The 55,941-nt window shown below is 66.8% G+C and carries 53 protein-coding genes and 2 pseudogenes (2 of these 55 running past the window's edge); 23 read left to right on the top strand and 32 right to left on the bottom strand.

Features of this window, described 5'->3' with window-relative positions:
- Together GOAMR_RS17830 and GOAMR_RS17825 are read left to right on the top strand one after the other, a co-directional pair.
- Positions 1-1,358 carry the 3' portion of an aldehyde dehydrogenase family protein gene (locus GOAMR_RS17830; protein WP_005191092.1) on the top strand. The gene continues 148 nt to the left of window position 1, outside the view, so the window shows 1,358 of its 1,506 coding nt (coding positions 149-1,506); its start codon lies beyond the left edge, outside the window; its stop codon occupies positions 1,356-1,358.
- Positions 1,359-1,367: 9 nt separating this feature from the next.
- Positions 1,368-2,573, top strand: coding sequence for a CaiB/BaiF CoA transferase family protein (locus GOAMR_RS17825; protein ID WP_005191090.1), 1,206 nt, complete (start codon positions 1,368-1,370; stop codon positions 2,571-2,573).
- A 243-nt stretch (positions 2,574-2,816) separates the two neighbouring features.
- Here GOAMR_RS17825 and GOAMR_RS17820 read toward each other — a convergent pair whose 3' ends face one another.
- The 14 genes from GOAMR_RS17820 to GOAMR_RS17755 form a co-directional block, all read right to left on the bottom strand.
- Positions 2,817-3,998, bottom strand: a complete 1,182-nt coding sequence (locus GOAMR_RS17820; protein ID WP_005191087.1) for an amidohydrolase family protein — start codon at positions 3,996-3,998, stop codon at positions 2,817-2,819.
- Between the two features lie 35 nt (positions 3,999-4,033).
- Positions 4,034-5,572 (bottom strand): AMP-binding protein, encoded by a 1,539-nt coding sequence (locus GOAMR_RS17815; protein WP_005191084.1) that lies wholly within the window; start codon positions 5,570-5,572, stop codon positions 4,034-4,036.
- 116 nt (positions 5,573-5,688) lie between these two features.
- Positions 5,689-6,288 carry a TetR/AcrR family transcriptional regulator gene (locus GOAMR_RS17810; RefSeq protein WP_005191081.1) on the bottom strand — a complete coding sequence of 200 codons (600 nt, stop codon included), beginning with the start codon at positions 6,286-6,288 and terminating at the stop codon, positions 5,689-5,691.
- 79 nt (positions 6,289-6,367) lie between these two features.
- Positions 6,368-7,228: an Rv1363c family protein gene (locus tag GOAMR_RS25660; protein ID WP_005191080.1), complete on the bottom strand. Its 861-nt coding sequence runs from the start codon at positions 7,226-7,228 to the stop codon at positions 6,368-6,370.
- A gap of 25 nt (positions 7,229-7,253) precedes the next feature.
- Entirely contained in the window at positions 7,254-8,621 is a 1,368-nt protein-coding gene (locus GOAMR_RS17800; RefSeq protein WP_005191077.1) for an MlaD family protein, read from the bottom strand.
- A complete protein-coding gene (locus tag GOAMR_RS17795; protein ID WP_005191075.1) occupies positions 8,618-9,835 on the bottom strand; it encodes an MlaD family protein in 1,218 nt (405 codons plus the stop codon). The genes GOAMR_RS17800 and GOAMR_RS17795 overlap by 4 nt, the downstream gene beginning before the upstream one ends.
- 26 nt (positions 9,836-9,861) lie before the next feature.
- Positions 9,862-10,947, bottom strand: a complete 1,086-nt coding sequence (locus GOAMR_RS17790; RefSeq protein ID WP_005191073.1) for an MCE family protein — start codon at positions 10,945-10,947, stop codon at positions 9,862-9,864.
- Positions 10,944-11,984, bottom strand: coding sequence for an MCE family protein (locus tag GOAMR_RS17785; protein ID WP_005191072.1), 1,041 nt, complete (start codon positions 11,982-11,984; stop codon positions 10,944-10,946). Before GOAMR_RS17785 ends, GOAMR_RS17790 begins: the two co-directional genes overlap by 4 nt.
- Before the next feature lie 5 nt (positions 11,985-11,989).
- The gene (locus GOAMR_RS17780) at positions 11,990-13,021 is read right to left on the bottom strand and encodes an MCE family protein (RefSeq protein ID WP_005191071.1); all 1,032 of its coding nucleotides are present in this window, start codon (positions 13,019-13,021) and stop codon (positions 11,990-11,992) included.
- Entirely contained in the window at positions 13,018-14,337 is a 1,320-nt protein-coding gene (locus GOAMR_RS17775; RefSeq protein ID WP_005191070.1) for an MlaD family protein, read from the bottom strand. Before GOAMR_RS17775 ends, GOAMR_RS17780 begins: the two co-directional genes overlap by 4 nt.
- 3 nt (positions 14,338-14,340) lie before the next feature.
- Positions 14,341-15,201, bottom strand: coding sequence for an ABC transporter permease (locus GOAMR_RS17770; RefSeq protein WP_005191069.1), 861 nt, complete (start codon positions 15,199-15,201; stop codon positions 14,341-14,343).
- Positions 15,201-16,136, bottom strand: coding sequence for an MlaE family ABC transporter permease (locus GOAMR_RS17765; protein WP_005191068.1), 936 nt, complete (start codon positions 16,134-16,136; stop codon positions 15,201-15,203). Before GOAMR_RS17765 ends, GOAMR_RS17770 begins: the two co-directional genes overlap by 1 nt.
- A gap of 14 nt (positions 16,137-16,150) precedes the next feature.
- Positions 16,151-16,906 carry an SDR family NAD(P)-dependent oxidoreductase gene (locus tag GOAMR_RS17760; protein WP_005191066.1) on the bottom strand — a complete coding sequence of 252 codons (756 nt, stop codon included), beginning with the start codon at positions 16,904-16,906 and terminating at the stop codon, positions 16,151-16,153.
- The gene (locus GOAMR_RS17755; RefSeq protein ID WP_005191065.1) at positions 16,903-18,213 is read right to left on the bottom strand and encodes a cytochrome P450; all 1,311 of its coding nucleotides are present in this window, start codon (positions 18,211-18,213) and stop codon (positions 16,903-16,905) included. Before GOAMR_RS17755 ends, GOAMR_RS17760 begins: the two co-directional genes overlap by 4 nt.
- Before the next feature lie 241 nt (positions 18,214-18,454).
- On the opposite strand from GOAMR_RS17755, the gene GOAMR_RS17750 reads away from it, so the two are divergent.
- From GOAMR_RS17750 to GOAMR_RS17740, 3 genes are all read left to right on the top strand, one after another.
- Complete coding sequence (locus GOAMR_RS17750; protein WP_005191060.1) at positions 18,455-19,093, top strand: TetR/AcrR family transcriptional regulator; 639 nt, start codon at positions 18,455-18,457, stop codon at positions 19,091-19,093.
- 112 nt (positions 19,094-19,205) lie between these two features.
- On the top strand, positions 19,206-19,625 hold the full coding sequence (locus GOAMR_RS17745; protein WP_005191057.1) for a Zn-ribbon domain-containing OB-fold protein: 420 nt from the start codon (positions 19,206-19,208) through the stop codon (positions 19,623-19,625).
- Positions 19,622-20,767: a thiolase family protein gene (locus tag GOAMR_RS17740; RefSeq protein WP_040515719.1), complete on the top strand. Its 1,146-nt coding sequence runs from the start codon at positions 19,622-19,624 to the stop codon at positions 20,765-20,767. The genes GOAMR_RS17745 and GOAMR_RS17740 overlap by 4 nt, the downstream gene beginning before the upstream one ends.
- Positions 20,768-20,851: 84 nt before the next feature.
- On the opposite strand, the gene GOAMR_RS17735 is transcribed toward GOAMR_RS17740, so the two are convergent.
- On the bottom strand, positions 20,852-21,451 hold the full coding sequence (locus GOAMR_RS17735) for a helix-turn-helix transcriptional regulator (RefSeq protein ID WP_005191050.1): 600 nt from the start codon (positions 21,449-21,451) through the stop codon (positions 20,852-20,854).
- Between the two features lie 143 nt (positions 21,452-21,594).
- On the opposite strand from GOAMR_RS17735, the gene GOAMR_RS17730 reads away from it, so the two are divergent.
- Positions 21,595-22,530 carry a TetR/AcrR family transcriptional regulator gene (locus GOAMR_RS17730; protein ID WP_005191047.1) on the top strand — a complete coding sequence of 312 codons (936 nt, stop codon included), beginning with the start codon at positions 21,595-21,597 and terminating at the stop codon, positions 22,528-22,530.
- Positions 22,531-22,681: 151 nt separating this feature from the next.
- Positions 22,682-23,083: a hypothetical protein gene (locus GOAMR_RS17725; protein WP_005191045.1), complete on the top strand. Its 402-nt coding sequence runs from the start codon at positions 22,682-22,684 to the stop codon at positions 23,081-23,083.
- A gap of 119 nt (positions 23,084-23,202) precedes the next feature.
- On the opposite strand, the gene GOAMR_RS17720 is transcribed toward GOAMR_RS17725, so the two are convergent.
- The gene (locus GOAMR_RS17720) at positions 23,203-24,324 is read right to left on the bottom strand and encodes a DUF3089 domain-containing protein (protein ID WP_244427444.1); all 1,122 of its coding nucleotides are present in this window, start codon (positions 24,322-24,324) and stop codon (positions 23,203-23,205) included.
- Positions 24,325-24,601: 277 nt separating this feature from the next.
- Here GOAMR_RS17720 and GOAMR_RS17715 point away from each other — a divergent pair, with 277 nt between their 5' ends.
- Complete coding sequence (locus tag GOAMR_RS17715; protein WP_005191040.1) at positions 24,602-25,015, top strand: hypothetical protein; 414 nt, start codon at positions 24,602-24,604, stop codon at positions 25,013-25,015.
- A 127-nt stretch (positions 25,016-25,142) separates the two neighbouring features.
- Complete coding sequence (locus GOAMR_RS23775) at positions 25,143-25,544, top strand: hypothetical protein (RefSeq protein WP_005191037.1); 402 nt, start codon at positions 25,143-25,145, stop codon at positions 25,542-25,544.
- Positions 25,545-25,698: 154 nt separating this feature from the next.
- Here GOAMR_RS23775 and GOAMR_RS17705 read toward each other — a convergent pair whose 3' ends face one another.
- The gene (locus GOAMR_RS17705) at positions 25,699-27,207 is read right to left on the bottom strand and encodes a glutamate-cysteine ligase family protein (RefSeq protein WP_005191034.1); all 1,509 of its coding nucleotides are present in this window, start codon (positions 27,205-27,207) and stop codon (positions 25,699-25,701) included.
- A gap of 92 nt (positions 27,208-27,299) precedes the next feature.
- On the opposite strand from GOAMR_RS17705, the gene GOAMR_RS17700 reads away from it, so the two are divergent.
- The 3 genes from GOAMR_RS17700 (at position 27,300) to purM (ending at position 30,829) form a co-directional block, all read left to right on the top strand.
- Positions 27,300-27,692 (top strand): sterol carrier family protein, encoded by a 393-nt coding sequence (locus GOAMR_RS17700; protein WP_040515718.1) that lies wholly within the window; start codon positions 27,300-27,302, stop codon positions 27,690-27,692.
- Positions 27,693-28,011: 319 nt separating this feature from the next.
- Complete coding sequence (gene purF, locus GOAMR_RS17695) at positions 28,012-29,580, top strand: amidophosphoribosyltransferase (RefSeq protein ID WP_005191028.1); 1,569 nt, start codon at positions 28,012-28,014, stop codon at positions 29,578-29,580.
- Positions 29,581-29,731: 151 nt separating this feature from the next.
- A complete protein-coding gene (gene purM, locus GOAMR_RS17690; RefSeq protein WP_005191025.1) occupies positions 29,732-30,829 on the top strand; it encodes a phosphoribosylformylglycinamidine cyclo-ligase in 1,098 nt (365 codons plus the stop codon).
- A 234-nt stretch (positions 30,830-31,063) separates the two neighbouring features.
- Here purM and GOAMR_RS24295 read toward each other — a convergent pair whose 3' ends face one another.
- The 4 genes from GOAMR_RS24295 to GOAMR_RS17675 all read right to left on the bottom strand — a co-directional run bounded on the left by GOAMR_RS24295 (position 31,064) and on the right by GOAMR_RS17675 (position 34,294).
- A complete protein-coding gene (locus GOAMR_RS24295; RefSeq protein ID WP_005191023.1) occupies positions 31,064-31,240 on the bottom strand; it encodes a DUF3073 domain-containing protein in 177 nt (58 codons plus the stop codon).
- Positions 31,241-31,360: 120 nt separating this feature from the next.
- Entirely contained in the window at positions 31,361-32,011 is a 651-nt protein-coding gene (locus GOAMR_RS17685) for an MOSC domain-containing protein (RefSeq protein WP_005191020.1), read from the bottom strand.
- Positions 32,008-33,186 carry a CAF17-like 4Fe-4S cluster assembly/insertion protein YgfZ gene (gene ygfZ, locus GOAMR_RS17680; protein WP_040515717.1) on the bottom strand — a complete coding sequence of 393 codons (1,179 nt, stop codon included), beginning with the start codon at positions 33,184-33,186 and terminating at the stop codon, positions 32,008-32,010. The genes GOAMR_RS17685 and ygfZ overlap by 4 nt, the downstream gene beginning before the upstream one ends.
- Positions 33,187-33,247: 61 nt before the next feature.
- A complete protein-coding gene (locus GOAMR_RS17675; protein WP_005191014.1) occupies positions 33,248-34,294 on the bottom strand; it encodes a hypothetical protein in 1,047 nt (348 codons plus the stop codon).
- Positions 34,295-34,452: 158 nt separating this feature from the next.
- Between GOAMR_RS17675 and GOAMR_RS17670 the strand changes: the two genes are divergently transcribed.
- The 5 genes from GOAMR_RS17670 to cydC all read left to right on the top strand — a co-directional run bounded on the left by GOAMR_RS17670 (position 34,453) and on the right by cydC (position 41,718).
- A complete protein-coding gene (locus tag GOAMR_RS17670; RefSeq protein ID WP_040515715.1) occupies positions 34,453-35,313 on the top strand; it encodes an aminodeoxychorismate lyase in 861 nt (286 codons plus the stop codon).
- A gap of 171 nt (positions 35,314-35,484) precedes the next feature.
- On the top strand, positions 35,485-37,029 hold the full coding sequence (locus GOAMR_RS17665) for a cytochrome ubiquinol oxidase subunit I (protein ID WP_005191008.1): 1,545 nt from the start codon (positions 35,485-35,487) through the stop codon (positions 37,027-37,029).
- A gap of 12 nt (positions 37,030-37,041) precedes the next feature.
- The gene (gene cydB / locus GOAMR_RS17660) at positions 37,042-38,139 is read left to right on the top strand and encodes a cytochrome d ubiquinol oxidase subunit II (RefSeq protein WP_005191006.1); all 1,098 of its coding nucleotides are present in this window, start codon (positions 37,042-37,044) and stop codon (positions 38,137-38,139) included.
- Positions 38,140-38,204: 65 nt separating this feature from the next.
- Positions 38,205-39,998, top strand: coding sequence for a thiol reductant ABC exporter subunit CydD (gene cydD, locus GOAMR_RS25655; RefSeq protein ID WP_083837009.1), 1,794 nt, complete (start codon positions 38,205-38,207; stop codon positions 39,996-39,998).
- The gene (cydC, locus tag GOAMR_RS17650) at positions 39,991-41,718 is read left to right on the top strand and encodes a thiol reductant ABC exporter subunit CydC (RefSeq protein WP_005191000.1); all 1,728 of its coding nucleotides are present in this window, start codon (positions 39,991-39,993) and stop codon (positions 41,716-41,718) included. Before cydD ends, cydC begins: the two co-directional genes overlap by 8 nt.
- A 497-nt stretch (positions 41,719-42,215) precedes the next feature.
- Here cydC and GOAMR_RS17645 read toward each other — a convergent pair whose 3' ends face one another.
- From GOAMR_RS17645 to GOAMR_RS17610, 7 genes are all read right to left on the bottom strand, one after another.
- A complete protein-coding gene (locus tag GOAMR_RS17645; protein WP_005190998.1) occupies positions 42,216-43,412 on the bottom strand; it encodes a DUF6297 family protein in 1,197 nt (398 codons plus the stop codon).
- Positions 43,409-44,026: an ABC transporter ATP-binding protein gene (locus GOAMR_RS17640; RefSeq protein WP_005190994.1), complete on the bottom strand. Its 618-nt coding sequence runs from the start codon at positions 44,024-44,026 to the stop codon at positions 43,409-43,411. The genes GOAMR_RS17645 and GOAMR_RS17640 overlap by 4 nt, the downstream gene beginning before the upstream one ends.
- Positions 44,027-44,098: 72 nt before the next feature.
- On the bottom strand, positions 44,099-44,437 hold the full coding sequence (locus GOAMR_RS17635; protein WP_005190990.1) for a hypothetical protein: 339 nt from the start codon (positions 44,435-44,437) through the stop codon (positions 44,099-44,101).
- Between the two features lie 4 nt (positions 44,438-44,441).
- Entirely contained in the window at positions 44,442-45,110 is a 669-nt protein-coding gene (locus tag GOAMR_RS17630; protein ID WP_005190986.1) for a heme-binding beta-barrel domain-containing protein, read from the bottom strand.
- A 145-nt stretch (positions 45,111-45,255) separates the two neighbouring features.
- Positions 45,256-45,888, bottom strand: coding sequence for a TetR/AcrR family transcriptional regulator (locus tag GOAMR_RS17620; RefSeq protein ID WP_005190979.1), 633 nt, complete (start codon positions 45,886-45,888; stop codon positions 45,256-45,258).
- A 13-nt stretch (positions 45,889-45,901) separates the two neighbouring features.
- A complete protein-coding gene (locus tag GOAMR_RS17615) occupies positions 45,902-46,846 on the bottom strand; it encodes an alpha/beta hydrolase (RefSeq protein ID WP_040515712.1) in 945 nt (314 codons plus the stop codon).
- 17 nt (positions 46,847-46,863) lie between these two features.
- Positions 46,864-48,243, bottom strand: coding sequence for a flavin-containing monooxygenase (locus GOAMR_RS17610; protein WP_005190973.1), 1,380 nt, complete (start codon positions 48,241-48,243; stop codon positions 46,864-46,866).
- Positions 48,244-48,361: 118 nt separating this feature from the next.
- Between GOAMR_RS17610 and GOAMR_RS17605 the strand changes: the two genes are divergently transcribed.
- The 5 genes and pseudogenes from GOAMR_RS17605 to GOAMR_RS17585 form a co-directional block, all read left to right on the top strand.
- On the top strand, positions 48,362-49,123 hold the full coding sequence (locus GOAMR_RS17605; RefSeq protein WP_005190970.1) for an SDR family NAD(P)-dependent oxidoreductase: 762 nt from the start codon (positions 48,362-48,364) through the stop codon (positions 49,121-49,123).
- A pseudogene (locus GOAMR_RS17600) lies at positions 49,120-49,389 on the top strand (SDR family NAD(P)-dependent oxidoreductase); the annotation flags it as partial. The gene GOAMR_RS17605 and the pseudogene GOAMR_RS17600, both read left to right, overlap by 4 nt.
- A 190-nt stretch (positions 49,390-49,579) precedes the next feature.
- Complete coding sequence (locus GOAMR_RS17595; protein WP_005190967.1) at positions 49,580-49,813, top strand: type II toxin-antitoxin system Phd/YefM family antitoxin; 234 nt, start codon at positions 49,580-49,582, stop codon at positions 49,811-49,813.
- Positions 49,810-50,205 carry a type II toxin-antitoxin system VapC family toxin gene (locus tag GOAMR_RS17590; RefSeq protein WP_005190965.1) on the top strand — a complete coding sequence of 132 codons (396 nt, stop codon included), beginning with the start codon at positions 49,810-49,812 and terminating at the stop codon, positions 50,203-50,205. Before GOAMR_RS17595 ends, GOAMR_RS17590 begins: the two co-directional genes overlap by 4 nt.
- Positions 50,206-50,429: 224 nt before the next feature.
- Positions 50,430-51,014 (top strand): annotated as a pseudogene (locus tag GOAMR_RS17585) (carboxymuconolactone decarboxylase family protein); the annotation flags it as partial.
- Here GOAMR_RS17585 and GOAMR_RS17580 read toward each other — a convergent pair.
- Together GOAMR_RS17580 and GOAMR_RS17575 are read right to left on the bottom strand one after the other, a co-directional pair.
- Entirely contained in the window at positions 51,005-51,946 is a 942-nt protein-coding gene (locus tag GOAMR_RS17580) for a sigma-70 family RNA polymerase sigma factor (RefSeq protein ID WP_280109979.1), read from the bottom strand. The pseudogene GOAMR_RS17585 and the gene GOAMR_RS17580 overlap by 10 nt on opposite strands.
- A 926-nt stretch (positions 51,947-52,872) precedes the next feature.
- A complete protein-coding gene (locus GOAMR_RS17575; RefSeq protein ID WP_005190955.1) occupies positions 52,873-54,534 on the bottom strand; it encodes a hypothetical protein in 1,662 nt (553 codons plus the stop codon).
- A gap of 110 nt (positions 54,535-54,644) precedes the next feature.
- On the opposite strand from GOAMR_RS17575, the gene GOAMR_RS17570 reads away from it, so the two are divergent.
- Complete coding sequence (locus GOAMR_RS17570; RefSeq protein WP_005190951.1) at positions 54,645-55,058, top strand: nitroreductase family deazaflavin-dependent oxidoreductase; 414 nt, start codon at positions 54,645-54,647, stop codon at positions 55,056-55,058.
- A gap of 85 nt (positions 55,059-55,143) precedes the next feature.
- Here GOAMR_RS17570 and GOAMR_RS17565 read toward each other — a convergent pair whose 3' ends face one another.
- Positions 55,144-55,449 (bottom strand): DUF1416 domain-containing protein, encoded by a 306-nt coding sequence (locus tag GOAMR_RS17565; RefSeq protein WP_005190948.1) that lies wholly within the window; start codon positions 55,447-55,449, stop codon positions 55,144-55,146.
- Between the two features lie 6 nt (positions 55,450-55,455).
- Positions 55,456-55,941: the 3' portion of a sulfurtransferase gene (locus GOAMR_RS17560; RefSeq protein WP_005190946.1), read on the bottom strand. Its footprint extends 354 nt past the window's final position; 486 of the gene's 840 nt are visible here — the last part of the coding sequence; the start codon falls outside the window, past its right edge; its stop codon occupies positions 55,456-55,458.

Here is a 55,941-nt window from a genome sequence, read left to right as displayed (position 1 = left end):
TCGGGACAGCCCCCGACGCCGGCATCGATGAGGCCGAGCGGGCGATCGCGGCCGCGCGCGAGGCATTCGACAACAGCGGCTGGTCGACCGACGTCGAACTGCGCAAGCGGTGTCTGACGCAGCTGGCCGCGGTGTTGCGCGAACACGCCGACGACCTGCGTGAGTTGACCATCGCCGAGGTGGGCGCCACCCGGACCCTGACCTACGGCAATCAGCTCGACGCACCCATCGGGATCGTCGAATACTATACCGGGCTGCTCGACGGATACGCCTTCACCGAGGAACTGTCCAGCATCGAGGTGCGCGGCCAGGAGAACAAGCGCTGGGTGGAAAAAGAAGCGGCAGGAGTGGTCTCGGCCATCATCGCCTACAACTATCCCAACCAGCTCGCCCTGGCCAAGCTGGCCCCGGCGCTGGCCGCGGGCTGCACCGTCGTGCTCAAGGCGGCCCCCGACACCCCGCTGATCACCCTCGCGCTCGGCGAGCTGATCGCCGAGCACACCGACATCCCCGCGGGCGTCGTCAACATCATCGCCGGCCAGTCGGTGGAGGTGGGCAAGCTGCTCACCACCCACCCCGACGTCGACGTGGTCACCTTCACCGGTTCCACGCCGGTGGGCAAGCAGATCATGGCCGCCGCCAGCGAATCCCTCAAGCGGGTGTTCCTCGAACTCGGCGGCAAGTCGGCGCTGATCGTCCTCGACGATGCGGACCTGCAGCAGGCCGCGATGTTCGGCGCGTTCACCATCTGCACGCACGCCGGACAGGGCTGTGCCCTCACCACCCGGCTGCTGGTGCCGCGCGCCCTGCACGACCAGCTCGCCGAGATGGTCGCGGGCATGCTCGGCCACGTGGCCGTCGGTGATCCGGGTGACGCGAAAACCTATATGGGACCGCTGATCAGCGAGAAGCAGCGCGACAAGGTCGACGGCATGGTGCAGCGCGCCGTCGCCGACGGTGCCCGCCTCGTGTGCGGCGGCACCAAGATCGAGCCCGGATTCTTCTACAGCGCAACCCTGCTGGCGGATGTCGACCCCGACAGCGAGATCGCGCAGGAGGAGGTGTTCGGGCCGGTGCTGGTGATGATTCCCTACGACGACGATGACGACGCCGTACGCATCGCCAACAACTCGAAGTACGGTCTGTCCGGCGGCGTGCTGTCGGCCGACGACGACCGCGCGCACGGCATCGGAAAACGCATCCGCACAGGAACGTTCAGCATCAACGGCGGCAACTACTTCACCCCCGACGTGCCGTTCGGTGGCTACAAGCAATCCGGTATCGGCCGCGAGATGGGGGTTGCGGGGCTTGAGGAGTTCCTGGAGCTCAAGGCGTACGCCGCGACGGTGAAAGGGTAGGGCGCGATCATGAAGCCTCTTGCAGGGTTCCGGATTCTCGAGGTCGCGATGTATGGGTTCGTCCCGTCGGCGGGCGCGGTGCTGGCTGAATGGGGCGCCGAGGTCATCAAGGTGGAGCACGCCGTCACCGGTGACCCGCAGCGCGGGCTGCGTCAGACCGGCACGTTCAAGGTCGAGGGCGATCCCAATCCAAATGTGGAACACGCCAATCGGGGCAAGCGCAGCATCGGCCTGGACATGTCCAAGCCGGAGGGCCGGGAGGTGCTGTACGCCCTGGTCAAGACCGCCGACGTGTTCCTCACCAGTTTCCTGCCTGGACCGCGCGGCAAGTTCGGGATCGATGTCGATGACATCAAGGCGATCAAACCCGACATCGTGTACGCGCGCGGCAGTGCGCTCGGCCCGCGTGGCGTCGAATCCGATCGCGGCGGGTACGACATGACCGCGTTCTGGTCGCGGGGCGGGATCGCGGCGTCGATGACGCCCCCGGATTCGCCCGGCATCGTCGCGCCTCCGGGCCCGGCGTTCGGTGACACCATTTCCGGCACCAACCTGGCCGGGGGCATCGCCGCCGCGCTGGTACGACGCGAACGCACCGGTGAGGGGTCGGTCGTGGACGTGTCGTTGCTGGGCAGTGGGTTGTGGTCGATGGGTCACCAGATCGGTCTGTCGCTGCACTGTGACAAACCATTGGTGGCTCCGAAGCCGGGCGAGCATGCGGCCGTGCGCAATCCGCTGTCGGGGCTGTACAAGACGTCCGACGACCGGTTCCTGTCGCTGGTGATGCTGCAGCCGGGCAAGTTCTGGCGGGACGTGTGTGAACACATCGAGCGGCCCGACCTGGCCGACGATCCGCGGTTCGCCGACAACGCGTCGATCATGGAGAACACCGCGGAGGCGGTGGAGATCCTGCGGGAGGTGATCGGTTCGCGGACGCTGGCCGAGTGGACCAAACGGTTCGCGACGCTGTCGGGTCCGTGGGCGCCGGTGCAGGACTCGCTGCAGGTCGGTGCCGATGATCAGGTGCGCGCCAACGACTACATCATCGAGGTCGGGGACATCGAATTGGTGTCCAGCCCGGTGCAATTCGACGTCACCAAGAACGAGGCGGCCGCCGCGCCCGGGTTCGCCGAACACACCGACGCGATCCTGGAGGAGCTGGGTTTCGACTGGGACCGCATCGTCGAGTTCAAGGTCGCCGGCGCTGTGACGTAGACATTCTCCACGAAAGGCTATGTCCGCAACCATGTTCTGTGGTTGCGGACATCGTCGTCTTACGGGGTTTCGAGGCTCGTCGCTTGCGCTCCTCGCACCTCAACCGGCGAGGAAGTGGTTCGGTCGGTGGTGTTTCGTCGTTGGTTGAGGTGCGAAGAGCCGCTAGGCGATGAGCCTCGAAACCCGGTGAGATGACAATGTCCGCAACCACTTTCGTGGTTACGGACATCGTCGTGAAACAGGTCAGAGGTTGAGGAGACGGGCGAGGTTGCCGCCCATGATCTTTGCCTGATCCTCCTCGGAGAGATGGCCGAGCATGTCGGCGAAATGGGTCGGCTGGGCCAGGCCCTCGGGATGCGGGTAGTCCGAGCCGAACAGCACGCGGTCGACACCGATCAGGTCGATGAGGTCGGTGACACCCTCCTCGTAGAAGGGGCTGACCGAGATGCAGCGGCGGATCGCCTCGAGCGGATCGTTCATGCCGAAGCCCTCGGGGGCCTTCTTGTAGGTGTCGGCGAGCATCTCCATCAGCGGCTTGAGCCAGCTCGCACCGCTCTCGATGACGGCGATCTTGAGGTCGGGGTGGCGGAACAGCGCACCGTGGCACACCCACGAGGACACCGTGTCCTGCACCGGACGCCACTCGTTGACCATGCGGAAGGCGTTGGTCTGGAACGGCAGCATCTCACCGTCCGAACCTTCCCACTCCGAATCGAAGCGGGCGTAACCGCTGTCGGAGGAGTGCTGAGAGACGAGGATGTCGAGTTCGGTGACCCGCTTCCAGAACGGATCGAACTCGGGCAGCGCGAACGAACGCGGACCGCGGAAACCGGGCACCGGCGCGGGGCGCACCAGGATCGACTTGGCGCCGCGCTCGACGCACCATTCGAGCTCTTCGAGAGCCTTGTCGAGGATCGGCAGGCTGATCACCGGGACGGTGAAGATGCGGTCCTCGTAGTTGAATCCCCAGGTCTCGTACAGCCATTCGTTCAGGGCGTGGATGACCGCGTGAATCGTCTCCGGCTCGTCGCGCATGCGCTCCTCGACGAGGCTGGCCAGGGTGGGGAACATCAGCGAACGGTCGACGCCGAGTTCATCCATCAGCTCCAGTCGGGCCTTGGGCTCGCGGAATGCCGGGATGGCCTTCATCGACTCGCCGAAGATCTCCCGCTTGGACTTGCCTTCGGGGTTGCCGTTCTTGAAGTAGTCCTCCATCGACCCCGGCCGGGCGACGACGTCGAAGGTGGGGTTGGGGATGTAGTCGCTGATCTGGCCGCGGACGGCGATCTTGGTCCGGCCGTTGACCTGAACGTACTGGATCGCGTTCTTGTAGCGATCGGGGAGGAACTTGGTCAGCGCCTCCGGTGTCTCGTACAGGTGGTTATCCGCATCGAACAGCGGGTACGGCAGCTCCTTGACGGGCATGAAACTCTCCTTTGCTCTCTACGAGAATCATATTCTCATAAATGGGATGTCGCAATGTCCTTACGGACGATGAACTTCTGGACCTTGCCGCTCGCGGTGCGCGGCAGTTCGTCGACGCGGCGCAGTTCTTCCGGCCACTTCTGCTTGGCCAGGCCCTTGCTGGCGAAGTGTTGCTGCACCTCATCGATGGTGGGCATATCGAAACCCGGCCGCAGGCGCAGGACGGCGGCCACATGCTCGCCGAGGCGGGCGTCGGGGGCGGCCACCGCCGCCGCCTCGGCCACCGCCGGCATGGTCAGTAGCGTTTCCTCGACTTCGAGGGCGCTGATGTTCTCGCCGCCGCGGATGATGATGTCGGACTTGCGGTCGGTGATGGTGAGGTAGCCGTCCTCGTCGAGGACGCCGATGTCACCGGTGTGGTACCAGCCGTCGGCGTCGAAGGCGCGGGCGGTGAGTTCGGGGTCGGTGTAGCCGACGCACAGATCCGGTCCGCGGGACAGGATCTCGCCGTCCTCGCCGAACATGATCTCGACACCGGCGAGCGGGCGGCCGTCGGTGTAGGCGCGCTTGTCCAGCGGTTCACTCGGGTGACAGCCGGTGATCGACGGGTGTTCGGTGCTGCCGTACGAGCGGAACACCGTGATGCCCAGGTTTGTGAGTCTGCGGGTGATCGCGGCCGGCACCGACGATCCGCCGAGGCCCGCGTACTTCATGTGCGGCAGATGTTCGGGGGTGAAGTCGGGGTGATCGAGCAGACTGGTGACGTAGTAGGTGGCACCGCCGCCGATGGTGAGGTCGTCGCTGAACATCAGCGCCAGGGCCTGGCCGGGGTCCCAGGTGTCGGCGAGGTTGATCGCGGTGGCGTCCATGACCGGGATGGTGAACGCGTTGATCATGCCGATGAAGTGTCCGACCGGCGCCGCCGTGAGCTGCAGACCGCGGTCCTCGGGATACATCGCGGCCAGCTGCCGGGTCTCGTGCCCGAGCGAATAGTGGCTGTGCAAAACACCTTTGGGGTTGCTGGTGGTGCCCGAGGTGAACGCGATGAGGGTGACCGAGGCCGGGTCGACCCGGGCGACGCCGGGCAGTGGCTCGTCGTCGAGCAGGTCGGTGAAGGTGCGGTCGATGATGCCGGTGATGGGGACGTCGGCGGCGATCGCCGGATCGTAGGTGAGGCTGCCGAACGACTCCGGGAAGATGAACACTTTCGGCTCGACCTCGCCGAGGATGAATGACACCTCCTTGGGGCCGTAGAAGTGGACGATAGGCACCACGGTGGCACCCAGGAACGCCGACGCCCAGAACGTCGCCGCGGCCTCCATCCAGTTGGGCAACTGGAAGGCGATCACGTCTCCGGGCCGCACGCCGCGCTTGGCCAGGCCGGACGCGAGCCTGCGTGCCACGTTCTCGACGTCGGCGAAGGTGCCCCGCCAGGGACGCAGGCGCGAGTGGACGTTGAACTCGGTGTCGGGGGCGGCGGACAGGCCCTTGCTCAGGAGGTCTCCGATGGTTTCATCGGTCCACCACCCGTTGGCCAGGTATTTCTCGGTGAGGTCGGCGGGAATCGGTCGCATGTGGACATCTCCTCAGGGCTGCTGAGTCGGCAGTGACGGACGTTCTCATCTATGAGAATGCCAATCTCGCAGACAGAGAGCAACCTGTTCGGGAGATGTGGGGTGGCGGGGTTTCGTCAGGAGGCGGGCCGGAGGCTGCGCAGGGTGCGGGCGACGTAGTCGTCGAGCATGGCTCCGCGGCCCGGGCCCTCACCGATGGTGACGAGCAGTGCGTACAGGCCCAGTAGGAAGAAGATCGCGGAGTTCATCGAGTCGAGGTCCGGGTCGACCCCGCCGCCGGCAATGGCGTCATCGAACAGCGCCACCAGCGACAGGACCAGCGGGTGGTCGAGACCCTCCTCGGCGATGGGCCGGGTGGTGGAGAAATGCGACGCCAGGAAGTCCCGGAACAGGGGGCGCCCCAGCGTGGACTCGAGCTCGGCGAGCAGGTCGACGGCCTTGTGCAGGGCCGCGCCCAGACCGGGCGAGGTGGCCAGGAACTCGTCCATCCTGTCGGCCATCAGCCGTTCCTCGCGGGCCTCGAGTTCGAGCAGCACATGCTCCTTGGTGGGGAAGTGGAAGAAGAAGGTGGAATGGGCGACACCCGCCTCGGAGACGATGGTGGCGATGTCGGCATCGGCCATGCCCACCCGGCCGAACTCGGCGGTCGCCGCGGTCAGCAGTTTCTCGCGTGTCTGCAGCCGCTTGGCTTCCCTCGTCAGCCGCTCTTCCGCCACAACCCACCTCTGCTTGCCGGCGCTCAGTACCGACCTATTCAAACTCAGTGGCAAGGCTGCGCGCAGACGTTAGCGGGACTCAGGGCAGTTCGACCTTCTCCGCGAGCCAGCGGCCGTCGTGTTTGGTCATCGTGACGCGGATGCGGCTGCGGTCGATGCGGGGCTGGGTGTTGGAGACGTTCTGGACGGTCTGGTCGACGAACATCACGACCACCACCTTGTCGGTGGACGCCGACACCACGCCCGAGGCGAGGACGGTGCCCTTGGCCTGGGCCTTGTTGTCGATGAGGAGTTGCCGCAGCTGATCGCTGGACTTGGCGTACATCTGGTGGAACTCGCCCGCCGAACCGGCCAGCACCGCGTTGAAGTCCTTGTCGAGGGAGTTGGCGCTGACGCTGGTGAGGGTGGTGGTGAACTGGCGTGCGGCCACGACCGCTGCGTCGGCGGCCTTGTCGGTGTTCTCCGCTGAACGCCACTGGGTGCCGAACCACGCGGTGCCCGCGACGCCGGCGACGGCCAGGAGAGCCAGGACGATCACGCCGATCCGGCGGGACCGCGCGCTGCCCAGCGTGGTGCGCAGCCGGGACAGAACGGACGGGCCGGACTTCTTCTCGGCCTTCTCCGTTGCCGGCTTGGCGTCGTCCTCGTCGTTGGTCTTGGTCTTCGGGGTTTCGGTCTTCGGGGCCTTGGTCTTCGGGGACTTGTCCGTCGACGTCCCGGCGGACTCTGCGTCGTCGGCATCGGCCGGGTAGTGGTCGTCGTCCGCAGTGGCCCGGGAGTCGGCGGCGCTGTCCTCGGCGACGGATTCCGCTGCCGCCGATTCTTCTGCCCCGGACTCTGTTGTGCCGGATTCGTCAGCACTGGTGACGGTGTCGGCGTCGGCCTCGTCGACCGGGTGGTCGGCCTTCTCGTCAGTGCGGTCGGACAGTGTGCGTGTCATGGTGTGTCTCCTGTGTCCGGTTGGGCTAGTTGGGCTTCTTGCCGGTGGGCTTGCCGAGAGTGGGGTTGTCGATGGTCGGTTCGGCCTTGGGGAGCGGCCAGGGCTGGTTGGGCAGCACCGGACCCGCGTACGGGAGAGGGATGCTCAGCGGGCCGGTGGGCGTGGGGTTGGCGCGGGCTCGCGGGTCGGCGCCGTCGGGGATGGTGTTGGTGTCGTCGCCGGGTGGCCGCGGAGCGTTGCGGGCACCCCGGATCAGCACACTCGGATCGTTGTTGGGGCAGTACGTATACAGGTACGGCTCCGGGAAACTCGGCTCCGACGAGGCGAACCGCGGCAACTGCAGGTAGTCGCACGCCGCGCGCGGGTACACGTTGAGCGCACCCCAGATGCCGCCGTCGTGCATCGTGTACGTGAGCGCCTTGAGAACCGATCCGCGGCCGCTGGCCGGGAAGAAGAAGTCGTTGAGGGCCGGCAACCGCTGATAGACCAGCTGTGTCACGGTGGTCAGATTGCCCAGCAACTGCACCATCGTCGGCGAGTTGTCGGCGATGACGGCGTCGATCGAGGACAGCAGCGGCGGGGTCTGCTTCAGTAAGGTCTTGTAGCCGTTCGCTTTCCGGGACACACCGGTGAACAGGGTGTCGAGGTCGCGGGAGGTCTCACGGATTGCCCCGCCGCCCTCACCCAGGGTGGTGAGCACCACCCGGCTCGAGCGGATCAGCGAGGTGGTCTGCGGCAGCACCGAATCCAGGGTGGAGATCAGGAACGTACCGCCGTCGATGATGTCGCGCAGCTTCTCCGGGCCCGCCTTGCTGACGCCGAGTTCGTCGCGGATCGTCTCCAGCTGCTCGGGTTTGATCTGCGCGAGCATGCCGTCCATGTCCTCGAGCAGGGTGGCCAGCGGGGTGGGTGTGCTGCCGGGTTCGCGGACGCTGATCTCGGCGCCGTCGGTCAGGTATGGCCCGCTCGTTCCGGTGGGCCGGAAGTCGACGTATTGTTCACCGGCGAACGATAGTCCGGCCACCCGTACCGCGGAATCGCGCGGGATACGCGCGTCGGCCTCGATCTTCAGCACCGCCTCCACGCCGTCGCCGGTGAGGTGGACCGCCGACACCGAACCGACCTTCACGCCGCGCACCGTCACCTCGCGTTCGGGGAGGAGACCGCCGGAATCCGCGAACCGGACGCGGACGGAGATGGTGTCGTCGGCATTCATCCCGAACACCGACACCGCGTGATAGGCGATGCCGAGCAGCAGGACCAGGACCAGCCCGAAGGCCGAGAGCCACAGCCGGTGCCTGACGGCCGCGCGGACAGTGGTGACGATTCCGCGGGCCGGCAGGTCGGCCGCCCGTGCGAGGGGGCCTGCCCGGAAGTCGGTGCGGGTGGTCATCGGGGTGCCGTCCTGCCCGGCGCGGTGGAGCGGGGTGGGGCAGTCGCCTTCGTGGTCGGCTGCGGCTTCTGGGTTCCCTGGGCCTTCTTCTGGGTCTTCTTCTGGGACCGGGGGGTCCGTGGATCGAGTACGTCGTCGCCGGGCCCGAACTTCATCTTCAGGCGCAGCAGCGAGTACATGATGGTGCCGGCGAAGTTGTCGATGTCGATCGTGCCGGGCACCCGGCTGCCCGGGTCGGCGGAGTGCCGGAAGTCGCCGAGCGCGCCGACCGACAGGTCCTCCAGGTCGGCGTCGACGTGGGCGCCGGTGGAGTTGATGATCTTGAGCACGGGCGGCAGCAGCTTGTTCATCTTGGCGAGCGAGGCCCGAGGATCGGTGGCGGCCTTGTTGAGTTCGTAGGAGATGCGGTTGATGCTCGCCGCGAGATGCTGGGTCTTGCCCGTGGCCACAGACGGGAACGTCGACAGCGTGGTGCTGATGGCGCCGACCTTGTCGACGAGGGCGAGGATGTCGTCGGTGTTGGCCGAGATCACGTCGATGGCCGGGCCTGCCGCGGCAAGGGATTCGGTGAGCGTGGACTGCCGCGCCGACAGCGTCTGCACCAGCCGGTCGGTCTGTGCGAGCGCGACGCGGATGTCGCCGGAGCGCTTGGACAGTTTGTCGATCAGCGAGGTGGACTGTGCCACCAGGTCGGCCAGCGCCGCCCCCTTGTCGCCCACCGCGTCGCCGAGACCGTTGAGCAGTTTGGTCAGGTCGCGCAGCACGCCCCCGTTGACGAGCATCGCCGACGACGCGAGGACCTGCTCGATGGTGGCCGCCGCCGACGTATCCGACAGCGGTATCTTGTCACCGTTCTGGATGGTCGCCGTCGTGGACGGATCCTTGGGCGGGGTCACGGCCACGAACACCTCACCGAGCGGGGTGGCGGTGCGCAGTTCGGCGCCGGTGCCCACCGGCAGGGTCACGTCGTCACGGATCCGCAGGGTGACCACGGCCGTGTAGTCGCGGACCGTCATCGACGACACCTCGCCGACGTCGGCGCCGGCCAGGCGCACCTTGGCGCGTTCGGGAAGGTTCAGAGCATTGGTGAATTCGGCTGTGACGCTGTAGAAGTCGCCACCACCATCGCCGCGCTGCGGCAGTGGCAGGTCTTCGAGGCCGACGCCGCACCCGGACAGCAGGGCGGCGGTCGTGGCCAGGGTTGTGGTGGTCACGGCGACTCTCCAGCGTGGACGGGTGGTCATTTCGCCAGCCCCTCAAGCATCGAACTCAGGCCGAAGTCGGGGCCGAAGTCCTTGGGAGTGCCTGTGGCGCAACCCCTGTCCTTCATCTGCAGCACGTTGCAGATCTCTTTCATCAGCGTGCCGTGGGTGAAGACGTGGTCGAGGACGCCGTGCACGCGGGCCGCGCCGCGCGGGATGTCGATGACGTTCCACACGTTGTCCATCAGCAGCGGCGTCACATTCAGGAACTCCTTCAACTGCCGCTGATAGTCGACGAGGGTTTTGGTGACCGTCTGCGCGCCGGTGACGGTCGTCGCCATGTCGTCGCGGCGGGTGGTGAGGAGCTTGGTGGCCTCGCCGAGGATCGAATTGATCTGTGCGCCGGTGGTTCCCCAGCCGATGCGCTGGTCGGCGAACAGGTCGCTGATCTGCTGCACCGACGATCCGAAGCTGCGGATCAACTTGTCGTTGTCGGCGGCGGCCTGGGTCAGGCTCGAGAGGTTCTTGACGGTCGCGGTGATGGCCTCGCCGGTACGGTCGCCGCCGTCGTCGCCGACGGCGAGGGCCTGCGACAGCTTGGTGAGCGCGGACCGGATGTCGGGGCCGTTCCCGTCGGTGATGGCCGCCGCCGTCGACAGCAGCTCCGATACCGGCCCGCCGCCCCTGCCGTCGCCCTGCAGGCTCTGTGCGAGGTCCTCGGTCATGGCCAGAGTGCGGTCGAGTTCGACGGGGACGCGGGTCTTGTCGATGGTCTGACCCGACCGCAGGCGCGGTCCGCCCTCGTAGACGGGGGTGAGTTCGATGTGCCGGTCGGTGAGCACCGACGTGGACACGGTGACGGCGGTGACGCCGGCGGGCACCGGGGTGTCGGCATCGAGTTCCATCCCGACCTCGACGTAGCTGCCGCGTGGGGTGATGGAGGTGACCTTGCCGATCGTCATACCCAGTACCGCAACGGCATTACCCTCGTAGAGGCCCGCCGTGCTGTCGAACTTGGCGACGACGTTCATGGTGTGGTCGGACTCGCGCCACGTCGTGACGGCACCGGCCACGAGTACGGCGACGGCGATCAGCGCGACAGCCACTTTGATGAGCGTTTTCACTGGCAGTCCTTGAAATACTTCGGCAGATTGACCAGCTCGGCCTTTTCTGAGACCGCGCACATCCACGAGTCGATGAACGGGCCCGCGACGGAGGAGAAGTCGACCTCGTTGCCGGTGCCGGTGGTATTGGTGAAGTTGCGCAACGGGACCGGGAGGATCTCCAGGGTGTTGCGCATCAGCGCGTCGTTGCGTTGCAGCGTGGTCAGCAGTCCGTTGAGGTTGGTGATGAGTGCCTGCAGGCCGGAATTGTCGTCGACGACGAGGGTCTTCAGTTTGCCCACCACCTCGGTGGTGGCGTTGAGCAGCCGCGTGATCGTGTACTGCCGTTGCAGCAGGGCCCGGAGGAGCGAGTCGCCGGAGGTGACCAGTTCGCCGAGGTTCTTCTGCTGATCGCGCACCACCGTGGTGAGTTGCTGTGTGCTGGTGAGCAACCCACCGATCTGGGAGCGACGATCGGCCAGGATCGTCGACAGGTTCTGCACATTGGTGAGGACCTGCGGGATGAGCGCGGGGGTGTCGTCGAGCTGGTGGGCGAGAGTGGTCATCGAGGTGGCGATGTCGTCGGCGTCGACCTTCTCGAAGGTGACCGTGGCGTCCTGCAGGACTTCCTGCAGCGTGTACGGAACCTCCGTGTGCGACAACCTGATCGTGGCATCTCTGAGCGAGCCCTTGCCCGCCGGTTTCAGGTCGATGTACCGGGAACCGAGAAGGGTGGTGAGCTTGATGGACGCCCGCGTCGCCGGTCCGAGGTCGACGTTGTCGTCGACCTGCATGTCGACGCGTACCAGCTTGCCGGCGAGCGCGGTCTTGGTGACCGTACCCACCTGCACGCCTGCCACATTGACCGCGTCGCCCTTGGAAATCCCCGCGGCCTGGGCGAATTCGGCATGTATCGGGCGTTTGCCGACGCCGCTCGAGGTGATCTGCAGGGCAACGAAGATGATCAGGGCCAGGATCAGCAGCGCGGTGGTGCCCACGAGAGCCTTGTTCCGTTCGGCCAGCGGGGTGCGCAGCCACATGTTCAGTCGTTGCAGCATGGCGCTCACCTGCAGATCGGGGATTGTTTGATGCTCCCGCCGGTGGCGGTCGCGACGATGGTGGGGATGACGGTGCTCAGCGCCGGGACGAAGGTGGCGTTGAGATTGCACAGGTAGGTCTCGATATACGCACCGCCCTGCGTCGCCCGCGCGAGGCCTTTGAGCAGCGGCGGCAGGTTGAAACCGAGATAGCCGAAAGCCTCCTTGTTGCCCAGGAAATGGCCTAGAAAACCGGGTTCGCGGTCGAGCATCGTGGTGAACTCCGGTAGCGCCTGCGAGGTGAGGACGGCCGCCCTGTCGACCACCTTGGTGGTGACGTCGATGTTCTTGAGGAACTGGTCCTGCTGCGACGACAGTCCGGTGAGCACGTCACGGGTGCTGCGCACCACCGTGTCGATCTCGCCGCGCTGTGTGGCGAACACCCCGACGATGTCGGACAGATTGGTGATGACACGGCCCAGCAGATCGTCGTCACCGGTGAGCGACTTGGCGAGTTCGGAAGTCTGCGCGATCAACTGAGCGATCGACCCGGAATCACCCTGCAGGGACCGGATCAGCGCGGTGGTGATGTTGTCGACCTGCTCGGGGTCGAGGACGCTGAACAGCGGCTCGAAACCGTTGAGCAGCGCCGAGATGTCGAACGACGGCTCGGTGCGGTCGAGTGGGATCTCGTCGCCCGGCAGCGGCCGGGGATCGGTCGTGTCGTCGCGCGAGAGTCCGAGGTAGCGCTGCCCGACGATGTTCTGATAGGTCACCGACGCCCGGGTGCGCGAGTCGACGGTCTGCTTCTTCTCCACCCGGAACCGGACCTTGGCCACCGCCCCGTCCAGGGACACCTTGTCGACGCGGCCGACGCGGATGCCGGCCATGCGCACGTCGTCGCCCGCCTTGAGTCCGGTGACGTCGGTGAATCGTGCCGTGTACGCGGTGGTGTCGCCGTCGACGCCGCGCCGCAGGGTCGTCACCACGGTGGAGGTCAGGGCGATCGAGACGATCAGGAACACGATCATCCCGATCAGCGGTCTGCGCACACTCATCGCGGTGTGCCCCCTTCGCTCACGGGGGAAACGGTGATGTCGGCGCCGCGGGTCACCGGGCCCAGCAGCAGGGTGGAGGTGACGGGGTTGCCGCCGACGAGGGTGCCGAGCTGCTGCTGTTCGGCCTGGCTGCCCACCGACCCGACATTGCCGCCCATATTCGCTACGGGCTTGTAACCCTTTGTCACAGCTGATTTCTTCCCCGAGTATCTGGGTGCGGTGACGACGGTGGGGGCCGTCTGGCAGCTGTCGCCCTCCATCGTCCCGTAGCGCGGGCAGTCGGCGCGCGTGTACAGGCGGTGCGGGGTGACCTGGAGCCGGAACTTGCCGCGCGCGTTCTGCTGGCCCTCGGGCCAGAACTCGGTGAACCACTTGTCGGAGATCTCGGCGATCGCCACCACGGTTCCGGTGAACGAATAGCCGCCGCGCGCAACGACGTCGGCGATGGGTGCGGCCTCGCGGGTGATCTGCTTGAGCTTCGCGGCGTTGTTGCGCATCGCGGTGTCGATGGTGCCGGTGGTGGTGATGCCGGCCGACAGCAACGTCCGCAACTGGCTGGACTCGGCCACCACCGTCTGCATCGGCGCCACCGACGAGTGCAGGGCATCGAGCAGGTCGGGCGCCGACTTGCGCAGTGCGGTCACCGATTCGGTGAGACCGTCGAGCAGCGACGGCCCGCCCGGTGTCATCACCGCGTTGATCTCACGGGTGATGCGGCGCAATTGCGCACCCGCCGCCACGATGTCGGTGCCGCGCCGGTCGGTGGCGGTGGTGACGGCGGCGAGCAGCCCGACGGTGGTGTCGCCGGGTTCGCGGGCCGAGGAGGCCACGATGTCGCGGATCTTCGACAGCGCCGTCTGGAACTGGACGGTGTCGTTGTCGCGGTTCTCGGTGATCACGTCGCCGCCGCGCAGGCCGCGCGAGGCGGAACCGCCTGTGTCGCCTAGTAATTGGACCGATGACACGGCGAACAGGTTGCTGGGAACCACGCGGGCGGTGACGGTGTTCGGGATACCTTTGGCCCGTTCGGGTTCGAGGGCGATCCTCACCACGGTGCGCTTGCCCCGGATTCCCGGGGTGACGGCACGGACCGATCCGACGATCACGCCGTGGTACTTCACATCGGAACTCTTCGGCAGGCCGTCGCCGACGTCGGACAACTCGGCGGTGACCGTGACCGAATCAGTCAGCGAGCCACGGGCTTTGAGGACCGTCGCGGCGAGGATCACGGCCACGACGGTGACGGCGACCAGCGCGCTCACCGCCAGTGTGCGCGTGCTGGTGCCTCTGGGGCCCTGTTCGTAGATCGCTGTCATGCCCTACCCGCTCAATCGGGCCGCGGAGTCGATGCCCCAGAACAGAATGGTCGCGATGAGGTTGGCGACGATCATCGCCGAGATCGCCGCCCGCATCGCCCGGCCCGCGGCCGTGCCCACCCCCTGCGGTCCGCCGCTGGCGTAGAAGCCGTAGTAGCACTGGATGATAGAGGTGATGATGACGAAGATGATCGCCTTGGCCAGCGAGTACAGCACGTCGACGGGGCTGAGAACCAACTGGAAGTAGTGCTGGTAGGTGCCATTGGACAGCCCGCCCGACAGGAACACCACCGCCTGCACCGCAAGGTAATTCAGTGCCAGGCACAGCAGATACAGCGGGACCACGGCGATGACGGCGGCGAACAGCCGGGTGGACACCAGATAGGGGATCGGCCGGATCGCGATGCTTTCGAGTGCGTCGATCTCCTCCGAGATCCGCATCGCACCGAGCTGCGCGGTGAACCGGCAGCCGGCCTGGGAGGCGAACGCCAACGACGCCATCAGCGGGGCGAGTTCGCGGGTGGCGGCGGTGGAGGCCACCATGCCGGTGGCCGGTTCCATGCCGAGCATCTGCAGCGCGTTGTAGCCCTCGATGCCGACGATCGCCCCGCCGGCCGCGCCGAGCACGAGGATCACGCCCGCGGTGCCGCCGCCGACGACGATCGACCCGTTGCCCCACGTCACATCGGACAGCACCCGCTGGGTCTCCTTGGCATAGTGCTTGACCGCCAACGGGATCGCGCCGATGGCGCGGACACAGAACCAGGCGAGGTGACCGAGCCGGAGCCACCATGCGGTGACCGCCTTGGTAGCGACGACCAGCGGCCGGGTACCGGGCGGATAGTAGGGAGCGGGTGCGGCCATCAGAAACCTGTCCGGGGAAAGAGCATCACGTAGAGCTGGGTGAAGCCGACGTTCACCAGCATCAGCAGGATGATCGACGCGACCACCGTGGCGTTGACCGCATTGGCCACCCCGGCAGGGCCGCCGCTGGTGTTCAAGCCCTTGTGACAGGCCACGATTGCCACGATCGCGCCGAACACGGCGGCCTTGATCATGGTGAGGATGAAGTCGTTGACGGTGGCGAACGAGGCGAACGTGGTGACGAAGGTGCCGGGGGTTCCGTTCTGCACGAACACGTTGAAGATGTAGCCGGAGAAGAAGCCGACGAAACAGATCACGCCGGTGAGGCAGACGCTGACCAGCACGGCGGCCACCATGCGCGGCACCACCAGGCGCTGGATCACCGACAGGCCCATCACCTCCATCGCGTCGATCTCCTCACGGATCGTGCGGGAACCGAGGTCGGCGCACACCGCCGATCCGGCCGCCGCCGCCATCAGCAGGGCCGCCACCATCGGCGCGCCCTGCCGGATGACGGCCAGACCGCTCGCGGCCCCCGCCAGGGAGGTGGCGCCCACCTGTGCGGCCAGCAGCGCGAACTGGATCGACAGGGTCATGCCGATGGGGATGGCCACGAACACCGTCGGCAGCGCCGACGCCGACGTCATGAACGCCGCCTGCCGCACGAACTCTTTCCACGGAAACCGCAGCGCGATGATGTCGGTGACCAGGAAGACGAGCGCCTGCCAGCCCAGCACGACCTGCCCGCCGACGGTGGCGAGCGAGGCGATCGGGTGGCGTCGGGCGTACCCGCGCATCCAGTTGCCGATCTCGGCCGACGCCGACGGCGGTGCCGGGGCGCCGTCAGGGGTGCTGACGGCGGCGACCGCGCGTTCGGGCACCGCGACGGTGTCGGCCGGGGGTGTGTCCACCTTCGGCCGGTCGACGGTTGTCATAGGGAATCCTGAGGTCAGATGTACCAGCCGCCGTTGACGCCGATCACTTGGCCGGTGATGAACCCGGCCTGCTCGGAGCACAGGAACACGGCGGCGGCGGCGATGTCGTCGGGCTGACCGGTGCGCCGGACAGGGGTCATCATGGCCAGGTCGTCGAGTTTGGGCAGCAGGCCGGCCTCGACGGCGGTGTCGGCCATCGGGGTGGCGATGATCGACGGCGGAATCGTGTTGGCGGTGATGCCCTGCGGCGAGAACTCGAAGGCGAGTGCCTTGGTGAGAGCGATGACGCCACCCTTGGACGCCACGTAGTGACCGCGGTCGGGGGCGCCGGACTGGGCGCTCGACGACGAGATGGTGACGATGCGTCCCCAGCCACCGGCCTGCATGTCGGGGATCACCGACTGGGTGGAGTTGAACGTCCCGGTGAGGTTGACCCCGATGACCCGGTTCCATTCCTCGGCGGTGATGTCGGTGAACGGGGTCTGCGCGTCGATGCCGGCACTGGTCACGAGAATCTCGACGGGACCGAACTTTTCGCGAACCTGACCGACGGCCTTGTCGACGCTGGTGCGGTCGGCGACGTCGACGTGCAGGCCGATCGCCTCACCGCCGGCGGCGACGATCTTCGCGGCCACCGATTCGGCGCCCTCGGTGTTGAAGTCGAGGGCGGCGACGCGATGCCCGGTGGCACCGAGCTGTTCGGCGACCGCGGCGCCGATCCCCGATCCGCCGCCGGTGACGATCGCTACCCGGCTCTTGTTTGCGCTCATGCCTTCTCGCTTTCGATGGGGGTGAACTCCAGATGCAGCTCGGTGAGTCCACGCAGGATGTAGGTCGGTTCGAAGTCGTAGTGCCGGTCGCCCTCGGGGCCGTGGTGCTCCTCGGAGATGCGGATGTCGGCCATGCGGTCGAGGAACTTCTCGATGGTCACCAGCCCCTCGGCCCGGGCCAGCGGGGCACCGGGGCAGGAGTGGATGCCGCGGCCGAACGCCAACTGCTCGCGCACGTTCGCGCGGTCGATGTCGAATTCGTTGGGTTCGGTGAAGGTTTCGGGATCCCTGTTGACCGCACCGGGGCAGATCATCACCGTCGAACCGGCCGGGACATCGGTGCCCCCAAGGGTGGTGTCGCGCACCGCAACCCGGAAATCGCTCTTGACCGGGCTCTCCAGTCGCAGCGTCTCCTCGATGAAGGTGGGGATGAGGCTGCGGTCATCGCGCAGCTTCTGCTGCAGGTCGGGGCGCTCACCGATCACGCGCAGCGCGGCGGTGATGAGCTTGGTGGTGGTCTCCTGACCGGCTGCGAACAGGAACGTAGCGGTGCGCACCACCTCGACGAGTTCGGGAATGGAGCCGTCGCGGTAGGTGGCCTGCGCCAGCAGCGTCAGCACGTCGTCGCGCGGAGTCTCGCGGCGGTCGGCGAGGTAGGCGGTGAACTTGTCGTCGAGCCACTGCAGCGGGTTCTCGGCCATCACCTCCTTGTCGAGGGCGCCGGGCCGGGCACCCTTGCGGGGCGAGCCGAGGACGGTGCGGAACTCCTCGTGGTCCTCCTCCGGGACGCCGAGGAGATCGGCGATCGTCAGCAGCGCGAATGACTTTCCGTAGTGGCCCATCAGCTCGCACGAGCCGGTGGCGATGAACTCGTCGATGAACTGATCGGCCAGGCGCGTCATGAACTCCTTGTTCTCCCCGATGCGCTTGGGGGTCAGGAGCCGGCTCAGGAGGCTGCGGGCACGGGCATGATCGGGCGGATCCATGGTGACCATGTGCTCGTGCAGCGGCAGCTCGGTGCGGTGGGCGGCGATCTGCTCGCTGATGTCGCTGCCCTCAGGCGTGAACGGCAGACCCGGGAACGGCCCCGACACCGAGATGCACGACGAGTAGTTGTCGGGGTCTTTCAGGACGGTGACCGCCTCGGCATGGCCGGTGACCGCGAAGACACCCATGTGGGATTCGCGGGTGACCGGGCACTTGCTGCGTAGTTCGTCGAAGTACGGGTACGGGTTGGGAACCAGTTCCTGGGCGGTGAAAAAGTCCAGGTCCAGGATGCCGCTGTCGTGGTCTTTGAGCTCGCTCACGGGTGTCTCCTCTGTCCGAATTGTGCGTTGCCGGGGCGGGTGTCACGTCGTTGTGGCACGACGGCCGGGGCTGTGCGGTTCGTGTGTGCGGGGGCTGAAGTCCGCGGAGTCGGGATGCTGAGCACTCGCTCAGCAATGTGACTAGGATTACCAGTCGGGAGTAGTGCGGTCAAGGTCACTGTCGAAACCTGGCCGGACCTGATGACGCTGTGGCACGGTTTGTCGGAATGGAGGTACCAGAATGGGTGACGGGCGCCGGGTCGGAGCGCGCGATGGGGCGAGCAGAATGGCGCTGCTCGATGCGGCCGAACGCTTGATGGTGGAAAGTGGTTACGCCGCAGTCACTTCCAGGAAGGTCGCGGAGGCGGCCGGGCTGAAGCCGCAATTGGTGCATTACTACTTCCGAACCATGGATGAACTCTTCATGGAGATGTTCCGGCGCAGAGCGGACGAGGGGGTGCGGACCCAGCGTGCGCTGCTCGACTGTCCGCAACCGCTGTGGGCGCTGTGGCAGTTCAGCATCGACCCGCAGATCGCGGCGTACACCACCGAACTGCTGGCGCTGGCGAACCACCGCAAGGAACTGCGTGCCGAGATCGCCCGCTACTCCGCCGAATTGCGTGCCGAGGCGCAGGTGATGGTCGAGAAGACATTCGCCAACGCCACAACCAGATACGGCGACGTACCGCCCGCTGTCGCGATCGTCGTCCTCACCAGCGTGTCGCGCGTGGTGATGATGGAGGAGTCGCTGGGATTCTCCGACGGCCACCGCGAATCGTTCGCCTTCATCGAGTCCGTCCTGACTGAGCTCGAGGGTGAGCCGCAGCAGTATTACGTGCCGCCGGCCTCGCCATATCCCACCTCCCGGGGCGAGAACTGATCCGGCTTGTGCGGGACCGGGGGTCGGTGGCGGGCGTGTGAGAACCATGTTTCCATAATACGAGAACATCGGATACAGTGACCGAGAATCAGAGAATCACTGGAGGGATGATATGCCCAAAGCCCTGGCGCCGGAGATCTCCACCTGGCCCGACGCGAATCCCCAGCTCATCGGCAGTCGCTGCGGAACGTGCGAGTTCGTGACCTTTCCCGCGCAAGACCGCTGCCCCAACTGCAGCACCGCAGGCATGACCGAGGAACTGCTGCCGCGGGCCGGAACGATCGTCGCGTGGACCGTGCAGAACTTCCCGCCCGGCGCGCCCTATGTGGGGCCGGTGGGGGAGGACTTCGAACCGTTCGGTGTCGGCCTCGTCGAACTCGACGGCGTGGTGCGCGTGGAGGGCCGGCTCACCGAGAACGACCCGGCGAAGATCGATTTCGGGCAGCGCGTCGAGCTGACGATGATCCCGTTCGCCGTCGACGACCACGGAGAAGACCTGTACACCTTCGCATTCCGGAGCATCGCACAATGACGAATGACGTAGCCATCATCGGCGTCGGCCTGCATCCGTTCGGCCGATTCCCCAAGACCGCCATGGAAATGGGGGCCGAGGCCATCGGCCTGGCCCTCGACGACGCCGGTCTGGAATGGAAGGACATCCAGTTCGGATTCGGCGGCAGCTATGAGATCTCCAACCCGGACGCGGTGACCCGGCTGGTCGGCCTGACCGGCATCACCTTCACCAACGTGTTCAACGCGTGCGCCACGTCGGCCAGTGCCATCGCGCAGACCGCCGACACCATCCGGCTGGGCACCTACGACATCGGCATCGCCGTCGGCATGGACAAGCATCCGCGCGGCGCGTTCACCGACAATCCGGCGAAACTGGCTCTGCCGCAGTGGTATGCGGAGAACGGGCAGTTCCTTACCACCAAGTTCTTCGGGATGAAGGCCAACCGCTACATCCACGATCACGGCATCTCCCCGCGCACGCTGGCGCGGGTGGCGGCCAAGAACTTCCGCAACGGTGAGAAGAACCCGAATGCCTTCCGCCGCACACCCATCAGCGAGGACGACATCCTGAACTCGCAGATGGTGAACTACCCGCTCACCCAGTACATGTTCTGCTCGCCCGACGAGGGTGCGGCGGCGGTGATCATGTGCCGCGGCGACCTCGCGCACAAGTTCACCGACAAGCCGGTGTTCCTGCGGGCCAGTGAGATCCGCACCCGGCGAGCCGGTGCCTACGAGGTGCACGCCACCTCCGCACCACTCGACGAGGATGTCTCGCCGACGGTGTACGCGGCCCGTGCCGCCTACGAGCGCGCCGGCATCGGCCCCGAGGATGTCGACATCGCCCAGCTGCAGGACACCGACGCCGGTGCCGAGGTGATCCACATGGCCGAGACCGGTCTGTGTAAAGACGGTGAGCAGGAACAACTTCTGGCCGAAGGTGCCACCGAGATCGGTGGTTCCATCCCCATCAACACCGACGGCGGTCTCATCGCCAACGGTGAACCGATCGGGGCGTCGGGCCTGCGGCAGATGCATGAACTGGTCAAGCAGTTGCGCGGCGAATGCGGCGACCGCCAGATTCCCGGCAGTCCGCGCGTCGGTCTCGCCCAGGTCTACGGAGCCCCCGGCACCGCCTCGGCGACGATCGTCTCGCTCTAGCCTCGTCTGCAGATCCACCCGAAACCGCGGGATCCTCCGTCGGTTTCGGGTGGATCTTGCTGTTGTGGGTGGAAGTGCGGGGGGTCAGCCGGCGGTGGCGTTGGCTGCGGGCTGGTCGATCCAGCCGTCGGCGATCAGCTCGACGAGAAGCTGTGACTTGTTGTTCACCGTCCGGCCCGCCAGGGTGTACCGCGCCACGACCCTGCGGAAGTGGGAGCGGACCGTGCTTTCGGAGATGTAATGGCGGCGCGCCGTCTGATAGATGGTCGCGCCGAGGGCGTAGGTGGTGATGACCTCCCGCTCGCGGGCGCTCAGGTGGACCCTGTCTTGTGCGGGGGTGGTGCAGTGGGTGGTGAGCAGCTCGCGCAGCCGGTCCGCCGCACCCGCGTCGTCGGGCAGACAGATCACGCCGTCGCCGGATGATCCGTCGTCGTAGATCGCAATGATCGCGGGGACGAGGCTTCGCAGCCGGGCGAGGTGAGCAGGGTCCCGCACGATCGCCACCCGGCAGGCGGGCAGCGGTGCGGCCCCGACATCGGCCAGGACGGCCCGGTAACCGAACGAACCGACGAGGGCGAGGAGCGCGGCGTCGGCGAAATCGTTCCGCCGGACGATCACGACGTCGTAGGCGACGGGCAGTGGTCGGAGGGTGACCGCGGGTCGATCGTTGATGGTGCTTGTCATGGCCGCTCCCTGTCTCTGCGTACGCTGCCCGGCTACCGCTCTGCCTGATCGCCACCGCTTACGGGTGGCGGACATTGTTCGGTATCGGACCAGACCAGTATGCTCAATGAGTATTGAGTACGCAATGTTCAAATGGGAGCGGGATGGCGCAAGAACCGGGCGCGAGCAGGTCGAAGATCAAGCGCAAGCCTCGGATGAATCCGGTCGAGGTGCGTCGGCGTGCGCTCGCCACCGCCGAGCAGATGGTGCTCACCGACGGGCTGATGGTCAGCATGGACCACATCAGCCTGGAGGAGATCATCGTGCGGGCGCAGGTCTCGCGCAGCGCCGTGCACCGGATGTGGCCGCGCAAGGAGGACTTCTTCGCCGACCTGCTGGTCCAGCTCGCCGACCGATCCGATGTCTCGCCGTCGGTATTCGATCCTCAGTCGCTTGCCGTGGCCATGGCCGCCCTGCGGGCGCAGATCGATCAGCTCGTGACGCCGGAAGGGCGGCTCGCGGTTCTGGTGGAGATCTGCCGGCAGGGAGCGATCCGCAACTTCGAGGCCAACCTGATCGAGGAATCGTGGCATGCGTTCGTCGTGTTGTCGGCGACCGGTATGTCGTTCGACGACGAGGTGCGCGCCACCCTCGGCGCCAAACTGGCGGCCTCCGAACGCAACTACGTCGACGGGATGGCACAGTTCTACTCGCTGCTGCTGCCGATCCTCGGCCGGCGCATCCGTCCGCAATTCGGCGGGCAGGCGCTCAACCTTCCGTCGGACTACCTGTACCTGGCCGAGGTGTGCTCGTCGGCCATTCAGGGGCAGGTGCTACGGGCGGGTATCACCGGCGGTGATCTGCTGCCCGACCTGCGCATGCCCACCGCCGACGCCGACCCGTTCGGCACCGGGTTGGCCAAGCCGTGGACCGGTCCCGCCCTGACCTTCACCTCAACGATGGTTGCCATGACCGAACCGATCCGCGACTACGTCTTCGACCGCGACGAGACCGAACGGCAGGTCACCGTGGCCATCGAGTATGTCGAGAACGCGCGCACCGCACGGGATTCCGACGGTGTGGAGCCGGTGCCGGAGTAGCTCCCGGCCCGGATGAGGCGCCAGGTCCAGGGCCGAGTGTGCAAGCGGTTGAGTTCCGGTGCGGTCCGAACGTGTCCGATTTGCTGAAATCCACCCCTCGGACGCTTAGCGGGGCTAACGTTTGGGGTGCGTTGAATCGGAAGGAAACGATATGAGCATCATCTCCAAGCGCAATGCGGTAGGGACGCTGTCGGCCGCCTTCGTGGCCGCGGCAGCGACGGTCGCCCTCGGCGTGGGCTCCGCGTCGGCCGCAGCCAAGGACATCAAGGTTCAGGAACCATTGGGAGGCTATGGAACCGGCTGTACCTACAAGGTAAGCGCGAATGTCACAGAGGCCGGAGACGCGTACTTCTACGAGCGTGAGAAGGGCGGCGAGTGGGTCGAGCTGAAGAAGGCCGAGGTCAAGAAGGCCGGGACCGTCAGTTTCGACTGGACTCCGAAGAAGACCGGTGATCGTGAGCTGAGAGTCGCGCAATTCTTCGGCACCGGCGCCGTCACCTCGGTCAAGGTGGTCAAGGGCACCGATCTGGGGTCCGTCTGCCTCGGGCTCTGACCAGGCCGATCATCGCCAACACCAAGGTCCGCCCGAAACTCCAGGATCTCCTGTGAGTTTCGGGCGGACCTTGGTGTTGGCGGTGGAGGTATCGGGGGCCACTGCCTCGCCGGATCAGTTCACCCCGTGTAGCTCTCGATCTGGTTGTGGGCGATGGCCACCAGTCGGTCCAGGCCCACGTTCATGTCCAGTAGGTGGGTGTCGAACAGGGGGAGTTCGTTGACGTGCTGAGGGCGGACCATTGTCAGGTGCAGTCGGTGGGTGCCGTTGGTGGTGGTGCACCGGCCAGTCGACCTGCCGGCGCTGGTGGTCCACGTCGACGATGACGTCGGTGAGGCGTCGGGGAACGTCGTGTACCGCATCAGCAGTGAGATGACGCCGTCGGCGAACGGCTTGCTCGGTACCGTCACCCCGACCGGGTTGCGGTTCCCGGAGAGGATGGCCGGGTCGGTGCACGCCACCTGATAGCCGGGGCCCGTCGGCAGGCCCATCGGCTCGCTCAGCGTCTCGGTTCTCGCGTCGCCGAACAGGGACGGCAGGCTGAGGACGTCGGTGGAGTAGGCCACGACGCAGCCGGATTGGCCTTGACGGGTACACAGCGGGATGTGGGTGAAGTCGCCGCCGGTGGTCCTGCCCGGCCTGGTCATCACGTTGCCGCCCATCAGGAACGCACCGACGACCTTCTTGCGCAGCGCCGGATCGGGGTCGATCTGTTCGCGGATCAGCTTGCGCAGCATCATCGTTCCCTGCGAATGACTGATGAAGATGACGCCGCGGCCGTGGTTGTCGTTACGCAGGTACTCCTGCCAGGCGCGCAGCACGTCGCTGTAGCCCGGCTTGGCGAAATCCCGATTGCCGAACTCGGCTGCCGTCGATGCGGGGGTCAACCCGGACAAGGTCATCTGCCGGTACACCGGGGCGAACATGCGGCACTGGGAGTTGAATCGCGCGGCCTGGAAGCGGGCGATCGAGCGTACCTCCGGCGCCGCGACGCGGTCGGCGATCAGCGCGGGCTGGTCGGTGACCGTGGGATACACGTAGAAGCAGTCGACCTTGCGGTCGGCGTCGGTGACCTTCGTGGCCGGTGTTGTCTTGCCGGTGCCCAGGTCGGTGGTGTCGTTCGGCAGGTCGCACGGGTCGTTCGCCTTGTCCGGATGACACAGCCAGTTGGTGTAGCCCTGGGGAGCGGCTTGTGCGCCGGGCGCCAGGAACGTTGCCATTGTCATGACCAGGGCCGTCATGGCCGCTACCGTGACCGACCGCCAAACCGTATGCATCAGATCTCCCCTCTGTATGGAAGTGATGTGAGTCACCTCCTGGAACCGTCGGTACTTTAGCAGCGGGCGGAGCGTTGAACCTGAGTTCGGTGTCAGATCGATATGTGGTGGTCCGGTCTGCGGGTGTCCTACCTGTTCGGCGATTGGCGGCGGCGCGGTAATCGGGTAGTCGGCTACGCGTTACGAGTGGAGCGCACGGCCTTACGTTTTTTCTGTTGCCGATCGGATGACAGGAAATGCTGTGAATCTCATCAGTGAGAACACCCGGACGATCTTGCTGCCGACGGCGTTCTCCGCGGTGGCGGCGGTATTTGTCGGTATCGGGCCGGTGGCGGCGATTGTGGGGCCGACCAGGATCGAGCTCCCGCAATCGGGTTCGGGCTACGGGATCGGGTGCACCTATACGGCGACCGCCCAGATGCGGGAAGCGGGTCACGTCTACCTGTTCGAGCGGGAGGCTGGTGGCTCGTGGGGTACGTCAGGGCGGAAGGTGTTCGCCCAAGCGGGTGCGGTGCGGATCGCGTGGACGCCCACGAAGGCCGGGCGGCGGGAGGTGAAGATCAGTGAGCAGAGGCTTGCCGCCGGCGTCGGGTCCGGAACTACCGTGTCGGTGAATCGCGGCGTCGCCCCCGGAGTCGGATGCTCCGGTCTGTGAGGCCTCGCCTCCAGGGATGATTCTTTCCCGATGGTCTTCGAACGTGTCCGATTTGCCGAATCCCCGCCATTGAGTTCTTAGCGGGTCTAACGTTTGAGGAGCGTTGAACCGGAAGAAAGGAAGCGATATGAGCATCATCTCCAAGCGCAACGCGGTAGTGACTCTGCCGGCTGCCTTTATTGCCGCGGCAGCGACGGTGGCCCTGGGTATGGGTCCCGCGTCTGCCGACGCCAAAGACATCAAGGTATCCACGCCGTTGGGTAACTACGGGACAGGCTGCACCTACAAGGTGACCGCGGACATCTCGAAGGCGGGCACTGTGTTCTTCTACGATTGGAAGAAGGGGAGCACGATCGGAACGTTCACCGATCAGGCCAAGGTGGACAAAGCCGGAACGGTCAGCTTCGACTGGAAGCCGAAGGTCGCCGGTGATCGGGTACTGAAGATCACGCACGACGGGGTCAGCACCACCGTCGACGTCAAGGTCGTCAAGGGCACCGACCTGGGGTCCGTCTGCGTCGGGCTCTGACCAGGACGAACCTCGCCACATGAAGGTCCGCCCGAAACTCCAGAATCTGCTGTGAGTTTCGGGCGGACCTTGCTGTTGTGGGTGGAGATATCGGGGGCCGCCGCGGTGAAACAGGGGTTGAATCCGGGGTCCATGTGTCTGGTGGTGTGAACCGCTACAGCGGCCAGGAGTGGACCGGTTCGCCCTCGTGCATGAGGGTGAGGTAGTCGCTGAGCATGCCGTGCAGGGCCTCGATGCGGTTGTCCCCGGCCTTCTCGCGGACGGCAACCGCATTGCGCTGCCATACGGCACCGGTTTGCCTTCGCAGGCAACGGCCTTCGATCACCGACAGATAGCGGGTGCGGGCCTTGGCGCCCACGCCGTACGAGCGCAGGCCGTCGTCGACGATGGGCAGGAGGCGGCGGAGGGTGAGTTCGTCGGGGCGGACCCAGCCGACCGTCGGCCAGTACAACTGGGCGTCGATGCCGTCGCGGGCGGCGGTGTGCAGGTTCTCGTCGGCGGCGTCGAACGACATCTGTGACCACAGCGGGCGGTCGGCGTCGACAAGGCCCCGCACCAGGCCGTAGTAGAAGGCGGCGTTGGCCATCGTGTCAACCACCGTCGGACCGGCGGGCAGGACCCGATTTTCCACGCGCAGATGGGCTTTGCCGTCGACGACGTCGTACACCGGCCGGTTCCATCGGTACACGGTGCCGTTGTGCAGGCGCAGCTCGTCGAGAGTCGGGATGCGGCCGGCATCGAGTTCGGCGAGCGGGTCGATGTCGGTGGATACAGGCAGCAGTGCGGGAAAGTAGCGGGTGTTCTCCTCGAACAGGTCGAAGATCGTGTTGATCCAGCGTTCGCCGAACCACACCCGCGGGCGCACGCCCTGATTCTTGAGTTCGAGCGGACGGGTGTCGGTGGCCTGCTCGAACACCGGGATGCGGCTCTCATGCCAGAGCGCCTTTCCGGCCAGGAATGGGGCGTTGCCCGCCAATGCCACCTGGATACCCGAAATCGCTTGTGCCGCATTCCAGTGCGCGGCGAAGTCCTCCGGCGCCACCCGCAGATGCAGTTGTAGCGAGGTGCACGCCGCCTCGGGGAGGATCGAATCGGACGTGATGTGCAGACGCTCCCGGTCACCCGATTCGCGTAGCGGCACCCCGGAGATGTCGATCTCCATGTCCTCGCCGCGGGCTGAGAAGATCTGCTCGTTGAGCAGGTCGTACCGCGGGTTGGCCGAAATCCAATGGTGGGCAAAGTGTTCGGTGCGCAGCGTGGGCAGCATGCCGATCATCGCCAGATGATTACCGGTGGCCGCAGCCCGTTCCTCGGCCTGGTTCAGGGAGGTCCGCAACGCCTGCTCAAGAGAGATCGTGTCCTGTTTGACGAATGGCCGCGGCGACACATTGATCTCGATGTTGAACTGGCCCAGCTCGGTCTGGAAATCGGGATCGGCGATCGCGTCGAGCACCGTCGCGTTGGCCTTGGCCGGATTCATGTCGGCGTCGACCAGATTCAGCTCCACCTCCATACCGAGCAGCGGCTCCGGAGGTCGGCCCTGATCGGTGAACAGGCCCTCGCGCAGCATGCGGGCGATCGCGTCGGTGCCCCTGGCGACCTGGGTGCGGAAGCGCACCCTGTCGTCGCCGGTGAAGGTGCGTGCGGACACATCGGTACCCATCTGTTGATTCTGCCCGAAATGCCCGGGACGATGCCGCAGAACAGACGATGCCGCCGAAGGGGAGTGATTGCCCGACGGGCAAACTTGTGGCCATGGCGTCGCGAAAAACCATTGACCTTGCCGAGGCCCGTGCGGCGGTCGTCGCCGTCGCCGACTGGGCGCGGGGTGGGGACGCTCCCGAACCTGGGCGGACCGAACTCGCGGCGGCGGTGCGGATGTCGGCGCGGACCCTCGCGCAGATCGCGCCCGGATCGTCGGTGGAGGTGCGGGTGCCGCCGTTCGCGGCGGTGCAATGCATCGAAGGGCCGCGGCACACGCGGGGCACACCGCCGAACGTCGTCGAAACCGATCCGCGGACGTGGCTGCGGATGGTGATCGGGGAGTTGTCGTTCGACGACGCGGTTGCCGGTGGTGATGTGAGTGCGTCCGGGTCGCGGGCGGGGGAGGTCGCGTCGTGGATGCCGGTGTTCCGGGTGCCGTCGTAGGGGCCGTTCGAGGTGGTGGCGTGAGGTGTCGAACGGTCGCCGGACCCTTCGCGACCCTCGCTCCTTCGTCGCTTCGGCCTCAGGGATCAAGGGGTGTGGTCGCGCCGTGTGATGCGGTGGCTTCGAGGGGAGTGGTGTAGTCGTGGGGGCACGGTTGGTGTGGCGGGGGTTACATTGGGAAGAAATCGCAGGTCCGGGGCGTTGCGTGAGGCGGAACCGGGGACGGCGAAACGCCGAGCGGGACGTCGAGAATTGGCGTGTCGGCGCTACCGGCCCGTAAACTTGTGGGCGTCTGACCCGCCGGCCTCTGGGGAGTGCGATGACCGACCTGTCGATCGACAGCAAAAACCTGATGGCCGCTGCGCCTTCCGCGTGTAGTGGGCATATCAGCGACGAACCCGAGAACGAGCCGCGCGAGGAGTGCGGCGTTTTTGGTGTCTGGGCCCCCGGCGAAGACGTCGCCAAGCTCAGCTACTACGGCCTGTACGCCTTGCAGCACCGTGGGCAGGAGGCCGCCGGCATCGCTGTCGGCGACGGCTCACAGGTACTCGTGTTCAAGGATCTGGGCCTGGTCAGCCAGGTGTTCGACGAGCAGACGCTCGGCGCGATGGTCGGGCACGTCGCCGTCGGGCACTGCCGGTACTCCACCACCGGATCGACCACCTGGGAGAACTCCCAGCCCATCTTCCGCACCACCGCGGCAGGGACCGGCGTGGCGCTCGGTCACAACGGTAATCTCGTCAACACCGCCCAGCTCGCCACCATGGCCCGCGAACTCGGTGTCTCCGGCGGACCGGCCACCTCCGACTCCGACATCGTCGGTGCGCTGCTCGCGCACGGGGCCGCCGACAGCACGCTGGAGCAGGCGGCGATGGATCTGCTGCCCAAGCTCAAGGGCGCGTTCTGCCTGACCTTCATGGACGAGCACACCCTGTACGCCGCCCGCGACCCGCACGGCGTGCGGCCCCTGTCGCTCGGCAGGCTCGACCGTGGCTGGGTGGTCGCCTCCGAGACCGCCGCCTTCGACATTGTGGGCGCCTCCTTTGTCCGCGACATCGAACCCGGCGAACTGCTGGCCATCGACGCCGACGGGGTGCGCACCAAGCGGTTCGCCGAGCCGACCCCGCGTGGCTGCGTGTTCGAGTACGTCTACCTGGCCCGCCCCGACAGCGTCATCCACGGCCGGTCCGTGAACTCCGCGCGCGTCGACATCGGGCGCCGGCTGGCCCGGGAGAACCCGGCGACCGGCGACCTGGTGATCCCGGTCCCCGAATCGGGCACTCCCGCCGCGATCGGCTTCGCCCAGGAATCGGGCATCCCGTACGGGCAGGGCCTGATGAAGAACGCCTACGTCGGCCGCACGTTCATCCAGCCGTCGCAGACCATCCGGCAGCTCGGCATCCGGCTCAAACTGAACCCGCTGCGCGAGGTTATCCGCGGTAAACGGCTCGTCGTCGTCGACGACTCCATCGTGCGCGGCAACACCCAGCGCGCCCTGATCCGCATGCTGCGCGAGGCCGGGGCCGCCGAGATCCACGTGCGCATCGCGTCGAGCCCCGTCCGCTGGCCGTGCTTCTACGGCATCGACTTCGCCTCGCCGGCCGAACTCATCGCCAACGGCATGGAGTCGGAGGCCGGCATGGTCGAAGGCGTGCGGCAGGCCATCGGCGCCGACTCGCTGGGCTACATCAGCATCGACGGCATGGTCGCCGCCACCGAACAGCCCCGGGCCAACCTGTGCGCGGCGTGCTTCGACGGCGACTACCCGATCGAGCTGCCCAAAGAGACGTCGATGGGCAAGGCCGTCCTCGAACAGATGCTGGCCAACGCCGCCGGTGATCCGCTGACGCAGTCCAACGACAACGTCAGCGCGATCATGCGGCCTTAACCCCTGCGGAGTTCCTCGGGTACCCTATGAGGCGCTGCCGAGCCCGACCGGGTGCGCCCACCGCGCACACTTCGATCGTGGTTCGGCTCTGACATGCCCGGGTTCCTCCCCGAATCACGGGTGCCGCGAATGCAACAAGGGGTGCGACCCGATGACCGACCACGACGCAGCTGACGGACCGAACAAGGACGGCGGAGCCTCCTACGCCGCGGCGGGTGTCGACATCGACGCCGGCGAACGGGCCGTCGAACTGTTCGCACCGCACGCCAAGCGGGCGTCGCGTCCCGAGGTCCTCGGTGGTCTGGGCGGATTCTCCGGCCTGTTCAAACTCAAGGGCTACCGCGAACCCGTGCTGTCCGCGGCCAGCGACGGCGTGGGCACCAAACTGGCTGTCGCGCAGGCGATGGGCGTGCACGACACCGTCGGCCGCGACCTCGTCGCCATGTGCGTCGACGACCTCGTGGTGTGCGGCGCCGAACCGCTGTTCCTGCAGGACTACATCGCCGTCGGCAAGGTGGTGCCGGAGACCGTCGCCGACATCGTCAAGGGCATCGCCGACGGCTGCGTCGACGCCGGGTGCGCACTGCTCGGCGGCGAGACCGCCGAACACCCCGGCCTGATGCACGAAACGCACTACGACCTGTCGGCGACCGCCGTCGGCGTGGTGGAGGCCGACTCGATCCTCTCACCCGACCTGGTGCGGCCCGGCGACGTCGTGATCGCGATGGGATCGTCCGGACTGCACTCCAACGGCTACTCACTTGCCCGTAAGGTGCTGCTCGAATGGGGGCACATGGACCTCGGCGGGCACGTCGAGGAGTTCGGGCGGACCCTCGGTGAGGAACTCCTCGAACCCACCCGCATCTACGCGCGTGACTGCCTCGCGCTGGCCGCCGAAACCGACGTGCGGACGTTCGCGCACGTCACCGGCGGCGGGCTCGCCGAGAATCTGGCCCGGGTCATCCCGGCCGGCCTGGTCGCGGAACTGGACCGGCACAGCTGGACGCCCGCGCCGGTGTTCACGATGATCGCCCAGCGTGGCCGCGTCGAGCAGGCCGAGATGGAACGCACCTTCAACATGGGTGTCGGGATGGTGGCTGTCGTGGCCCCCGAGGATACCGACCGGGCACAGGCCGTGCTCACCGCGCGGCACGTCGACAACTGGGTGCTCGGGTCCATCAAGACCGATCCCGGGCGTGGCAACGGTGGTGGGCACGTGGAGCTCATCGGGGAGCATCCTCGGTTCTGAGGCGGTCGTGGGGGTTGTGTGCGGTGGTGGTCCGGTCAGGTGCCGAAAGGTCGCCGGACCCCTCGTGACCCTCGCTCCTTCGTCGCTTCGGCCTCGGGGATCAAGGTGGGGCGCTTGGCTGCTCCCGGACACAACAATCACGCAGCACCCAACTTCCGGCGTGGGGACGCCGGGGAGGGTGCTGCGTGGTGTGTTTCTACCCGTGTGGGAGACGCGCCGATTACGCGTCGAGCCTCAGGCTCGACGCCACTCGTCTTCGTCAAGCCACTCGTCCACGGGATCCGGCCTGTTCGCCGAATCCCCCGAGTTCGACAGCTCGCGCTGCAAGCTGTCGAAGTCGGTATGGGGAGTGGAGTACTTCAGCTGACGAGCAACCTTCGTCTGCTTTGCTTTCGCCCGGCCGCGGCCCATATGGGACCCCCTCGCACAATGACGGGGCGGCCAACGGTGTGGCGGCCCCGTTCTGTAGGTAGTGAATCTGTCGTGGGGCCCAGTCTAGCGCGCCCGCCGGGACAATGTTGATTCCGGATCCTAAGTGCCGGCCGAACGTGTCGTGCGCTTGAGAATCCGGGTGGCGTCGCGGTGAACTTTGGGGGCGATTCCGGGGGTGGCGAGCAGTTTGTTCAGCCCGTCGGTGTTGTCGGTGCCACGGAACAGGTCGCGGACGCTGATGCCGTGATCGGGTCTGTCGACAACCGTCACGGTGTCGCCGGCGCCGACGGTGCCGGGGGTGATCACGCGCAGGTAGGCGCCGATGTCCGCGCGGGCGGTGAAGCGCTGGATCCACCGGTCCTCGCCCGACCATTCGGCGAACGTGCGGCACGGGACGCGGGGGATGGTGGTTTCCAGGACCAGACCGTCGTCGCCGACGGCCCAGCGTTCGCCGACGATGGCGTCGGTCACGTTCATACCGGCGATGCGGAGATTCTCACCGAACCAGCCGAACGGCAGGTCACGGCCCAGTTCCTCGGCCCAGCGGCCGGCCTCGGCGTCGTCGAAGCTGTACACGGCCTGATCGAGGCCGCCGTGGTGCTTGGTGTCGCAGACATGGTCGGTGACCAGTCCCGACTCGGTCACCGGGACGCGGGCGTCGGTGGGGCGTTTGTCGATGGCGGTCGCGGCGATCGTGGTGAGAGCGACATCGTGCCCGGCGGCGCACACCGCGAGGACGGTTCCGGTCATCGGGAACCTCCGCGCAGGCGTTCGACCGCCGCACGGCCCGCCTGGACGCCGGTGTCCTCGACGATCGAATCGGGGTCGATGCTCGCCGCCGCACCACCGGCCGACAGTTCGACGTCGGCGGCGACATTGCGTTTGATCAGGGCCAGCGCGATCGGCCCGTACTCGAAGTGGTCGACGACGGTGCCGATGCGGCCGACGGTGCGTCCGCCCGCGGTCACCGGTTCGCCGGGGGCGGGGCGTTCGTCGGCGCTGCCGTCGAGATGCAGCAGCACCAGCCTGCGCGGCGGTTTGCCGAGGTTGTGGACACGGGCGACCGTCTCCTGACCGCGGTAGCAACCCTTGTCCAGGTGCACCGCGCCGAACTGGTCGGGGCCACCGATCCAGCCGGCCTCGTGCGGGATGGTGCGGTCGTCGGTGTCGACGTCGATCTCCGGGCGCAGGGCGGCCACCCGCAGGGCGTCGTAGGCCCAGCTGCCGGCCATCGTGGCGCCGGCGTCGGTGATGCGTTCCCACCAGTAGGGCAGCAGCGATTCGGGGACGAGAAGGTCGACGACGGGGAGTGGGGTGTCGGTGCCGCCGGGGAGGGCGCCCAGCGGGGGCATACGGCGCCAGAAACCGAGCGGCTCGTCGTCGTGATGAGCCTCGGGGAGGTCGTCGGCGGCGTAGATCTCGGCGTCGGGGTTGATGCGCAGCATCTCGGCGACAGGGCCGCTGCGTGCGCCCGGGCCGACGAGGGTGAGGACACGCATGTCGGGGCGGGTGGCCGGCTCGGCCTTGGCCCAGAACACCATCTTCTTCAGGAACGTCACCAGCGGTGCGCCGTGCGGGCCGGGGGTGTCGATCCAGGTGATGTCGTCGATGTCGGTGAGGACGAAATGCTCCTCGACGCGGCCGTTGGCGTCCAGCGACAGATTCTCGGCGCTGCGGCGGTCCGGGAGGTTCGCGATGTGCTGGCTGGAGATGGTGTGCAGCCAGGTCAGGCGCTCGTCGCCGGATACTTCGATGACCGCGCGGTCGGAGCGGTCGACGACGATGACACCGGTGCCGGCGGCGCGCTGCTCGCCGAGCGGGTCGCCGTAATGCCATGCCGTGGCCGGGATGCCCTCCGGGGGCGCGGTGGGCGCGGGAACGGCCCCGATACCGCTGTACCTGCTCAGGATCGGTGAGGGGCTCACCCCTGTGATCCTACGCATGACGCCCGGCCGCCGGGTGCGGCCGGGCATCAGCGGGGTGTCGCTACTTCCAGGTGAAGTTGAGCTCGTTGTCGTCCTGGACCTCGGTGAGCTTGACAGAGCTGATCGTGGCGGTCTTGTTGGTCAGCACGAACAGACTGCAGAACTCGCGGTTGCCGCTGCCGTCATCGGACCCGTCCTTGCAGGGTTCGAACGAACCGAACGCGATCAGTGGACCGGAGTCGGAGCCGTCGGACGTGGTGATGTCGAACTTCGGGTGGGCGTACAGGAGGTCGGGCTTCTGCTCGAAGTCCAGCTTCGCGGTCTCGGGGGTTGGTTTCAGGACTCCGCGGACGTAGTAGAGCCGGCCGATCTGCTTGCGGACGTCCTCCTTGAACTTCTTGATATCGGAGTCCTTCGCCTCCTCCGGTTTGCCGACGGTGAAGGTGTAGGTGGCTTTCACGTTCTTCTTGTCGGCGAACGTGAACGCGGCCGGCTCGCCGAAGCCCAGTGAGGTGCCGGGCGCGGTCAGCTTGACCGGTTTCGGTGCCTCGGTCTTGGTGCTCGTCTCGACCGGGGCCGTGGGTGTGGTTGTCGGGGCGGTCGTCGGAGTGGACTTCGGCGCCGTGATGCCCTCGCTGAATTGCTTGTCGAAGCTGGTGACGGCGCTCTTCAGCTTGCTGTCGAAGGACGAGTCGCACTTGTCCTTGACCTGCTGCCAGACCTGCTTCTGATCGGCGAAGGCCTGGTCGCGGGCCGCGGTGTCCTTGGCCTTGACGGCGTCGTTGAACTTGGTGTTATTGGTGCCGCTCTGCTCGATCAGCGACTTGAGGTCGGAGTCCTTGACCAGCGGCGCGTAGACGGTCGCATTCTTGAGGGTGTCGTCATCGACGAGCAGGTCGTCGTTCTTTCCGGTGTACTCGAACTTCGATTTTCCGGTGAGCACGCTCGTCGCGGTGCTCAGCACCAGCGAGCAGTCGTTCTTCAGGTTGCCTGAGGATCCCGCGTTGTCGGAGGAGTTGTCGTCGCTGCCGCAGGCGGCGGCGCCGATCATGGTGGCGGCAGTTAGGGCGGCGATGGCGATGCGCCGCGTGGTGCGGATCTGTGTCATCTCGGAGGGTCCTGTTCTGTCCCGATTTCGTTGCCGCTGCTAATCAACGACAGTGGTCGACCGTAACGGACAGCGATGCTCACCAGAACGGGTGACGGGGGTCGATCGTGAGGGAGGTCATTCGGCCGAAAGAAATGTGAGCGTGGGATTCTGGGGCGGTGACCGATCGGATTCTGGTGTCCCTCGACGGCGTGGTCCACGACCCCGACGTGCCGTTTCTGTACGCCGACGATCTTGGCGCGGTGCGCGGGGAGGGTGTGTTCGAGACGATGCTGCTGCGGGGCGGCCGGGTGCGGAAGGTGGGTTTGCACCTGGACCGGCTGACCGACGGGGCGCGGCTGCTGGGATTGCCGACGCTTGACCGGGCGGCCGCGGCACGGGTCATCGATATCGCGGCCGCCGAATGGGTGGCGCGCAACGGCGATGCCGAGGCGATGATGCGGCTGGCGTACTCGCGGGGCAGGGAATCGGCTCCCTCGGCGGGACCGACCGGGTATGTGACGGTTGCGCCGGTGCCGGAGCGGATCGTCGCGACGCGGAGCTCAGGGGTTCGGGTGATGACGCTGAATCGCGGCTACACCACGGACTTCGCAGCGGCTGCGCCGTGGCAGTTGCTCGGCGCCAAGACACTGAGCTTCGCCACCAATATGGCCGCGGTGCGGCATGCGAACGGGCAGGGCTTCGACGAAGTCATCTATCTGTCCGCCGACGGCTATGTGCTGGAGGGGGCGCGGGCGTCGGTGATCGCGGTGACCGGTCGCACCCTCGTCACACCGCAGCCCGGGGTGGGGATTCTGCCCGGCACGACGCAGTGGGCGATCTACGCCGAGGCGCGGCGTTCCGGCTGGGAGGCGCGGACGGCGCTGCTGACCGTGGACGATCTGTGCGCCGCCGACTCGGTGTGGCTGATCAGCAGTGTGACGTTGGCCGCGCGTGTCACCGTGATCGACAGTACGGTGATGGCAGCCGGGGACGAGGGCGACTTCCGCGACCTGGTCGATCGGTCGATAACCGAATAACGAACGATTCCAATGTGGCAGCCATCACATTTTATTCAAGATAATTGAGCACTTGGTCGCTGTCTGGAATTGCCGACTCGGCGTAGCGTCGGCCCTATGCTTACTACTGTCCGTAGTAGTGAGTCAGCCCCTGCGCGTCCTCACTGGGCGCGCCGAGTCAAGTAGAGGCCAATGAACGCACTAGACGTGTCTCGATGGCAATTCGGGATCACCACCGTCTATCACTTCGTCCTGGTTCCGCTGACCATCGGCCTGGCGCCGATGATCGCCATCATGCAGACGGTCTGGCACAAGACCGGCAACGAGCAGTGGCTGCGCGCCACCAAGTTCTTCGGGAAACTGTTCCTCATCAACTTCGCCCTCGGTGTGGCCACCGGCATCGTGCAGGAGTTCCAGTTCGGAATGAACTGGAGCGAGTACAGCCGCTTCGTCGCCGACGTGTTCGGCGCACCGCTCGCGCTGGAAGGCCTCGTCGCGTTCTTCCTCGAATCCACGTTCATCGGGCTGTGGATCTTCGGCTGGGAACGGTTGCCCCGCAAGGTGCACCTCGCGTGTATCTGGCTCGCCGCGATCGGAGTCAACGCCTCGGCCTACTTCATCATCGCCGCCAATTCATGGATGCAGCATCCCGTGGGCGTCGTCTGGGATGACGAGCGCGGCCGGCCGGCGATGAACGACTTCTTCGCGGTCGTCACCAACAACACCACCCTCGCGGCGTTCCCGCACGTGATCGCCGGTGCGTGGCTGACCGCCGCGACGTTCGTCGCAGGCATCGGGTGCTGGTGGATGGCCCGTAACTCCTGGCGTGCCCGCAAACTCCGTGCGTCCGAAGAGGTTCCGGTGTCGATCTCGCCGAGCCACGTCGGCGCCACCGCCGACCAGCTCGACGACGACGCCAAAAAGCTGTGGCGCCCGGTCACCCGGTTCGCCCTGTGGATGACAATCGTCGCCGGTGTGGCCGTGATCATCTCCGGCGACTTCCAGGCTCAGATCATGTTCAAGCAGCAGCCGATGAAGATGGCCGCCGCGGAATCACTGTGCGAAACCGAAACGGGTGCGAGCTTCTCAGTGCTCTCCATCGGCCGGCAGAACAACTGCGACAACATCGAACACGTCATCCAGATCCCCAAGATGCTCTCGTTCCTGGCCGACCACACCTTCGACAGTGAGGTCAAGGGCGTCAACGAACTGCAGGAGCAGTACCAGAAGGCGTTCAACACCCCCGGCCAGAACTACGCGCCCAACCTGTTCGTCACCTACTGGGGCTTCCGCGCCATGATCACCTGGGCGGCAGGCTCGGCGCTGCTCGCGCTCGCCGGGCTGTGGCTGACCCGCGGCAAACGGGTCGTCGGATCACGCAAATTCGGCCTGTTCGCGCTGTGGATGATCCCCACCCCGTTCCTGGCCAACGGGTCGGGCTGGATCTTCACCGAGATGGGCCGCCAGCCCTGGGTCGTCGCGCCCAACTGGGAGGACGACCTCGACCCGCTGCGCATCTCGATGATGGTGCAGGACGGCGTGTCCAACCACGTCGCGGGCACCGTGCTGACCTCGCTCATCGTGTTCACCCTGCTGTACGGGGCGCTCGGTGTCGTGTGGTTCATGCTGCAACGCCGCTACGTCATCGAGGGACCGGCCACCTACGACGCGCGGCCACCGGGCCACAGCGACGGCGACGATTCCGATGAACCCACACAACTGTCGTTCGCGTACTAGAGGAGCGGATCGATGAGTCTCGAGAATTTCTGGTTCCTGCTGATCGCGGTCCTGTTCATCGGCTACTTCGTCCTCGAAGGGTTCGACTTCGGTGTCGGGATGCTGATGCCGATCCTCGGCCGCGGACACACCGGCGGCGACACAGAGGTCGCGCCCGATGCCCCCGAAGCCGACCCCGACACCCGGCGCCGCGTGCTGCTCAACACCATCGGACCCGTCTGGGACGGCAACGAGGTGTGGCTGCTTACCGCGGGTGGTGCGCTGTTCGCCGCGTTCGGCGGTTGGTACGCGACGATGTTCACCGCGTTCTACCTGCCGCTGCTGATCATCCTGGTGGGCCTGATCGCACGCGTGTGCGCCATTGAGTGGCGCGGCAAGATCAACGATCCGCGCTGGCGTATGTGGTGCGACGTGGGCATCGGTCTCGGCTCGTGGATCCCCGCGCTGCTGTGGGGTGTGGCGTTCGCCAACGTGGTGCGCGGCCTGCCCATCGACGCCGACGCCCAGTACACCGGCGGCTTCTTCAACCTGCTCAACCCGTACGGGCTGCTCGGCGGCATCACCACCCTGCTGGTGTTCCTCACCCACGGCGCGGTGTTCCTCGGCATGAAGACCTCCGGCGTGCTGCAGCGTGACGCGATGGATCTGGCCAAGAAGCTGGCCATCCCGACGGCCGTCGTCGCGGCGGCGTTCCTGCTGTGGACGCAGTTCGCCTACGGCTCGGGCTGGACGTGGATCGCGGTGATCGCCGCCGCGCTCGCGGCCGTCGTCATGGTGGCCGCCACCTGGGTGGGCCGCGAGGGAATCGCCTTCGCCGCCACCAGCATCGCCATCGTCGGCACCGTCGCCACGCTGTTCGGGTCGCTGTTCCCGGATGTGTTGCCGTCCACCACCGACGACGCGTTCAGCCTCACCATCGCCAACACGTCGTCGAGCCACTACACACTGACGGTGATGACCTGGGCGGCCGTGTTCATCACGCCGGTGGTGATCGGATATCAGGCGTGGAGCTACTGGGTGTTCCGCAAGCGGATCTCCACCGAGCACATCCCGGCGCACACGGGCCTGCCTTCACTCAAGGTGCGAAGTGGAGTTGACTCACTGAAGTGAGCACGTCCGAATCCAGCGGTCCGCCGGTAGATCCCCGGCTGCTGCGGTACTCGCCGGCGAGCCGCATGTACGTCGCGGTCACCGCGCTGCTGGCCTTCGGGACGGTCGTCGCGGTCATCGTCGCCGCGGCGATGACCGCGTCGATCCTGTCCGAACTCATCGTCGACGAGTCCAAGCGGTCGCTGCCGGCGCAGGCCACGCACCTGATCTTGCTGGCCTGCGCGCTGGCCGCCCGGGTGGCGATGACGTTCGGGCACGACCGGTACGCGCACCGGGCGTCGGCGAGGGTCATCGCGCAGTTGCGGGCGCGGGCGCTGGACTCGCTCACCGACCCGGCGCGGACGTCACCACGGGAGCTGCTCGCCCGCCGTGACGACGCGTCGACGGTGCTGCTGCGGGGGCTCGACGCGCTCACGCCGTACCTGTCCGGGTATGTGCCGTCGCTGATCCTCACGATGACCGTCACCCCGACCGTCATCGTCGTCATCGGGCTCACCGACTGGCCGTCGGCGCTGATCATCGTGATCACCATCCCGCTGATCCCGTTGTTCATGATCCTGGTCGGGCTGATGACGAAAGACCGCACCGAACGCAAACTGGCGACGATGTCGCGGCTCACCGCCCAGACGCTCGACCTGATCGCCGGGTTGCCCACGCTGCGCGCGTTGGGGCGGGCGCGGGCGCAGGCGGGACGGGTCGCCGAACTCGGTGCGGCGCACCGTCGTTCGACGATGTCGGCGCTGCGGGTGGCGTTCCTGTCCGGGGCCATCCTCGAGCTGCTCGCGACGTTGTGTGTGGCGCTGGTGGCCGTCGGGATCGGGGTGCGGCTGGTGAACGGGGACATGAGTCTGTACGCGGGGGTGCTGGCGCTGGTGCTCGCGCCGGAGGCGTATCTGCCGCTGCGCCAGGTGGGTTCGAAGTTCCATGATTCGGCTGATGGGCTGGCGGCGGCCAAGGAGGCGTTCGCGTTGATCGAGCCACCTGTTCCGTCGGTTGAGGTGCCCCGTCCGTCGGTGGGGGTGCCCGGTTCGTCGGTTGAGGTGCCCGGTTCGTCGGTTGAGGTGCCCCGTTCGTCGGTTGAGGTGCCCCGTTCGTCGGTTGAGGTGCGAGGAGCGCAAGCGACGAGCCTCGAAACCTCGCGAGCGGACAGTGTCGTCTCACCGGGTTTCGAGGCTCCTCGCCCAGCGGCTCGTCGCACCTCAACCAGCGAGGGGGAAGGGGTTGTCCTGGAAGGGGTCGGGGTGTGTGGGCGTGACGGGTGGGCGCCGAAGGGGTTGTCGGCGACCATCCGGCCGGGGCGGCTGACGATGATCACCGGGCCGAACGGGTCGGGAAAGTCGACGGCGCTCGAGGTGATCATGGGACTGCTCGAACCCGACGAGGGGCGGGTGCTGCGCGGCGGTCTGGACCTCGACGAGTTCCGGCGCCGGATCGCGTGGCTGCCGCAGCAACCGGTCGTCATGCCGGGGACCGTCGCCGACAATCTGACGTTGTTCGCCGACGCCACGCGAACCGATCTCGATGCGGCCGCGGCGGTGACCGGGTTCGACGAGGTGCTCGCCGGGCTGCCGGACGGATACGACACGATGCTCGGCGCCGGCGGTGTAGGGCTGTCGGCGGGGCAGCGGCAACGGCTCGCACTCACCCGGGTGCTGGTGTCGGACGGGACGCTGCTGTTGCTTGACGAACCGACCGCCCACCTCGACCCGGCGTCACACGAGCGGGTGCTGGCCCGGCTACGCGAGCGTGCCGACGGTGGGGATGCCGTCGTCGTCGTGGCCCACGGGGCCGAGGTGCTGCGGCACGCCGACGAAGTCGTCGAGATGGCCACCGCTGTCACGGAGGCAACTCATGCGTAAGAGGTTGGACGCCGACCCGTTGGTGCGGGCGCTGCGGTTTCTGGGACTGAGCCGGCGACCGATGGCGTGGTCGTTGCTGCTGGGCGTCGGCGGGGCGTTGTCGGCGCTCGGGCTGGCGGCGTTGTCGGCATGGCTGATCACCCGGGCCTGGCAGCAGCCGCCGATCCTGTTTCTGTCGGTGGCGATCACCGCTGTTCGCGCACTGGGTATTTCGCGGGGTGTGTTCCGGTACCTGGAACGGCTGGCCACCCACGATCTGGCGTTGCGGGCGATGGCCAGTGCCCGCGAAAGGGTGTATCGGGCTCTGGCGCAGGGCGATCCGGGATTCTCGGTGGGACTCAAGCGTGGTGCGCTGCTGTCCCGTACAGGCGACGACATCGACGAGATCGGTAATGCGCTGATCCGGGGGATCATCCCGATCGGGGTCGGGGCGGTCACCGGGGTCGCGGCCGTCGTCGTGATGGCGCTCGTATCGGTGTGGGCCGCAGTGGTCTTGCTCGTGGCACTGGTGGTCAGCGGTGGGGTGGCGCCGTGGCTGGCGGCGCGCGGATCGGCGCGGACAATCGCCGACTCGGCGGCTGCGACGGCGACATCGGCCGAGGCCACCACCACCGCGCTGTGGCACGCACCCGAGCTGGTCGTCGCCGGTCGTCGTGACTCCGTGCTGGCCGCGGCGACCCGTGCCGACAACGAGGCGATGCGGGCCGCCGACCGTGGATTCGTCTGGCAGGCAGGTGCTGCGGCGGCCACGCCGCTCGCTATCGGGGTGTCGTTGCTCGCGGCCTGCCTGATCGGCATCGACCTCGCATCCGGGGTGTCGGGATCGTTGGCCGGGGTGTCGTCGACATCCGGTGAGCTGACCCCGATGGTGTTCGGTGTGCTGATCCTGCTGCCGCTGTCGGCATTCGAGTCGACCGCACCGCTCACCGAAGCGGGTATCCAGCTCGAACGCAGCCGGCAGAGCGCGGCGCGGGTGATGGCGCTCGTCGACGGGGCCGCCGGATCCGGTGCCGCCGATTCCGACGTCGAGGTGCACGCGGGTCCGGTGACGCTGCGCTGCTCCGGACTCGACTGGGGGTGGCCGGGCGGGGCCTCGCTGGGGGTGGCCGGAGGGCTTTCGCGGGACCTGCTGCCGGGTTCGAGGCTGGTGATCGCCGGACCGAGTGGATCGGGAAAGTCGACGCTACTGATGACCGTGGCGGGGCTGCTCACGCCGAAGTCAGGATCTGTTCTCGCCGAGGATGATTCGTCGGAGGTCGTCGATCTGCGTTCGGCTGTCCGCTATTTCGCGGAGGAAGGGCATATCTTCGCCACCAGTGTCCGGGAGAACCTGCTGGTGGCCAAGGGTGATGCCACGCCCGCCGAGGTCGATGCGGCGGTGGCGGCCGTCGGCCTCAGCGACTGGGTGTCGCGACTGCCCGACGGGCTCGACACCGCCCTCGACGGTGGCGCCGAGTCGGTCAGCGGAGGACAACGGCGACGCCTGCTCCTCGCCCGTGCCCTGCTGAGCCCGGCCCCGGTGGTGCTGCTCGACGAACCCGTCGAACACCTCGACGCCGCCGACGCGGATACATTGCTGCGCCGGATCGTCGAGCCCGGTGGGATGTTCGGGCAGCGGACCGTGGTGGTGGTGACACACCACCTGCCTGAGGGGATCTCCGCGGACGTGACGATCGGATCGGGGTCCGGTCATGCGGTCGTCTCGCCGGACCCCTCGTGACCTTCGCTCCTTCGTCGCTTCGGCCTCAGGGATCAAGGCGGTTGGTGGCGATGCGGCGTCGTTGGGGGAATGGTGGATCGCGGTCACCTTCTTGATCCCTGAGGAGCTTCTCGCGCGAGCTTGCGAGCCCGACGGCGTCTCGAAGGGTCCGGTGCGCCGACTGCCTGGGGTGCGTAAATCTGTTGCGTGGTGCTCAGAGCCGGGCGTAGGTTGGCGATACACGAGGAAGGAGGTGATCCGAATTGATTTCCAATCGGACAAGTGAGGTGGCCATCCGCTGAGGCGGATCCGACCACACCTTGAGGTGTAGGACCCTGGTTCGCCGAGGCGAATCCCAGCTGGTCACCCGGCCTCCGTACCCCGACCGTCCGTCGGCCCGGCTTCCCCGTGAAGCGGTACGGGGGCCGTTTGTATCGTGTGCAGCCTGACCGAAACCCCACCGATGACCGCCGGCATGGCAATAATTGCGATGCCGGCGGCCTCCGGTGGGGTTTGGGTCAGACCATCGTCAGCACCAGGGCTGTTGCGGCCAGCAGTCCATAGCCGCGCAGCTGGGTGGCGAGCAGGTGCGGGGAGAAGGCCGCACCGGTGACCAGCGAGTCGATCAGTATCGGGGCGTCGTAGGGGAGGTCGGGGCGGGTGGCGTGGCGGCAGGCTGCGAGTGTCGCGCCGGCCCACAGGACCACGGTCGCGACGATACCGAGATTCCAGACGAGCAGCACCACAATCGAGTACAGCGTCGCGGTCAGGGCTGGAATCACGACGTGCGGCAGCAGCAGTTCCCGGTCGGTGACGGCCAGCATCCGGGCAACGCCCGAAGCCTGTGCCGCTCCGCGCAACCCGAGTGCCGTCGAGCGTGCGGCGAGCATTCCGAGCAATGCGACGACGACGGTCGCGCCGACATGAACGGTCAGCACCGAGGGAAGCACAGCCGATACCGCCACGGCGACCGCGGCGCGCACGACGGCCTCGGGATGCCTCCGGAGTCTACGCAGGTCGAGCTGAATCAAGGCGCACAACGGATTACGGTGCAGTGCCCGGACAGGCGTGGCGTGGTGGGTGAATTGCCAACGCACCGTTCGTGCCTGGGCGATCCAGTCGGTGTCCATCATGGTCGCCGCCAGCGAGAGTGCGCCCGCATAACCATCGACCGGGGCAATGGTGTTGCGGTGCAAGGAATCCGTGGTGGTTCCGGGGCGAATCGGGTAGCGGATGCGGTCTGTGCGGGCCTGCGTGCGGTATGCCGCGACGACGGCGAGCAGGCCGCCCGCAGCACCGGACGGAACCAGATAGATCAGCACATCCGGCCAGAGCAGACCGAGGACGGCCCCGGCACACGTCACGGCACAGACGATCGCCACGGCGACAGGAACAGTGGCCCGGCGCAGCCGGGGAGCGCGGGGTGCGGGGTCCGACAGCCGCCACCGCAGCGTCGCCCGGTCGACCCGGACCGGCCCCCACACCGTCGCCCACCGATATGCCGCCACCACCGCCACAACCAGGACGGCGGAGAGCACGGCAACCGGATGGCCGGAGGCCCAGGGGGTCAACTCGATGATCCCGGCCACCCGCGCCGGTGTCACGAGGGTGGTGAACCCCGCGATCACCGCCCCGCAGAACACCACCTCGACCCAGGACACGTCGTAGCGACGCATCCAGCCGAACCGGACATCCGGGATACTCACCCCGATCATCGGCCCAGCTCCACCGTGCGATCGGCCACCGCATCGGCGATCAGCGGGCTGTGCGTGGCCAGCAGCACCGCGGTGTCCGACCGTTTCGCCGTCAGGACCCTGTCGATCACCCAGTTCTGGCCGTCGGTGTCGAGGCCGCGTTCGGGTTCATCGAGCACCAGCAGCGAACACGGACGAGAGAACGCCGCGCACAACGCGAATCGCTGCCGTTGACCCGTCGACAGCGCGTGCGGAAAGCGGTCACCGAGGTCGGCGAGCCCAGCGTCGTCGAGCGCCGCGATGACAGCGCCGCCGGCGATGTCCATGCGGTGTGAGCGCCACAGCAACTGCAGGTGTTCGGTGATGGTCAGGTCGAAGAATGAGGCCTGCTCGCCTGTCTCGGCGGAGACCAGGGCACGAAACTCCGGTGACCGGTCGTCGGGAGCCATGCCGAAGACGTCGATGGTGCCGTCATCGAGCCGGTCGTCGTCGATGACGCACCGCAGCAGGGTGCTCTTGCCGGAACCGTTGGGGCCGATGACGACACCGCATTCGCCGGGTCGCACGGTCAGATCGAGGTCGGTGAACAGAGTATGGGAATCAAGGGTGCGATGAGCACCCGAAATGGACAGCATGAGGGGAAAGTCCTTGCGGTCGACAGTGGCAGAGGGCGTCTGCCGGGCCGCACGAATCAGGGGCGGACCGGCTTATGCCGGTACCGCCGGTGCTCGGGGTTCGGCCGAGCACAACAGCAGGACACGCTGTAGTGGAAGAATGTTCGCGGCACGTCGTCGCAGCGGAACCGTCGGAGGTGGTGGGTATTTGGTCGGTGCGCGACGCAACGCAGACAGGACCGCCACCAGCACCCGGCGCAGGGTGGTGTCGGGCCGTGCTCGGCACACCACCACCAGCACGACAGCGGCGATCACCGATGCGACAGACGTCGGGGCGGGCGGACCCAGGATCAGCAGCGCGAGCAGCGGAACCCACATCAGCACGAGATACGCCGCGACCGAACGCGGCGCGCCCTCGTGATTGCGAAACATCGGATCAGCCGACGTGGCGGCGGAGCTTCGCCGACAGCCGGGGGGTGAGGTCACCGTCGGGATCGATGCGTTCCTCGACGTAGGCGAGGTCTCCGTCGGGGACCAGGCCGTAGAGGCGTTTGGCGCCGCCGGTGTGTACACCCGACTCGGCCTTGATCACCACGTCGGTGCCCAGTTCCCACGAGGTCTGGGTGAGAGGCTTACCGTAGAACAGTTCGACCGAACCCTCGGCGTGCGCGAGGAGAAGTTCGATGGTGTCGTCCTCGCCGATGCGCCAGTAACCGGTCTCGCGCAGGTCGGGTCCGACGAAGTTGGCGTCGTCATCGATCACCCAGGAACGGGACTCCCAGTTGAGGAAGTTCTGGCCGTCGTGGCTGACGACAATCTGCTGGGAGAAGTGGTAGTCGTCGCCGGTGAGCGGGTCGTGACCCTCGCCCTCGCCGCGCCACACACCGACCAGTGGTAGCAGACCGAGCAGGCCCGAGTGCAGGTCGGCGCCTTCGCGGAGATTGGCGGTGTCGATGGGCAGCGGCAGATCGTCCCATGTGGGGACGTTCCGTTCACGGCTACCCGAATCGAGAGCCCGTGCCTCGGCATCGGCCACAGCCTCATCGCCCGAACGGCGCAGTTGCTGTTCGGGGAAGTTGCCGCCGTCGTCGGACGGTCCGGTCACGATTCGTCGTTGACCAGGCGGTACAGCACGTAGACGGCGAACCAGGTGATCAGCACAGCGGCGAGCACCAGCAGGATTTCGAAGAAGATGACCACGGGCGTGAGTCTACCGCCGGTCCTGCGAAACAACCGAACTAAGGGTGTGCTCACTTCTCCTGCGTGGTGTTGGAGTAGATCGACCGGCTCCACACCTCGATCAGGGTGTCGATCCGCTCGGCCACGCCCGGGCCCGTCCCCACACCGAGTTGCTCCAGCGACCGTTCGTTGAGTTCGAGTAGGACTGTCGCCAGCGTGACGCTGTCCGGGCCGTCGGGTGCGAGGCCGGCGGCACGGTCGGTGTCGATCATTTCCGCCACCGGGGCGACGAGTGCTGTGCGGGCGGCGTCCCACACTTCGCGCACCTCCGGGTTGTGCTGCCGGGCCGCGAGGATCGCCGCGAACACCTGCTGATGCTGCTCCCATGATGCGAACGTCGCGCGGATCGACCCGGCGATGCGCTCCCGCGGCGACGCCGACCGCACGAACATCAGATTGGTGGCGGCGATCGTTTCGGAATGCATGTCGGCGGCGAGCGCGGCGACGGCGGCGGCCTTGTCGGTGAAGTAGAAGTAGAACCCCGACCGGCTCACCCCGGCGGCCGAGGTGATGTCGGCGATGTTGATCTGCTCGAACGTCCGGCTTTGCAGCAGCTCGTGCAGTGCACGCAACAGGTTCGCCCGGCGCTGATCGCCGCGGGTGGGTGAGCGGCGGTCGAAGACCGCGGGTGCCGGGTCGGTCATGGCGTCGTACCCGTCACAGGGGTGCGGGCACCTGCGGGCGCAGGACCTTGGTCAGAAAAGCGACCTGATGATCGATGATGTGCTGATGCCATCTCTTGCCCGGGTACACGTCGAAATGATCGCACGGGTAGTGCCGGATCAGGGCACCCGCCTTCACTCCCGCCTTGACCGCCGCGTGCACCGGAACGCAGCGATCGTGGTCGGCGATCTGGAACAGGGCCGGGCAGGTGACCTTGCCTGCCGCCCGGTTGGGGCGGTTGGCCAGTGCGTCGAGCGCGATCGACGCGTTCACCTCGTTGCGCCAGGTGGGGCCGGCGATCGAGACGTAGTCGTCATAGGTGCCGGGGAAGTTGATGAGTGCGGTCTCGCCGGGCTGCCCGACGACCGGCGCCATCACGCGCCGACGGCCGGTGCGGGCGGCGAGTTTGTCGCGGGCGGCGAGGGCGAGCAGCGACGCGGTCGACCCGGCCGTCCGGTTGGCGTCGCCGGGTGCCCCTTCGCGATGGGCGGGCGGCTTCTCGTTGGCCAGTGCGGTCACCAGCGGGGTGAGTGAGATGACCGCAGCCACATCAGCTCTGCCGGCCGCGACGTCGAGAACCGTCCCACCCGACATCGATACTCCCCACAGCACGAGACGATCGGGGTCGACGCCCGGCAGTGCGGCGGTGGCGGCGAGAGCGGCACGGTAGTCGGCGATCTGGGCCGGCGGGGAGATGATCTGGCGCGGCTCACCCTCGCTCGCACCGAAACCCCGGTAGTCGAAGGCGACGACGTCGAGTCCGGCGTCGGCGAGCCGGCTGCCGAAGGAGTCCAGGCCGCAGTCCTTGGTGCCGGCGAAACCGTGTGCCATCACCACGGCGGGCCGACCCGCGGGGGTGGTCAGATCGTCGTTCGATGCCGGGAAATACCAAGCATCGCAGGTAGTTCCATCGGAGGTGATGCTGAAAGACTGTGGCATGTGCGTGGCTTCCGTGGTCATCGGGCAAGGGCGGTGGTGCGGCCGGTCAACGGTGAACCCTGTTCGATGGCGCGCACCCGTCCTTCGGGTAACTCGATGACCCGCATTTCCCGTTCGTAGTCGAAGACGTTGAGTTGCTGGGTATGTCGCGGACGATCGAGCATATGGCCGAGGTTCTTGTGCTCGTCGGCGGTGATCACCGCCTCCATCTCATCGACGGCCGGCGGCCGGTACTCGCCCGCCGCGTACGCCGCGATCACCCGCGCCTGACATTCGACGAACGGGAACAGCGTGGGCACTGCCTGCCCGAAACCGGCGAACGCCACGTCGGCGACACCCGGTTTGAAAATCCGCTTGTACAACCGGATCTTGTTGTCGGGTGCGCTGATGAACTCCGGGTCGAAGAACGGGAAAGTGATGTTGTAGCCGGTGGCGTAGATGATCACATCCACCTCATCGACCGAACCGTCGGTGAAATGCACTGCGGCACCATCGAGTCGGTCGATGTTCGGTTTGGCGGTGATGTCGCCGGACCCCAGTCTCAGTGGCAGTTCCACCGACTGGGTGCCGTGCGCGTCGAGGAAACGATGCTCCGGCTTGGGCAGGCCCCACAGTTCGGGATTTCCGGCGAGCGCTTCGGCGGCGTTGTTGACCACCCAGCGGTACAGCTTCGGCGGCACGTACGGCAGTGCTGCGCCGTACTTGTCCACCGGTCTGCCCGCCATGTACTTGGGTACGATCCACGACGCCGACCGCGTCGACAGGAATACCCTGTTACCGGTTGTGCGCGAAGATAACTCGACGGCTATATCGCAGGCGCTGTTGCCGATGCCGACCACGACGATCCGCTTGTCGTGCAGATCCAGCGGGGTGTGTGGATCGATGTAGGAGTGCGAATGGATGATGTCGCCGTCGAAGTCGCCGGGGAAGTCCGGCATCCGCGGATCCCAGTGGTGGCCGTTGGCGACGACCAGGAAATCGAACTCGCGCGCCTGGCCGGATTGCGTGTGCAGGGTCCAGCCACCGTCGTCGTGATGTTCCGCGTGGTCCACCCCGTTGCCGAACTCGATGTTGTCGAGCAGGTCGAAGGCGTCTGCGTAGGAGTCGAGGTACTCCTTGATCTGACTGTGGTGCGGGAAGTCCGGGAAGTGGTCGGGGATCGGGAAATCCTGGAACGTGAGTTTGTACTTCGACGAGTCGATGTGCAGCGACCGGTAGGCGCTGGAGTGGCCGTTCGGATTGCCGAACGCCCAGTTGCCGCCGATCCGGTCGGAGCTCTCGAAACACGTGAAGTCGACGCCGTAGTCGCTGAGCATCTTGCCGGTGGTCAGGCCTGCGATCCCGGCGCCGATGACGGCGATCGACGGGGTGGCGGAATCTCGTGCGGTGCGATCCATCGAAAGCCTTCCGGTAAGGATGTGACCTGTGCAACACTAATGGAAACCTGACAGCTGTCAATTCTAACTGTCACATGTCAACAGAATCCGTCAGTGACGGGAAAGGTGTGTTCGCCGGATGAGTGTTCGCAATGCCATCGTGATCGGGGGCGGGTCCGGGATCGGCCGCGCCATCGCCGCGGGACTGATCGAGGACGGTTACCGGGTGATCGTCGCCGACCGCAACGGTGACAACGCCGCGTCCGTCGCCGCCGAGATCGGCGCGACATCGGCGCAGGTCGAGGTCACCGACGAGGCGGCCGTCGAGAAGCTCTTCGCCGATGCCGCTACCCTGGACGGTGAGTTGCATGCCGTCGTCAACACCGCCGGCATCAGCAGCTGGGGACGGATGGTCGACCACGACGTGCAGCTGTGGCGGGACGTGCTCGACGTCAACCTGGTCGGCGCGTTCATCGTCCTCAAACATGCCGGACGGAACGTCGTCGATGGTGGCTCGCTGGTGTCGCTGGCCTCGCTCAACGCGCGTCAGCCGGGCGACGGACTGTCGGCGTACTGTGCGTCGAAGGCTGGTCTGGCGATGCTCACGCAGGTGGCCGCGCTCGAACTCGCGCCCCGGCGGATCCGGGTCAACGCGATCGCGCCCGGCCTGATCATCACCCCGCTCACCGAGGGATTGCAGGCCATCGACGGCATCGAGGGCGACTACGTGGAGAACACCCCGCTGGGCCGTCCCGGCACGCCCGAGGAGATCGCCGGCGCCGCCCGCTACCTGTGCTCGGACATCGCCGCCTGGATGACCGGGGAGGTCCTCGACATCAACGGCGGCGCTCACCTGATGCGCTACCCGCAGCTCGGCAAGCACCTCGCGGCATTCCTGTGAGTCCCGCACGCGTTGGGGTGAAAGGGTTTTCGGGACGGTCGGCGATCGTGACCGGCGGCGGGTCGGGGATCGGTGCCGCGCTCACCGATGCGCTCGTCGCGGTGGGCGCGAAAGTTCGGTGCGCCGACATCGACCTCGACGCCGCGAAACGTGTTGCCGCGCAGGCGGCCGGGCCCGGTACGGCCGTCGCGGTAGAACTAGACGTCATCGACCCGGCGGCCGTTCGGGCGGTCGTCGACGACGTGGTCGCCGAGACCGGCGCGATGTGCCACCATGCGCGCTGTGCCCATGTCGCTCACGTTTGACTATGCCTTGATTCTCAAGCACGGCCCCGTCGCCCGAGCGTACGGCGCATGGTTGGGGACTGGAAGTGTGTAGACGGTCTCCGCTGGGCAATGCGCGAGATAGGAGCACTTCTGACTAGTACGACTAGTCTTATTGGTGTATGTTTCGGGTATGCGTACGATCACGAGCACTGAGGCGAAGGCCAAGCTGAACGCGGTCTTGGCTGAGATGGAGAGGACGGGCAGCCCGGTGGCCATCACCTCGCACGGTCGTCCGGTGGCGGTGATCTCGCCGGTGACTCCGCGAACGAGGGTGTTCGGGCAGTTTCCCGGGCTGGTGATCCCCGACGATTTCGATGCACCGCTGCCTGACGACGAATTGGCGGCGTGGGACGGTCTCTCGTGACGGCGGTGCTGCTGGACACGAACGCCCTTCTGTGGCTTGTGTCGTCGCCGGAACGGGTGGCCGCGCCCGCCCGGGCGATACTCGACGACCCCGCTAATGAACTGTTCGTCTCAGCCGCTTCGGCGTGGGAGATCGCGATCAAAACCAGGATCGGCCGGCTCGACGGTGCGGGGATCCTGTCGAGTTGGGCGGAGACGCTCAACGCGATGGTGGCGTCGGAACTCGTGATGGATTCGGCGGACGCGACGTTGGCGGGCCAGCTGAATTGGGAGCACCGCGACCCGTTCGACCGGATGATCGTTGCTCAGGCAACCCGGCGCGGACTCGCGATCGCCACCAGCGACCGGGTGATCGGCAAAGGTGCGATGACCCCGGTCATCGTCACCGGATAGTTCCCCCGGGCGCATGCGGCGTCGTCCATGTGCCTGATCGTAGGCGGATCCGGTGGGCGCGTGCCGATGGTCGTCAGCCCACGTGAACGATCGCCGGCGCGGTCATCGTCACCGAAGAATCACCGAGGCGGCCGAGGGAAGGCAGGGCACCGCTGTTCGACCTTATGAACGCCCGGGCGTCACACTTCGGCCGGCTGTCTCGTCCGATGGGTATGAGTGAGATCAGAACGCGAATCGAACCGCTGTCCCCGCAACGCGCCGGTCTGCTGACCCGGCTGATGTACCGGATCGCCAAGCGGCGTTTCGGTGAGGTGCCCGAACCCTTCACCATCGCCGCCCACCATCGAAAGCTGCTCGTCGCCAACGCCGTCCACGAGACGATGCTCGAACGCGGGTCGACGGTGCTGCCCGGTGGGGTCCGCGAACTGGCCGTGTTCTCGGTGGCCCGCACCGTCGGCTGCTCGTGGTGCGTGGACTTCGGTTCGATGCTGATGCGCCTCGACAACCTGGACGTCGACCGGCTCCGGCACATCGACGACTACACAACCTCCGAACTGTTCAGCGACGACGAACGTGCCGCCATCGCCTACGCCGGCGCGATGACCACAGACCCGCACACCATCACCGACGAACAGGTCGACGACCTGCGCCACCGATTCGGCGACGACGGCGTCATCGAGCTGACCTACCAGATCGGGGTGGAGAACATGCGGGCGAGGATGTATTCGGCGCTCGGCATCACCGAGCAGGGCTTCAGCTCCGGCGACGCCTGCCGGGTGCCCTGGGCGACCGATCCCGCTCAGTCCTGACCAGGATCCTGCCGCAGTGGGGAGCCGGTGAACTTGTCCGGGTTGGCGATGTCCCACAGCGCGCACACCTTCCCGTCGCGCACCGTCATCACCGTGATCCGCGGATTCAGCTCCGGGAAACCGTCGACCGGGGGTGCACCCGGCGTGTAGGTGCCCAGTTCGCCGTTGATCCGGGCGAGCTCGGACCCGGCCAGCCAGTTCGGGCCGTACCGGCGGGCCAGGCCGAACAGGAACCGGGCCACCTTGTCCGGGCCGGTGATGACCCGCGGCGCGGTGGGTGCCCGCCGGTTGGCGTCGCCGGTGAAGGTGACATCCGGATGCAGCAGGCCGACCACGGCGGCCAGGTCGCCGGAGGCCAATGCGGCCATCAGTGAGCCGGCGATCGCGTTGTGCTCGTCGGCCGGCACCGGTGGGGGCGCCCCGGCCACCGCCTTTCTGGCTCGCGAGGCCAGTTGGCGTGCGGCCGGTGCGGTGGTGCCCAGCACGTCGGCGATCTCCGGGAACGGCACACCGAAACCGTCGTGCAGGACGAACGCCACCCGCTGATCGGGGTTCAGTTGGTCGAGCACCACCATCACCGCGAACCGGGCGTCCTCACCGGCCACCACCACATTCAACGGATCGCTCTTGCCCGGATCGGCCTGCAATCCGATCACGACGGGTTCGGGAAGCCACTGTCCCACATAGCTTTCCCTGCGATTCTGGGCCGACCGTAGTCGGTCCAGTGCGAGACGACCGACCACCGTCGTCAGCCACGCCCGAAGATTGTCGATGGTGTCGCCGTAGCCGGCCCACCGGATCCATGCCTCCTGCACCAGATCCTCGGCGTCGGCGTAAGTACCGGTGAGCCGGTAGCCGACGGCCAGCAGATGTGGTCGCAATGCTTCGAACTCGTCGTTAGCGGCGCTTGTCGGTGGCGTATCGATGGGCACACCTCGAGCTTAACCGTGCCTGGAAAGTGAAGATGCACCATAGATCTCCCGCCGTTCGAGGCCGTACTGATCGACGACTCGCTCCCCGCGGGGGATTCTTCAACTTCCGGATGTCCTTTGATCTCAAGGGCGTCGACGATGGTCATCTTCTCTTTGCAGGAATTGAGCTGTTTCTCCGAGAGGATATCCCACGAGTCGTCGTCGTATGTCGACACACTATATTCGACCATTGCCAGGAGAACCTGAGCGTGCATTGCCCGGATGTCGCCGTCCTCCGGTAGTTTCTCGTGGGCCGCTTTGAGGAGGTCATGTCCCTTATCGATGTTGCCGACCAGGGCCTCGGCGTATCCGACGGATGCGGAGTAGCTCGCGTCGTCCGGATCCAGCTTGCTGGCCCGGGAATACTCGGAAAGCGCACGCTCCATCTGCTCGTTGGCTTGCGGAATGTTGTCGTGTTCGATGCAGTCAATGGCAGCCTGTAGCCAGTCGTGTCCCTGTGCGCGGGTCGGTCGAGTGGTGTCACCGGTTGAGGATTGGTGTGGCCTATTTATCAGGGGGGACTTTTCTGTCGTGAGTAGTCGATCGCCATCGGCGATTCTCCTTTCCTGAGAAGAGTTGTCGAGGTGTCTGGGATGTCCAGATTAGGGATACGTGGGGGATGGTTGTCTACCGTTACGCCAGAACGATGTCCTCCAGCGCGAAATTTACCCTTGCGGTTGACCTCATTTATTGGGGCAAGAACCATTTCGCATATTCAACGGACCCCGGATCAGCCGGAGACCCGGACCGGACCTGTCAACTCGCCGCCGGCGCGGCTCGGTACCTGGGTGACCTGGCACAGCAGGATCGTCGCGCTGTATGGGTGCGACAGTCAATGGGCGGGACGAAGTCGGCGACGAGGGAAGGCGCGGGCACGCCGATCACGCTCAGTCGACCCAGAGGGGTGCGGAGCGGTTGGTACCGGCGTCCCAGCGGGCGTTGTGGACGATCACGCCGAGCGTGGTCACGGACACCGCAGGGTAGTGGATGTCGCTCGGGAACGTGATCGGGTGACGCGCGAGTTGCTTGCCGGTGACCGGGTCGATGACGGTCAGACCGTCGTTGTCGGCGACGATGACACCCGAACCTTGCCGGTAGGTGACCGCGTACTCGGCGGGATAGAAGTAGAACCGGTACCGCGGGTATGAGGTCACATACGGTTCGGCGAGGTCCAAGTGCCAGCGCTGAGAGCCGTCGTCGCCGAACCCGGCGAGGACCAGCGGTCCGCGTGTGTCTCCTGTCGATGCGCCGCAGGTCGCGATCACGAGAGTCGACCCGGTGTCGACCGCGGACGCACCGCAGATTCCGGTTGTGCCCGTGACCGTGCCGGCCCAGCGGGTGCCGCCGGAAACCGCGTCGCGGAGTTCCACGCGCAGCGGCAGCCTGTCGCATTGCACCGAGACCAGTACGCCGTCGCCGGCCGCCACCGCGGCGGCGTAACCGCAACTGTCGTCGGGCCAGTTCCGCTGCTCCTGCCATGCCGTCGACCAACGAGGCGTGCCGTGCGAGTCGGTGACCGTGACCTGCGTGACAACCTCGTCGCCACGGGTGAACACGAGGTAGTCCGTGCCCGCGCCCACCAGGACGTGGTCGCGTGACGGGGGATCGAACTCGCCGATCTTGCGCCCGCTGGACAGCCCCAGCGCCACGATACGTTTGCCGGCGGCCTTGACGTTGCGCGGCGTAGGTTTGTCGGTGCCCAGCGCACCCCACTGGGCGTAGCGCAGGTAGACGGAGTTGCCGCCGATGACGGGTGTGCCGAGCAGTTCGGCACCATCGCGTGCGAACTGCCACAAGGCTCGTTGCTCACCCGACAGCCGGGATGTCGGACCGGTGCGGCCCTCCACCACCATCCTGGGCGGCGCCTTCGATGACCCGTCGGGACCGGACTGCGCCGTCCGAACGGTGACCGTGCCCTGCGCTGACGACGCCAGCGTCACGGCCCGGTCACCGGCTCCCGCGGGTTTGCCCGTCAACTCGGTGGAGAACGTGGGCTGCCGCGCCGACGTGGCGACGCGCTGGTGATCGTTGAGGTGCGCCGGTATCGGGACGACCGCGGCCCAGACCATCGGCACAGACAGTGCCACGCCGGCCGCGGTCCCGACGGCCGGCCACCACACCGAATCGCGGCGGTCGTCGGGTCCGGTGACCACCGGCGCGAGCAAACCGTGCACAGCCAGCAGGAACAGAGCGAGCACCGTCAGCGTGCTGCGGCCGCCGACACCGGCACCACCGGGGGCGAAATGGTCGACACCGATGAGCAGGATCGTCAGCCCGGCTCCCGCCGCGACCCCGCCCGCGGCGGTGACCGCCCAGGTCGTGTGCCGCCACCACAGGAACACCACGAGGACGGCGCCGGCCAGCAATTGCCACGGTAGTGCTGTTCGCGGCGAGTGGCCGTACGACATCAGCCACTGCGGAAAGACGAACGACGCGACCAATGCGAGAGTGGCGGCGATCAGCGCACCCGAGGCAATCAGGTCGGCGACGGCGGCGGCCACCCCGCGCCACGATCCAGGCGATGCAGGGATCGTGCCGTGGGCGCTCATGCGCCCGATCGTAGGCAGATTTCCGGGATGATCGGTTGACGTCGATCAGCCGCATGACCTCGGCGCCGGGCATGATGGAGAGCGGACCACCACACGAAGGGACACACGAGATGGGCTCGTCCAAGCACCCCAACGCCACCCCCGAGACGCCGATGCTGATTCCGGGCAAGGTCGAGGACTTCCTCAACAAGTATTTCGCGCCGTTCGCGAACGCGAGCGCCAAGAAGATGCCGTTCTTCAGCGTCGTCAAGCATGTCGGGCGCACCTCCGGCAAGGCTTACGAGACGCCGGTCAGCTCGTTCCAGAAGGGCAATGTGTTGGCGATCGGGCTGGTGCACGGCAAGACCAACTGGGCCAAGAACGTGCTCGCGGCGGGTGAGGCCGACGTGAAACTGCCCAAGGGGAAGGTCGTACACATCACCAATCCGCGCATCGTGCCGGTCCGCAGCAATGCCCCCGAACTGCCCAGGCAGGCACAGGCCATGCTCAAGCGGTCCGCTGTGTTCGCCGCGGACATCGTCTGAGACGCCGACTCGCAGGACACCGGCCCGCAAGACGCCGACAGGCCCGGCCACCGTGAGGTGACCGGGCCTGTTCGGTACAGCCGATTTACTTGGCGACCGTGATGTCGTGCTCGTGAACGCCGGGACCTTCCGGGCTCACGGTGACATCACCGTTGCCGACCGAGCTGAGCGCCCGCAGCGTCCAGGTGCCCGGAGCGGCGAAGAACCGGAAGTCGCCCGTGGCGCTGGCCACGACCTCGGCGGTGAACTCGCCGGTCGAGTCGAGCAACCGGACAAATGCGCCGGCGACAGGAGCGCCCGCGGCGTCGGACACGGTGCCCAGGAGCACGGTCTCCTTCTCCACGTCAACGCCCGCCGGCAACTTCTGGCCCTGTTTGGGTGCACCACACATAACTGATTACTTTCCTTCTCCGAGTTCCACCGGCACGCCGACGAGCGAGCCGTATTCGGTCCAGCTGCCGTCGTAGTTCTTCACGTTCTTGTGGCCCAGGAGTTCCTGGAGCACGAACCAGGTGTGGCTCGAACGCTCGCCGATGCGGCAGTAGGCGATGGTTTCCTTCTCACCGTCGAGACCGGCCTCCTTGTACAGTTCGGCGAGATCCTCGTCGGACTTGAAGGTGCCGTCCTCGTTGGCGGCCTTGCTCCACGGCACGTTGATGGCGCCGGGGATGTGGCCGGGACGCTGGCTCTGCTCCTGCGGCAGGTGCGCGGGAGCGAGGATCTTGCCGGAGAACTCGTCGGGGCTACGCACGTCGACGAGGTTCTTGACGCCGATGGCCTCGATGGTCTCGTCGCGGAAGGCGCGGATCGAGGTGTCGGGATCGGCGGCCTTGTACTCGGTGGCCGGGCGGCTCACGGCGTCGGCCGACAGCGGACGGCCGTC

Source organism: Gordonia amarae NBRC 15530 (assembly GCF_000241345.1).
Taxonomy (GTDB): Bacteria; Actinomycetota; Actinomycetes; order Mycobacteriales; family Mycobacteriaceae; genus Gordonia; species Gordonia amarae.
This window is presented reverse-complemented; position numbering and strand designations above follow the sequence as displayed.

Bases quoted from the DNA above. Each gene is read 5' to 3' on its own strand.
- GOAMR_RS17825 (WP_005191090.1), top strand. From the start codon at position 1,368: ATGAAGCCTCTTGCAGGGTTCCGGATTCTCGAGGTCGCGATGTATGGG.
- GOAMR_RS17820 (WP_005191087.1), bottom strand. From the start codon at position 3,998: ATGCCCGTCAAGGAGCTGCCGTACCCGCTGTTCGATGCGGATAACCAC.
- GOAMR_RS17815 (WP_005191084.1), bottom strand. From the start codon at position 5,572: ATGCGACCGATTCCCGCCGACCTCACCGAGAAATACCTGGCCAACGGG.
- GOAMR_RS25660 (WP_005191080.1), bottom strand. From the start codon at position 7,228: ATGACACGCACACTGTCCGACCGCACTGACGAGAAGGCCGACCACCCG.
- GOAMR_RS17800 (WP_005191077.1), bottom strand. From the start codon at position 8,621: ATGACCACCCGCACCGACTTCCGGGCAGGCCCCCTCGCACGGGCGGCC.
- GOAMR_RS17785 (WP_005191072.1), bottom strand. From the start codon at position 11,984: ATGCTGCAACGACTGAACATGTGGCTGCGCACCCCGCTGGCCGAACGG.
- GOAMR_RS17780 (WP_005191071.1), bottom strand. From the start codon at position 13,021: ATGAGTGTGCGCAGACCGCTGATCGGGATGATCGTGTTCCTGATCGTC.
- GOAMR_RS17775 (WP_005191070.1), bottom strand. From the start codon at position 14,337: ATGACAGCGATCTACGAACAGGGCCCCAGAGGCACCAGCACGCGCACA.
- GOAMR_RS17770 (WP_005191069.1), bottom strand. From the start codon at position 15,201: ATGGCCGCACCCGCTCCCTACTATCCGCCCGGTACCCGGCCGCTGGTC.
- GOAMR_RS17765 (WP_005191068.1), bottom strand. From the start codon at position 16,136: ATGACAACCGTCGACCGGCCGAAGGTGGACACACCCCCGGCCGACACC.
- GOAMR_RS17760 (WP_005191066.1), bottom strand. From the start codon at position 16,906: ATGAGCGCAAACAAGAGCCGGGTAGCGATCGTCACCGGCGGCGGATCG.
- GOAMR_RS17750 (WP_005191060.1), top strand. From the start codon at position 18,455: ATGGGTGACGGGCGCCGGGTCGGAGCGCGCGATGGGGCGAGCAGAATG.
- GOAMR_RS17745 (WP_005191057.1), top strand. From the start codon at position 19,206: ATGCCCAAAGCCCTGGCGCCGGAGATCTCCACCTGGCCCGACGCGAAT.
- GOAMR_RS17740 (WP_040515719.1), top strand. From the start codon at position 19,622: ATGACGAATGACGTAGCCATCATCGGCGTCGGCCTGCATCCGTTCGGC.
- GOAMR_RS17735 (WP_005191050.1), bottom strand. From the start codon at position 21,451: ATGACAAGCACCATCAACGATCGACCCGCGGTCACCCTCCGACCACTG.
- GOAMR_RS17730 (WP_005191047.1), top strand. From the start codon at position 21,595: ATGGCGCAAGAACCGGGCGCGAGCAGGTCGAAGATCAAGCGCAAGCCT.
- GOAMR_RS17725 (WP_005191045.1), top strand. From the start codon at position 22,682: ATGAGCATCATCTCCAAGCGCAATGCGGTAGGGACGCTGTCGGCCGCC.
- GOAMR_RS17720 (WP_244427444.1), bottom strand. From the start codon at position 24,324: ATGACGGCCCTGGTCATGACAATGGCAACGTTCCTGGCGCCCGGCGCA.
- GOAMR_RS23775 (WP_005191037.1), top strand. From the start codon at position 25,143: ATGAGCATCATCTCCAAGCGCAACGCGGTAGTGACTCTGCCGGCTGCC.
- GOAMR_RS17705 (WP_005191034.1), bottom strand. From the start codon at position 27,207: ATGGGTACCGATGTGTCCGCACGCACCTTCACCGGCGACGACAGGGTG.
- GOAMR_RS17700 (WP_040515718.1), top strand. From the start codon at position 27,300: ATGGCGTCGCGAAAAACCATTGACCTTGCCGAGGCCCGTGCGGCGGTC.
- purF (WP_005191028.1), top strand. From the start codon at position 28,012: ATGACCGACCTGTCGATCGACAGCAAAAACCTGATGGCCGCTGCGCCT.
- purM (WP_005191025.1), top strand. From the start codon at position 29,732: ATGACCGACCACGACGCAGCTGACGGACCGAACAAGGACGGCGGAGCC.
- GOAMR_RS24295 (WP_005191023.1), bottom strand. From the start codon at position 31,240: ATGGGCCGCGGCCGGGCGAAAGCAAAGCAGACGAAGGTTGCTCGTCAG.
- GOAMR_RS17685 (WP_005191020.1), bottom strand. From the start codon at position 32,011: ATGACCGGAACCGTCCTCGCGGTGTGCGCCGCCGGGCACGATGTCGCT.
- GOAMR_RS17675 (WP_005191014.1), bottom strand. From the start codon at position 34,294: ATGACACAGATCCGCACCACGCGGCGCATCGCCATCGCCGCCCTAACT.
- GOAMR_RS17665 (WP_005191008.1), top strand. From the start codon at position 35,485: ATGAACGCACTAGACGTGTCTCGATGGCAATTCGGGATCACCACCGTC.
- cydB (WP_005191006.1), top strand. From the start codon at position 37,042: ATGAGTCTCGAGAATTTCTGGTTCCTGCTGATCGCGGTCCTGTTCATC.
- cydD (WP_083837009.1), top strand. From the start codon at position 38,205: ATGTACGTCGCGGTCACCGCGCTGCTGGCCTTCGGGACGGTCGTCGCG.
- cydC (WP_005191000.1), top strand. From the start codon at position 39,991: ATGCGTAAGAGGTTGGACGCCGACCCGTTGGTGCGGGCGCTGCGGTTT.
- GOAMR_RS17645 (WP_005190998.1), bottom strand. From the start codon at position 43,412: ATGATCGGGGTGAGTATCCCGGATGTCCGGTTCGGCTGGATGCGTCGC.
- GOAMR_RS17640 (WP_005190994.1), bottom strand. From the start codon at position 44,026: ATGCTGTCCATTTCGGGTGCTCATCGCACCCTTGATTCCCATACTCTG.
- GOAMR_RS17635 (WP_005190990.1), bottom strand. From the start codon at position 44,437: ATGTTTCGCAATCACGAGGGCGCGCCGCGTTCGGTCGCGGCGTATCTC.
- GOAMR_RS17620 (WP_005190979.1), bottom strand. From the start codon at position 45,888: ATGACCGACCCGGCACCCGCGGTCTTCGACCGCCGCTCACCCACCCGC.
- GOAMR_RS17615 (WP_040515712.1), bottom strand. From the start codon at position 46,846: ATGCCACAGTCTTTCAGCATCACCTCCGATGGAACTACCTGCGATGCT.
- GOAMR_RS17610 (WP_005190973.1), bottom strand. From the start codon at position 48,243: ATGGATCGCACCGCACGAGATTCCGCCACCCCGTCGATCGCCGTCATC.
- GOAMR_RS17605 (WP_005190970.1), top strand. From the start codon at position 48,362: ATGAGTGTTCGCAATGCCATCGTGATCGGGGGCGGGTCCGGGATCGGC.
- GOAMR_RS17595 (WP_005190967.1), top strand. From the start codon at position 49,580: ATGCGTACGATCACGAGCACTGAGGCGAAGGCCAAGCTGAACGCGGTC.
- GOAMR_RS17575 (WP_005190955.1), bottom strand. From the start codon at position 54,534: ATGAGCGCCCACGGCACGATCCCTGCATCGCCTGGATCGTGGCGCGGG.
- GOAMR_RS17570 (WP_005190951.1), top strand. From the start codon at position 54,645: ATGGGCTCGTCCAAGCACCCCAACGCCACCCCCGAGACGCCGATGCTG.
- GOAMR_RS17565 (WP_005190948.1), bottom strand. From the start codon at position 55,449: ATGTGTGGTGCACCCAAACAGGGCCAGAAGTTGCCGGCGGGCGTTGAC.